Source organism: Veillonella parvula (genome assembly GCF_032577575.1).
Classification (GTDB): domain Bacteria; phylum Bacillota; class Negativicutes; order Veillonellales; family Veillonellaceae; genus Veillonella.
The window spans coordinates 115,344-173,014 of the sequence record NZ_JAWFVO010000001.1; the positions used below are offsets into that span (position 1 = coordinate 115,344).

Here is a 57,671-nt window from a genome sequence, read left to right on the forward strand (position 1 = left end):
GCCTTACTTGTGATACCTTGCGACATACCATTCAGGAACGGGAAACACAACGTGAACAGCGTAATCAGTCTATTTCTAGTATTATTGAGCGCTTAACACCACTTCGTAATTTGTTAGTTAGTACTACACAACGCTATGAAGAGGAATTACCTAAGGCTCAGGAAGTTGCAGAACAAGAGTTGGCTTCTGCTACGGCTGAGGTTGAACGATTACGTGCTCTTCGTGATGAAGCCTATGATAAAACATCTACGGGGCGCGAGGAAATGGAATCTATCCTCAGTGAGCAAGACCGATTGAATCAACGCTATAAAGTGGTGCAAGGTCGTCTTGTTGATATGGAAGGTAAAATTACACGTCATCGCATGGACTGTGAGCGCTTTATAGAAGAATTGCAAGAGTTAGGCTTTACATTGGAAGATGCTCAAGCCCTTCGCATTGAAGGCTCCGTTAACGATTGGAAGGATGAGCAAGCTCGTTTGATGGCCGAAATTGCCGAATTGGGTCCAGTCAATCCAAATGCCGTTGAGGAATATGAAGAGACTAAAGAACGCTATGATTTCTTAACCACACAATTAGCTGATTTAGATACGGCAAAGGCGCAATTACAGGCGGTTATTGCCGAAATGGATAAGGCTATGAGTACACAGCTATACGATGTATTGGATGTGGTAGGCCATAGATTCCAAGAGGTATTCAGCCAATTGTTTGGTGGCGGTACTGCGCAAATTGTACTGACTGATCCAGATAATATCTTGACGGGTGGTATCGATTTCTATATTCAACCACCAGGGAAAAAGCGTCAACAATTGACACTTTTATCGGGTGGTGAACGTGCTCTTACAGTTATCGCTTTATTGTTCTCATTCCTCGATTATCGTCCAGCTCCGTTCTGCGTGCTTGACGAAGTTGACGCGGCGCTTGACGAAGCCAATGTTGAACGATTTAGTTCCTACTTAAATCGAGTAAATAAAGAAACACAATTTATCGTTGTATCTCACCGTAAAAAGACGATGGAAGCTGCCGAAGTACTTCAAGGGGTAACAATGGTGGAACGCGGTGTATCGCGATTATTAACAGTAGCATTTGAAGATGTGAAGGAGGATCTAGCATAATGGCATTTGGATTCTTTGATAGAATTAAAGACGGTTTAGAAAAAACTCGTAAGTCTTTTGTAAAAAATGTAGAAAGCATCGTTATTGGTTATGCGCAAATCGATGATGATTTTTTAGATGATTTAGAAGCAGTTATGCTTACTAGTGATCTAGGCCCTAAGACGACAGAATACTTGATGAAAGAAATTCGTCGTGGTGTAACAGAAGGTATCATTAATCATACAGGCGATGTAATGCCGTTCATGGAAGACCGCATCACGGAAATGCTCATCGATCAAGAAGATGAAATTACTTTGCACCATCCTGAGGTTATCCTCGTAGTTGGTGTAAATGGTGTTGGTAAAACAACGACAATCGCTAAATTGGCTAATTATTATACTAAAGAAGGTAAAAAGGTTATCATTGCTGCAGGTGATACATTCCGTGCCGCTGCAGCTGACCAATTATCCATTTGGGCTGATCGCGTTGGTGTGCCGATTGTTAAACATAAAGAAGGCGCAGATCCTGCTGCCGTTGTATATGATGCAATGGAAGCTGCGAAAGCTCGTAATGCAGACCTTGTTATCGTAGATACGGCTGGTCGTCTACATACTAAGGTTAACCTTATGGAAGAGCTTAAAAAGATGGGGCGCGTAGCGAATAATCACGTAGAAGGTGCGCCGCATCAAACATTGCTCGTTTTAGATGGTACTACGGGTCAAAATGCAGTAAGCCAAGCTAAATTATTTGGTCAAGCTGTACCAGTAAATGGTATTGTTGTAACTAAACTAGATGGTACGGCAAAAGGCGGCGTAGTTATCTCTATTAAAGAGGAACTGGGCGTACCCGTACGCTGGATTGGCGTTGGCGAAGGTATGGATGACTTGCGTCCATTTAATGCAAAAGAATTTGCTAATGCATTATTTAATAAAGGAATGATTCAAGGTGACAAATAAATATAACCGGGAATTCTTACTTGAATATGTAGAATCTGAAAATAAAAAAAATGAATGTAATGTTAGCCTAGAAAATATGAATAAGATTGTTAGCTTAATCGAGTACTTTGGTATTGAACTATATCGCCCCATTACGCGATTGCTACTTTCAAACTGGGAAGAAATTACAGATCGTATTAATAACTATACTGAATCAGATTGGATGATGGCTGATGAAATCCAAAAGACCACACCTACATTAGATCGTTTTTCTATTGCTATGCTCATCGAAGTCTTAGAAGGTGAGGATACGTTGAATCAAGCGGAAAATGCAGGTCGTCGTTTGACGGATGAAGAAATGAAAGCCATCCGTAAACATCAGGATGAACAGTAATGAAGCATAGTACATATAATTACGAGGGGGGCCAACCATTTAAAGTGGAGGCGCCCTTTGCGCCTACAGGGGACCAACCTACTGCGATTCAATCTTTAACAGAAGGCATTGAACGCGGTGAATGGGCCCAAGTTTTGCTCGGTGCCACTGGTACTGGTAAGACCTTTACAATGGCCAAGGTTATTGAGGCAGTTCAAAAGCCGACCTTGATCATTGCTCATAATAAAACCTTGGCTGCTCAATTATGTAGCGAGTTTAAAAGTTTCTTCCCTAATAATGCGGTAGAATATTTTGTATCTTACTACGATTTTTATCAACCGGAGGCCTATATTCCTTCTAGTGATACATATATCGAGAAGGATGCGTCTATTAATGATGAAATTGATAAACTGCGGCATAGTGCTACAATGAGTCTTTTTGAGCGTCGCGATGTCATTATTGTTGCCTCTGTTAGCTGTATTTATGGCTTAGGTGACCCTGAGGACTATTCTGATCTTGTATTGTCCTTACGCTTAGGTCAAACGAAATCGCGCGATGAAATTTTAGCTAAACTCGTAGATATTCAATATACGAGAAATGATATGAACTTTATTCGCGGCACCTTCCGTGTACAAGGGGATACAATTGATATTTTCCCTGCTGCTTATAGTGAAAGAGCCATTCGTGTGGAGCTCTTTGGTGATGAAATCGACCGCCTTGTAGAGGTAGATTCCTTGACGGGTGAAGTTATTGCGGAACGAAAGCACGTTGCTGTCTATCCAGCATCTCACTATGTGACGACGAAAGAGAAGATGAATATTGCCGTAGAGCGTATAGAAGCCGAACTAGATGAACAGCTAGCGAAGTTAAAAGCTGCTGACCGTCTATTGGAGGCTCAGCGCTTAGAACAGCGTACCCGTTATGATATAGAAATGATGCAAGAAATGGGCTATTGCTCGGGCATCGAAAACTATTCACGTCATATGTCTGAACGCAAGGCTGGGGAAGCACCGTTTACATTGATTGATTATTTCCCAGATGATTTCCTCATCATGGTGGACGAGTCTCATGTGACGATGCCTCAAATTCGAGCTATGTACAATGGTGACCGTGCCCGTAAAGAATCTCTTATAGAATATGGTTTCCGTCTGCCTTCTGCACTCGATAATAGACCACTTCAATTCGATGAATTTGTAGAGCGTATCAATCAAATTGTTTACGTATCGGCAACACCTGGCCCATACGAAATGGAAGTAGAAACGAATATTGCAGAGCAAATCATTCGTCCTACGGGCTTATTAGATCCATCTATAGAAATTCGTCCTATAAAGGGGCAAATGGATGACTTGCTTGGAGAAATTCACAAACGAGCTGCTAAGAATGAACGGGTTCTCGTTACGACCTTGACGAAGAAGATGGCTGAGGATTTAACAGAATTCTTGAAGGAAATGGGCGTACGCGTTCGTTACCTTCATTCCGATATTGTTACTATTGAGCGGGCTGAAATCATTCGTGATTTGCGGGCTGGAGTATTCGATGTATTAGTTGGTATTAACTTGCTTCGTGAAGGTCTCGATATGCCAGAGGTTTCTTTGGTTGCTATCTTAGATGCGGATAAAGAAGGTTTCTTGCGTTCCGATACGGCTATGATTCAAACTATAGGTCGTGCGGCTCGTAATGTGAATGGTCATGTTATCATGTACGCAGATCGTGTAACAGGTTCTATGCAACGGGCTATCGATGAAACAGACCGTCGTCGTGCCGTGCAAGAGGCTTATAATATTGAACATAATATTACGCCTAAATCTGTATCTAAAGATGTAAAAGAGCTAATCGAATTAACGAAAATCGAAGAAGATATGGTTACCGATGGAAAGGGACTTTCATCGAAAAAAGGAAAACAAAAAAAATCCTCAGAGGGCATGGACCATGGACACGAATCATATGTTCAAGATACATCAGCACCTAAGGTGGCAGATATAACACCGGAAGAATTGTACAATAAGATTGAAGAACTAGATCGTCAAATGAAGGCCGCCGCAAAGCAGCTTGAATTTGAAACCGCTGCTAAGTTACGTGATCAATTGGGCGTATTACGTCAACAATGGTCCGATATGCATAGTGCAGGAGATAGCAAGTTGAAGAAGCCTGCTTCTACCAAATCTAGAAAGCGGACGAGTCCAAAAAGTAAATCTTAAGAGCAATTTTAAAAGATTGTAAGAAAACACATAGATTATATAGACTATATGTGCGATAATATACATATATTATTTCATGTTAGTAATCGGAGAGATGATGCCGTTTGGTATCATCTCTTTAAATAGGAAAGATAATGAAAGATCAATTGATTGTAAAAGGTGCGCGTCAGCATAACCTAAAAAATATTGATATATCCTTGCCACGTGATCAGTTTATCGTCTTAACTGGCCTCAGTGGTTCTGGTAAATCATCCCTAGCATTTGATACGATTTACGCAGAAGGACAACGACGTTATGTTGAGTCCCTGTCTGCGTATGCACGTCAATTTTTGGGACAAATGGATAAACCCGATGTCGATTATATTGAAGGTTTATCTCCCGCCATTTCTATCGACCAAAAGACGACGAGTCGCAACCCTCGTTCTACGGTTGGTACCGTAACGGAGATTTACGACTATTTACGTCTCTTATTTGCACGCGTAGGTCATGCACACTGTCCAGAATGTGGTAAGCCTATTACCCAGCAAACAATACAACAAATGACCGACGATGTAATGAGCTTTCCCGAAGGTTCAAAGATTTTAGTGCTGGCCCCTATGATTCAAGGTAAAAAAGGGGAACATAAATCGGTGTTTGAACAACTTCGCAAAGAAGGCTTTGTTCGTGCTCGAGTAGACGGTGTAGTGCGTACCTTGGACGAAGAAATTGTATTAGAGAAAAATAAGAAGCATTCCATCGATATCGTTGTGGACCGTCTCGTTGTAAAAGAAGGCATTGAATCTCGGTTGGCTGACTCTATGGAGACCGCTTCAAAATGGGCAGAAGGCATCGTTGTGATTCAAGAGGTAGACGGACCTGAACACATGTATAGCCAACATTTTGCGTGCCCAGATTGTCATATTTCATTACCTAAAATTGAACCGCGTATGTTCTCTTTTAATAGTCCGTTTGGTGCGTGTCCATCTTGTTTAGGGATTGGTTCTACTATGGAGGTTGATGAGGAGCGCATTATTCCAGATGGATCTATTAGCTTTGCCGATGGTTGCGTGCAAGCCTTGAGCTCCAATCCTAATGCTTGGTTTATGCGTCAAGTAGAAGGTCTATTAAAAGCTAATGGATATTCCTTAGACTCCACCTATGATGAATTGCCGAAAGCATTACAGAAAAAGGTGATGTACGGTACGACGGATAAGGTAAGTTTCACCTATGAAAATATGAGAGGTGAGATAAAGGAATTCTTTACTGAGTACGAAGGTATTTTACCGATGGTTAAGCGCCGTCATAGTGAAGCCTCTACAGACTCTATGCGTGAAGAATTTGAAAAGTTTATGTCTATTAAGCCGTGTACTACATGTCATGGGGCTCGTCTTAAACCTGAAGTATTAGCTATTACTGTAGGGGATAAGAATATCAACGAAGTAACGCAGTTAACTATTAAAGAAGCACTCGATTTCTTTGGTAATCTACAGTTAACTGAACGTGAACAAGTGATTGGTGCTCAAATTTTAAAGGAAATCAATGCTCGTCTAGGTTTCCTTAATAATGTAGGTCTCGATTACCTAACAATGAACCGTAGTGCAGGCACATTATCTGGTGGTGAAGCACAGCGTATTCGTCTAGCTACGCAAATCGGCTCTGGTTTGGTAGGTGTATTGTACATCCTAGACGAACCGTCCATAGGTCTACATCAACGAGATAATGATCGACTTATCGATACCTTAAAAGGCTTGCGGGACTTAGGTAATACCTTGCTCGTTGTAGAACACGACGAAGATACGATGCGTGCGGCTGACTATCTCGTGGACATTGGTCCAGGTGCAGGTGAGCATGGCGGTCAAATTATTGCCGCTGGTTCTGTTGACGAAGTTATGAAGGTAAAAGACTCTATTACTGGTCAGTATTTGAGTGGTCGTAAATTTATTGCTCTTCCGGAAGAACGCCGTAAACCAGGTAAGAACTGCATTGAAATTCGCGGTGCTAAGGAAAACAATTTACAAAATGTAAATGTAAAATTTCCTATTGGCTTGTTTAATGTTGTTACTGGTGTCAGCGGTTCTGGTAAGTCTACCTTGATTAATGAAATTCTCTACAAAGGTTTAGCTAATCAATTATATCGCTCTAACCACAAAGTAGGGGCTCATAAAGAAATCCGTGGTCTTGAACATATCGATAAAATCATCAATATTGATCAAAGCCCTATCGGACGTACACCTCGTTCCAATCCAGCTACATATACAGGTGTATTTGATGCCATACGCGAACTATATAGTCAAACACCGGAAGCAAAGATGCGCGGTTACAAACAAGGGCGCTTTAGCTTTAACGTAAAAGGTGGCCGTTGTGAAGCTTGTCGTGGTGACGGTATCATTAAAATTGAAATGCACTTCTTACCAGATGTGTATGTACCTTGTGAGGTTTGTAAGGGAGCCCGTTATAACCGAGAAACCTTAGAGGTTAAATACAAAGGTAAATCTATTGCAGATGTACTAGATATGACGGTAGATGATGCGGTTGAGTTCTTCAGCGCTATTCCGAAGATCAATCGTAAAATGGTTACCTTGCAAGAGGTGGGTCTTGGCTATATTCGTTTAGGTCAAGCCGCAACAACCTTATCTGGTGGTGAAGCACAACGCGTTAAATTAGCTACTGAATTAGCTCGTCGCAGCACAGGTAAAACGCTATACATCCTAGATGAACCTACTACAGGTCTTCACGCCGAGGATATTCGCAAGTTATTACACGTATTGCAACAACTCGTAGAGGGTGGCGATACAGTTGTCGTTATCGAACATAATTTAGATGTTATTAAGATGGCTGATCACATTATTGATCTTGGTCCTGAAGGTGGTAATCGCGGAGGCACTATCGTGGCAATTGGTACGCCTGAGGAAATTGTTAAGGTGAAAGAAAGCTATACCGGGAAATTCTTAGGTCCTGTATTGGAACAGACTAAGAAATTTATGAAAGCTGCAAAAAATAAGAAATAAAACATCTAAAAATCTACAAGGAAAGGAGGAAATATGCCGTCTGAAGAATTACTGGAAAAGGTTAGCCATTTGCCAACTACACCAGGCGTATATTTGTGGCGTGATCAATATAACCGAATTATTTATGTAGGTAAGGCTATTAACTTGCGAAATCGTGTGCGTTCCTATGTGCGTAACGATGCAAATCGCGCACCAAAGGTTACGGCCATGATGAAACGAGCCGTCGATGTGGAAGTCATTCAAACAAAAACGGAGATGGAAGCGCTCATCTTGGAGAATACACTTATCAAGGAGCATGAACCGAAATATAACATTAGACTTCGTGATGATAAGACATACCCATATGTAAAAGTCTCTGTGCAAGAGGATTACCCACGCGTATATATGACGCGTCGTTTAGAGCGGGACGGAGCCAAGTACTTTGGCCCTTTTACAGATGTCACATCTGTTCATGTGGTACTGAAATTAATACGACAGTACTATCCATTGCGTACCTGTAAGTCTATGAAGGTAGAACGCCCATGCTTACAGTATCATATGCATTACTGCGAGGCGCCGTGTTTTAATAAAATATCGGTACCCGATTATCGGAAGTATATTGACGAAATCATAGAACTTTTTGAAGGTAAACCTATACCATTGCTAAAGGAAATTAAATCAAAGATGGAGGCTGCTGCAGAAGATTTGCGCTTTGAAGATGCTGCACGTTATCGTGATCAATTGTCTAGCATTGAAAAGATACAAGAAAAGCAACGCATGGTTACTCAACGTGGCGATTTAGACGTCTTAGGATTGGCTGTAGATACATCGATGGCCTGTGTACAGTTGCTATTCATCCGCGGTGGTCGTCTGTTAGGCCGTGAGAATTACTTTGTGCAACATGATGGCGATAGTTCAGAAACCATTATGACAGACTTTATCAAGCAATACTATGGAGATACAAACTTTATTCCTAAAGAGTTGTTACTACCTATGGAGAGTACAGATAGAGACTTATTAACAGAATGGTTTACACAGCTCAAAGGTCAACATGTAGATGTATCTGTGCCACAACGTGGCTATAAGATGGATATGATTAAGATGGCGCATGAAAATGCGGAAACCTTCCTTGAAGAACGTCGCCGTCAGTGGCAGCACCAAATCGATAAGACTGGCGGAGCGATTAAGAAGCTAGCCGAGATTCTCGACTTACCACGCTTACCGGAACGCATGGAATGTTTCGATATCTCCCATACACAAGGCTCTGAAACCGTGGCGTCCATGGTTGTCTTTGAAGGTGGCAAGCCAGCGAAAAAGGAATATCGTCGTTTTAAATTGAAAACTACGCAAGGTAAATCTGATGACTTTAAGTCTATGGCTGAAATTATGGAACGACGCTATGGTAATGAAACAGATTGGCCTATGCCAGACCTCATTATTATCGATGGTGGTAAAGGTCAGCTCAATGCAGCTTTGCCGTTGATTCGTGCAGTAGGTGTTACTGATGTGCCAGTTATCTCTTTGGCTAAGCGTATTGAAGAGGTCTTTGTAGAAGGGCAATCTGAAAGTATCATTTTGAGTCATCACACGCCGGAACTTCAATTACTCCAACAAATTCGTGATGAAGCCCATCGTTTTGCCATTACTTATCACCGTAAGTTGCGGGGCAAGCGAAATCTTGAATCTATTCTAGATCATATTGAAGGCATCGGTCCTAAACGCCGTAAGGCCTTATGGGCTCACTTTAATAGTTTAGAGGCCATGAAAGAGGCATCTATTGATGAACTAGCAAATGTAGAATCTATGAATTATAAGACGGCAGAAACACTATATAATTTCTTCCGTATGTCCAAAGTAGAGAAACAAGAGATTTTAAAATAAAATGGAAAAAGCACCTATTAATGTTTTACACTGATGTGTAATATTCAATAGGTGCTTTTATTATTTTGTAATAGCTCTAGGTTTGTAATGTTGTATATAGTATGTGCGAAGTGTAAATAATATACCTGCAACTACTACACTAGCCAACAAACCAATCCATACGCCAAATGGTCCATAATTAGGATTTTTAGCAAGGGTATAAGCCGTTGGGAAACATACACCCCAATAAGAAATGAGTGAGATGTAAAGAACTACTTTTACATCCTTGTAGGCTCTTAGAATACCTTGTAATGGAGTACCTATGGCATCGATAGCAGCAAAAAATACGCCATACCCCAGGAAGTGATAAATAAGCTCATATACTTCATCATCATTGGTGAATAGATCAGCAATATTATCCATATGGGTGAACGTAAATGCGCATATAAGAACAGCTATAATGATAGCTAATACACGAGAAATATAAGAGTATTGAATGGCTTCCTTTTTTCGCCCTGCACCGAGTTCATAAGCAACGGCAATGGTAGAAGACATGGCAATGCTTAATGGTAAGCAGTAGAATACATTAGTAAAGGAAATAACCGATTGATGAGCTGCTACTACAGCAGATCCAAAGTGAACCATTAAGAGACCAGCAATGCTAAAGATACTAGCTTCAAAGAAGATGGAAAAACCAATGGGTATACCAACTTGTAATTGTTCACGGATATAGTGGAAATTAGGACTATGGAAATCTTTATAGATGCGATAGCCTTTTAACTTAGGATGCAATAGAATGACTAAGCTAAATAGAATAAAGTTCGTCCAACAGGCACCAGCAATACCGTAGCCAGCTCCAACGCCACCGATTTCAGGAAAACCGTAATGACCAAAGATGAGTGCGTAATTTAAGAATACGTTAATCACAAAGCTTGTAAAGACGATGGCCATGGAGTAATGCGTTAATCCATGAGAATCGACTGTATTACGCAAGGTATTTACCCAGAGTAATGGGAATAAACCAAGTGCAAAGGCTTTCAGATAACTAATACATACCTCGGCGGCAGCTGGTTCAAGATTTAAATATGTCAATAAAGGGCGTAAGCCGAATATACCGATTAGTAAAATTAAAAATGCTAGTCCTGTACCGATGAAAAGGCCTTGATGAAAGATTATTGGAATATCATCTGTTTTCTTAGCTCCTAATAGTTGAGAAATGATTGGCGTGATACCCATTAATGTACCTTGTGCAAAGATATAGAAGAGGAGCCACAAATTATATCCCGTAGCTACACCAGCTAAATCAGTTGTACTATATTGCCCCGTTAAAAAAATGGCGATGAAGGTAGACCCAATCAGGGAAAATTGAGTGATGCACATTGGAGTAAATAGTTTTATGAACAACCATAATTTTTGCAGTATAGAATATGTTTGATACATACTAACCTCCCTAGTAACGATATACTATACCATACCATAAAGTAGTTCAATTTAATAGCCAAAACCTAAGAAAAAAAGGAATTAAATATATAAAAATAAAGAGCCCATATTATGATTATGTAAGGGTAGAAATACAGTTATATAAACTACCTTATTTAATAAGAAAGAATTATGATAAAAATGTATATATATGTTGATAATTGAATTTTACACTACTTTACTATATCGATTATAATATATATACTATTGTTTTATTCTAAGGAGGATACATTGGACATCTTAACTGTACAAGGCTTATTAGCGATGCTGCAAATCATCGTTATTGATATTTTATTAGCTGGTGATAATGCCATTGTTATTGGTATGGCGGCTCGCAACTTACCCGCACATTTACAGAAGAAGGCGATTTTCTGGGGCACAGCTGGCGCCATTATTTTACGTCTTGTTATGGCATTCCTATTTGTAGAGGCATTGAACAATATTCCTGCTTTACGTTTAGTAGGTGGTATCCTTCTTTTATGGATCGGTTACAAGCTTGTTGTTGATGATGATAGCGAGCACAACATTGAGGCTAAAGATAACTTGCGCGCTGCTATCATGACCATTGTTATTGCAGATGGAATTATGGGTATTGACAATGTTATTGGTGTAGTTGGTGCCGCTGGTGGCAATATGACATTAGTTGCTATCGGTATGCTTATTACAGTACCTATTATCATTTATGGTAGTACTTTATTTGTAAAAGTTATCGAACGTTTTCCAATCATTCTTTACGTTGGTGGTGGTATTCTCGCTTGGGTAGGTGCAGCGATGAGTGTGGAAGATAAATTAATTTCACATACCGTAGAACCGTATGCATTACTCATCAAAGTTGGAGCTGTTATCCTCGTAGTAGGGGCATCTTTGTTAGTAAAGAAACTTAAAAAATAATGTAATATATCTCTTCTTCTAGTCATAGGAGGAGAGATATTTTTTTGTAAAAGTATAGTTATTATAAAGAATCTCATAGGCTAATCTTAAGAATAACTGTGGTAGTCTAAGTGCTTTCTTTTAGATGAGAAAATAGAGAATTTGTGGTATAGTTAAGGGATAGTTATTGAATTAGCAGAGTGAATTGAGGTAAGTATAGAATGGAATTTTTAGAAGCTGCAACGTGGATAACGATTAGTAAAATCATTTTGATCGATATTTTATTGGCAGGAGATAATGCCGTTGTTATTGGTATGGCAGCGGGTAAATTGGCGCCAGAATTACAAAAGAAAGCCGTTATCTGGGGTACAGTAGGGGCTATTGGAATGCGCCTTGTATTTGCCACTCTTTTAGTAGAAGCACTTACTTTAATTCCTCTTATTCACTTAGGTGGTGGCCTTGTACTTGTATGGATTGCCATTCAACTCTTAAAAGGTGGAGATGAAGAGGCACATATCGAAGCTAAGAATTCCTTAATGGGAGCCATTTGGACAATCATTGTGGCTGATGCGATGATGAGTATCGATAATGTAATTGGCGTAGTTGGTGCCGCTAAAGGACATTTAGAGCTCGTTATTGTTGGTATGTTGATTACTGTTCCCATCATTGTGTTCTGCTCTACACTATTTGCTCGTATCATCAATAAGTTTCCTGTCATTCTTTGGGCTGGTGGTGCGTTATTAGGTTGGGTTGCTGGTGAAATGATTGTGGAAGATCCACTTCTTATGCCATATATACAAGGTGAAGAATCGCTTGTGAAATTTGGCACTGTATTCTTCGTACTTATCGTAACTGGCATGATTAAAATTTGGAAGAAAAGAGACTCGTAATGAACGGTACAAGTCGTACATCTCGTAAGAAAAAATCTAAACAACAACGTAGAAACGGTAATTGTGTGAATACAGGTCAATCAGTTACTAGTACATTATCTAAGAAGCAACAAGCTATATTCAATGCTCCAGTTAAGTTAGGTGATGAGGTCTTAGTTACTATTCATGGTATCGGCAGTAGTGGTGAAGGTGTAGGTCGTGTAGACGAGTTTACAGTCTTTGTTCCCTTTGCCTTACCTGGAGAAACCGTGAAAGTATCCATCAATATGGTGAAAAAGACTTATGCTACAGGACGACTATTAGAAATTGTCACTATGGCTCCTAATCGTATCGATCCACACTGTGATATCTATGGCTTTTGTGGTGGATGTCAGTTGCAACATATTACCTATGAAGGACAGCTTTCATTAAAAACACAAAAGGTGAAGGACGTTATCGAACGCATTGGTCATCAAAATCCAGATCTTGTTAAACCTACTCTAGGACCTAAAAATCCCTGGGCATATCGCAATAAGATGCAAATGCCTGTAGGCGGTACTAAAGGTGATATCCAAATGGGATTCTATGCGATGGGATCTCACGATATCGTGCAAGGTACGAATTGTCCAATACAAGCTGAAGGCAATAATAGCATTGCTCAAGCTTGCTACCAAATTGCTAAAGAGTTTGATATCGAACCGTATGATGAACATACTGGTAAGGGTGTACTACGTCATGTCATTGGTCGTATTGGACAATCTGGGTGGATGATTATCCTTGTAACCGCGACAGAATATTTGCCGCATCAAGAAAAGTGGGTAGAAAAATTAATTGAACGAGTTCCCCAAGTGGAAACCATTGTTCATAACGTAAATGGGAAGCGTACAAATGTTATATTAGGGCCTAAAAATAGTGTTCTTTATGGGGATGGAACGATTACAGACCATATCAAAGATTTACGGTTTACCTTATCTCCACATTCCTTTTTCCAAGTTAATCCTGAACAAACTACGGTGCTTTATGATCAAGCACTAGCGTATGCAGACCTAAAAGGAAACGAAACCGTTATCGATGCGTACTGTGGTACGGGTACTATTTCATTATTCCTAGCCCATAAGGCAAAACATGTTATCGGTATAGAAATCGTAGAACCAGCTATTACCAATGCTCGTGAAAACGCACGTCGCAATGGCTATGATAATACAGAGTTTATCGTCGCCGATGCGGCTGTAGAAATGCCAAAACTCTATAAAGCAGGCGTACAACCTGACGTAATCGTATTCGACCCAATCCGGGCGGGCTGTAAAGAAGAAGTACTAACCTCTGCAGCTGGCATGGAACCAAAACGTATTGTTTACGTATCCTGTAACCCAGCAACTATGGCAAGAGACATTGAAATCCTTACACACTACGGCTATGAACTCAAAGAAGTACAACCTGTAGACATGTTTCCAATGACCGCTCACGTTGAGGCCGTGGCTTTGCTTACTAGGAGCAAAGCATCACTTTAATATCTTGTTTAGAAGTTTATGGAGTGAACTATAATGGTATGGCTAAATTCAGTAGATTATAAAAACCAAGAGTATATGGAGCTAAGACTTAATTCACCATTATATGAGAACATACGCTTAGACTTTAATCCACTCAAAATTTCTGATGTGTCTGGTCATGAACCAAGTTGGAAAGACTGGCACTGTTATAGAAAGCCATTACGTGTTTATAGTCCAGATTTTGATATCTTAGTTTCTTATTTTAATAAAGTATATCCTATTATAGATGCATCAGATAATTTGGTAAGAGAGAGCTTTGATGTTTGCTTTGATAATTGGATTAAGCAAGACGACTGGGTTAAATTTATTAATAATATTGAAGCTGATCTTATAAACTTTAGTAAATTAGAGCAAGAGTTTTTAAACACAGGTATTGCTTGGATTAAGGAAGCACTTCAACATACATCTGTTATAGTAGTTGAGGGAAATCTATAAAATAATTAACCGTATAATAGTGGGGGAGTACTTTTATAATTATGAAACCTAGAGAATTATGTGAAAAAGCTTGGCAAGAGATTGCAAGTAAATTCCCAGATTTTAAGGTAGTTAGTAAAGGTCAGAAGTTAAAGAAATTATCTAAAAATAAAGACCTTACTTTTGAGATATACTTTCAGGCCAATAGAAATAACTATGCATATAGCGTAGAATTTGTTCCACATATTGCAATCCACTCTAAATCCATGACAAAAGCTAAAATTCATAACGGTTTTGTTTATGGCGGAGAATTGGGGCGTTTGTTAAATCGAAATGAATGGCACTGGTATCAATTAGCAGGTGCAAGTTATCAATATACGGTCGATGAAGTTAGTAAATTGCTCGAAGAACATATCATACCATTATTTGAGGCTTTTGAAGATATTGAACGCAATATTGAAAAGCTTATAGATGGAGATTTAATCAATCATAATCTACTGTATTATATTTATCATTTTGGTGGAAAAGCCAAAGCGCAACAGTATTTTAATAAAATAATTCAAAAGGATAAGTTAAAAACTAGATATATTGGCTTTTATAATCAGTTGAAAGACATGCCAAAAGAAAATATTTTATTAGATAAAAGTGAGTTTTATGGCTCTGCTATGATTAAATTTGCATATCTTAATGGAATTGAAATAGAAAAATAATAATTAAGGCCTTCGCTTATTGATATGTACCCCCTTTACTGGACAACCAGTAAAGGGGGTATTTTCATGAGATATAGTTATGAATTTAAAAGAAAAGCAATTGAATTATTCTATCAAGGTAAATAGCCCAAGACACCTAACGGTGTGAGGACAGATACATTTCATAATCTAATAAGAGACTGGGTTAAATTAGAACGACTTCATGGTTCGGACATTAATAAATGTCGAAGGACTAATAAGTATTGGTCTCCAGAAGAAAAATATGAGTTGGTATGCCAAGCTCTTTTTGGTCAAGGGTTAAGATCAGTAGCTATTACTATTACAAGAACAGAAGGATCTAGAAAAAAACAAAATGGATGCCCCCTGTAAAATACAGGGAAGCATCCATGTGTTTAGGCTAGTAAATAATATGTGTCCAGGAAAATGGGTACATATCAATATGCGAAGGGCTTTTACGTCGTATTTAAATATTGGTAGATATAAGTTACTAAAGAATATTAATTAATATTTCTAAAAAAAGATCACTAGAATTTAAACTTCATACTTGCGGAGTATGTACGACCGGCTGTTGCTTCATCATTAAAGAATATGCGGTTAAATACATTTTGAATACCAAACTGCAATGTCGCCTCTTTAGAGAACTTATAATTCATAGCTATATTAGAAATAAAGTAACTATCCTCAGAACCATATTGACCAGTAATGTCATCTACAGATTGACGACGACTTACATATTGAGTATCCCAAAGTGCATTCCATTTGCCACTAGTATATTCAAGCCCTGCATGGAATATATGTTTAGGAATATCATAATTTACTTCCGTATATTCGTTAGTATTTGTATTAGGAAGTTCTTTGTGTTTAATACGGCCCATTTGCCAAGTATAATTTCCAAATACAGACCATTTTGATGATAATTTATGTCGAACTTCTAGTTCTACACCACGGCGAGTTTCTAGGTCCACATTATTATACATTTTATAATCTACATCACCATTACGATCATAATAGGTTACATATTTTATTTTGTCTTTTGTTTTTACATAGAATCCAGATACATTTAATGTTGTTTTTGTATTCCATTCTTTTTTTAGACCAATTTCAAATGAGTCAGACCGTTCTGGATCTAAGTTAGGATTGGCTTTTACAATATCACTATATCGATACACTTGGCTCAATGGAGGTGGGTTAAAGGAGTGTCCGTAAGAAGCATACACGTTCAAAGAGTCATTCAAATAATGTTCAATAGCCAATCTAGGACTCAATTCTGTATATGTGCCTTCTCCATGATTTACGGTGTCATATTTTTTATTAACCTTATCATACGTAACGTGTTGTCCATGGTACTTTTTAAATCGGTCTATACGAAGCCCTGTATAAATTGCCCAATCATTATTAGGTCGATAAGTATCTTGTATGAATAATGCTAGATTGTTAGTAGCGCCTTTGTTAATTTCATACAATCCACCTGGATATGTTGTAGAATCAAAAGAGGAATGATTTCTCCAATTTGTTAGTTCTCTTCGTTTTTGATCAAAGTTTTCTTTTTTCCAGTTTAATCCAGCAACAAGAGTATGTTTACCCATACGGTCCCAGATTTTTTGTACATCTAAGTTAATTGTTTTTCCAGGGTAGAAGGAGTCATCGCCAGGTCCATTATAGTTTGGTGTGTTTGGACTATTAGGACTAGAGAATCCGTCTTTCTTGCGATCCAATACATTAAAAATAACTTGTAATTTGCTCTTGTCATTTTTATATTGTAAATTATGAGCGTGATATTCTTTCAATCCATCATAGCCTAAATATCTACTTGTTCTAAGAGCCACATATTTTTGATCATTTATTTTGATGTTTCCTGAGAAAACTGGTTTACCATTTACTGTAATCGTACTCATAGGATTTTCATAGGCATATCTATTTTTTGTGTATAGATATGAATATGTTAAAGCTTCCTTGTCACGTAGATTCATCGTTATATAGGTTGAAAGACTTTTATTATTATATGACTTATTACCTCGACTACCTAATAGATAGGCACCATCTTTGGTTTGTGGTACAGGATTATCAGGTGTCACTGTTTTTGTATTAGGTTTGATTTTTGCTGCTTTGCCAGTAATGAAGAAACCTGGATATCCATCGGTACGTCTTTGTTCAAAAGACATACCAACAGCAACACGATCTGATACACGAGCGTCAAAGCCTAACTCGTCATTCAGTGTTCCATGAGAGCCATATCCAACTTGACCATGCCAATGAATGTCTTTTACGGATTGTTTTGGTTCTGCTTGTTTCGTTTGTATGCTGATAACACCTGCCACACCTCTACCACCATATAAAGAAGAGCTAGGGCCACGTACTAGCTCAATTCGTTCAATTGAATGTACCGGTATAGCTTCCCAATCAACACTATTATTAAATGTATTATTCATTGGTACACCATTAAGTAGTACTAATGTATTGGTAGAGTCAAATCCACGGATTTGTAAGCCGCCATTGGCTTTTTGGCTTTTATAAACACCAGGCAACATTTGTAGAGCATCTGCTACCGTATCAGCTCTTCGCGCTTCAATATCTTCCGTTGTTACAACAGAAACAGAACTAGGTGTTTTTACAATGTCTTCCATTGTTCTTGTAGCTGTCACAGTCACATTATAAGTTGGTAATGGTACAGGTTCATCTGTTACATTCTTGTCAATGGCATTTACAATTTGACCACTCATAGCCGTTAAAATCATGGAAAATAATAGAGCTTTCGAGGTAATGGTTTGATTGCAACCACTTGCTTTTTTCTTACATTTACTTTTTCTCATACACACAACCCTTTAATAAATAAAAATACACTATTTTAAGTATATCATTGAAATATGTTTCTGAATATTATCATGTTATGAATACTACTTATATTAATATGAATATTATTAAGGGGGTTGTAGAGATATGTAAGTAGGTTAAAGAGTTTAATCCATCTTTTATTGATTATGTGTATTTTTAATATATTTGAGGTGATTACTATGGCAGTTTCTAATTTAAGAGCTACATTAATATGTCCAATAGAAATAGTATGGGATACAGTGACAAATCTGAATGATTATTCATGGAGAAGTGATTTAAAAGATGTAAGAATTATAGATGAGCATAACTTTATAGAGATTACAAAGGATGGTATTGAAACTTATTTTAAAATTACAGAATGTATCAAATACCAGTCATGGATATTTGAGATAGAAAATAAAAATATTAAGGGTACTTGGGTTGGAAAATTTTATGCGGAGGGAGATAAAACGATTCTAGATTTTACAGAAAATATTGTTTCTAAAAAATCAATACTTAAGCCATTTATAAGCTTATATTTGAAACGACAACAAAAAATATATTTTAGAGATTTAAAAGCAAAACTGAATTGTGAAGAGTTTGACGCTGTTAGATAATATTTATAAGATTAGTTTTATCAAAATAGAAGGTGGTGCGTTTTGTGGCTGAGGTTAGATTTGAAAATCTTCGAAAGTTATTAAAGAGTATGAAGGAAAATGAATGGATAATCGATACTTTTTGGTTTAAGTATAAGAGTGAAAATTATGTAGTAATTCTTAAAGTGTATAACGAAAACGAGAGAAAACCAAGTGATTATGCAAAAGTAAAATTAGAATTTATTAGAGGCAATAATGTTAAAGATTCTATTCATGCTTATGCAGATTTTTGGGAAATATATTTTAATAGTAGAGATGAGTTCGCTAAATTTTTTAATATCAATAGAAGCGATGCTAATCGTGACTTATTTATTGATTTTTCGAAAATTTTTGCAAAGTTTATACCTGTTAAGAAAATAGAGGAAAAGAGCGATTTGCTTAGGAGATTAGAAGGTTCAAGATGTGAAGGTAATAATCCTGATGCAATATTTTGTTATGATGTTAAACGTAATGGGAGTACAAATGGTCATAAGAATACTAGAACTATAGAAAATAGTAATAAGGCTCGTACTTTAAGATCTTTTTTATATTATAAATATAGAGAAGATCAGAATCTTAGTTTTTATTTTTCTCCTAATCCAAGTGATGAAAAGAGTGATGAAGAGATTATCTGTCAAGTTGCCAAGCGTCATGGTAAATAGACTATCTGTGGAATGCAATTTTTAAATGTGCATGGATTAAAATTTATTAATGTTCTTGTTATTTCGTTATGAAAAGATAAATTGAGATTTTAGAATTGTATTTGATATATGATAGCCTTTCGCTTATACGAGGGGCTTTTACTATACAATCATACTTATAAATGTAATATAATGTAATTAGTGATAATCATTTTAAAAATATAGTTCATGGGAGAGAGACATGATAGAGATAAAAGATTTAGGTACTTTTGAATCTGTGCCTAAAATAGTGACGGATATTATTGAGGGTAATCTACTTGCACTTGTGTCGGCGTTGGCGGCTGGTTGGGATATTCATGAAGTCATAGAAAATGATGAATATAGTGAGCATACACCCTTAGAATTAGCTTTAGTCATGTGTTGTTTGCCAAGTGTTCAATGGTTAGTAGAACATGGTGCTAATCTTAATGAGGCAGAAAATCCTAGTTTCTTATTAGCTGTTAGATATGGTAATAAAGAGATTATAGATTATGTTGTGGCTCATGGTGCCAATGTTCATGCTTTGAACCGTGTGAAAGTAGATGCTTTTCAAGCTGCCTTATATGGCAAGAAATATAATCACTTACAGATTATTCATGACTTAGGCCATACGGTACAGCAATATGGTGGTCGAGCTTTCAGAAATGCCATTACAGATAGAAATTATGAGGTCCTAGATTTTTTCATCCACAATGGTGTAGATATTAACTACAACAAGCCTGATTCTGTATATCCCTTTAAACCAACCCCATTGTGTGTAGCAGCTCGGTATGTAGACTTAAAGATGTGTAAATACTTGGTAGAACATGGTGCTGATGTAACCATTACGGAAAAGGATGGTATGCGTCCCTATAGCATTGCCATTGAAAAGGGCGATATGGAAATGGCAGAGTATTTTAAATCTTTAGAGCCTGCTGAGTTCCATGATATACAGAATAAGATGGATCAGTTAAAGCCCTTTAAATTACCAAAAGCATTAGTAAATTTTTTAGAGGGCGATCATCTTTACTTTGAATTACCAGACTCCGATTTTATATCTATAGAGTTCTTCCCACTTATTGATACGATTCCATTTAAATTAGGTCGTCGTAATCTATTGCGTTTATCTAAAGAACTAGGCGAGTATAATGAGTGGCAAATTGTGTGGGATCCTAAAAGTAAAAAGATTAGTTGTTATGATATAGAACATCAAGAGTTACGAGAACTTTGTAAATTTGATGAATTTATGGCGGATATGTCAGGTCAATTAGAAACTTTATTTTAAAATAAGGTAATTTTAATATGTAGTTAAGGAGAATAGGATATATATGATAGCTGACTTCGATAAAACATATACTGATTGGTCAATTGATGTAGGTACTTATAAATATGAAGGTATTACACTGAATGAAGTTGAGCAAAATCTATATGCTATTCAAGATCAAGAGCAAGATTTTGTAGTTATATTACCATTAAATGCAATCTTAATAGATAATAAAAAGTATAACTTTGTACAAGTTTGTAGTGATCAAGATACTGATTTATTACATACAGAAATTAGTGTAACTAATAATGGTGAGAAAGGCGCTATTATATATGGTAAAAATGAGCAAGGCCCCCAAGAGGTATTACAGATAATAGCAGATTTTATTGCACATCATAAGGTGCCAGCATTAGATAGTTGGGAAATAGTGTTAGATTTAAGACCGAAGATGGAAAGCTATGTGAAGGGTACAAATGATAACTAATTCTGCAATATATGATGAACAGTTAAGACAATATACCATATCCTACGAAGGAATACAGTTTTGCTGGGATGAGAAACCAACAGATGCTAATTTAGATACGGCAAAGTTATTAGCTGTTAATTACCATAAGAATATAGATACAATTGTTACTTTCATCTATAACGAAATAAGCGATTGGTATGGGACGATAACCATTGAAGAAGTGAAAAGACGTATTGGTACGCCTATTATTGAACCCGAACGTGATGCTGTAACCTATTGCGAGCAAACCTTTGATGATACCCATATCTTTTCCTTTACATTTTGGGATGATGAATTTAAAGATTTGCATTATTTTGCCATAGATGGCTAATATATTCTTAATGTTTTCCCCATTATAACGTATATGTGGAGCTTATTATGCTATATACACCGAATAACCTTTTGTATAAGTATATTCGCTATCGATTTAGACGGATTCAGATTCAATGCAATATGGTATATGATGTAACACCAGAGGAAGAACATGAGATTTGTCGTAATCTGTTAAAAAAGAGAGCGAAGATATTGATTCCTGTTGGCATATTATATTGTTTGATCTTTGCTGTAAGTTTCGTTTGGCTATTAGGAACTAGTGAAGAACTAAACCCCGTAATGCAATGGGAAGTAAGCGTAATAGACTATGTTATACCCATTATAAATACCATTGATTTTAAATGGTATGCATATTCACTTGACCTATTGCGAGTAGCAGTTATTTTAGCCCCTATAGCGATTATAAATGTATTTCCTTATATCATTTTTTCCTATATTGTTGATACCATTTTGTTACGACGCAGGGTAAAAGTTTTAATTAAAGAATATTCCACTGATGAGAAACTATTTGGTTAAAATAATCTATTTAACTAGGAGAGAGTATTATGAGTAATCTAAAAGACTTTGATTGGAACGGATTTTGGAACGATGTTGATTATGCATTTGAATCCTATATAGGTAAACCTGTTACTGATGAGGATATTAAAGCAGCTGAAGCAAATCTAGGGTATACATTGCCGGCAGCTTATATTGAGTTACTTAAAAACCATAATGGTGGTGTAGTAAATAAAAATTGTTTTATCAATGATAATAGGGATTGTGTATATATAACAGGTATATATGGCATCGATAGAGATAAGAAATACTCTCTTTTAGGTGAGATAGGGAATGAATTTTGGATTTCGAAAGTAAAATATCCCCCTATCGGTGTCGTTGTAGCCGATACGATTTCTGGTGGGCATGACATGATTTTCCTCGATTATCGTGAGTGTGGTCCTATAGGCGAACCTAAGGTTGTCCGTGTAGACCAAGAATGTGATTACTCAATTACTCTATTAGCAGATAACTTTGGTGATTTTATTAAGGGCTTATATATCAGTATAGAAGACATTACGAACGAAGAGTTTCAAGAATTAAGTGATGCGGAAAAGGTTAAGTTCCTTAATGGTCAAGAGGATATCGATATCAAGCGTGCGATGGAGCTGTTAATAATATAGGCATCGATAATTTGTCCTCTATATTGCTAAGCACCTTAGGACGTATGTATAACAATAATGGACGGGCAGCAGAGGCTATCGATTTATTTAATCGTATAGATGAGGCACATCGTGATTGGTCTTGGTATTATCGTTGTGGCTATGCTCATGCGATGTTAGGATGTGGTGAATGTTACGAATCTGAACATGTACAGAAGGCATTACAGTTAATAGAGACAGGCATAAAAATGACGAAAGAAGCTCACTTAGATAAACAGCTTGGTTGGTGCTGTGAAGTAGTAAAGTATCAACTATTTAAAATTAAGCCAAAAGAGTACAAGGAGGATTATCCTGTGATATTTGAAACCATTAAGAATCTTTTTGATAAGAAAAATAGTAAAGATACTACAGAAGGTAAAGCTACTACGGAAGGTAAAGTTACTGGAGATATTAATGAATGCGAAGAAGATAACTATCCTACATATGATGTAGTACATTGGGTATTTAATAAGCAAACATATAGCAGAGAAGAGTTTTCCAAAGAATACAATGAAAATGTAAAGAAATATGTAGATGATGAAGCAGATGACGACGATAGATTAGAAGAACCGGAAATTCTAGTAACCTATGAAGCTTGGATTGAAAGTGAAGATCAACTTTTTGATAATGAACGTGTTACCGATGAGGAATTACTTGAAGAAGATAAAGAAGATGGCATGTGGCAGGTAGAAATTATGGCTCATCTTGTGGCGGATAATGGTACATATTTTACTAGAGAAGAATTGCTCTTTAAATTGCATAATTTAATGGCTAATAAAGAACTTGGTGATCACGTATTCTTTGAAGGTATTGAATACGAAGGTCATGAATGTGAAGGTTACGGACTTATAGATAATGAAGATAGTATACCTGTATTCTTTATTGTTTGTGGTAGCTAGTTTCTAAATAATGTTAACTATAAGACTATATTTGTAATACGACAGGATGTGGCATAATGACATTAACGGTTGAACAATTTAAAGCACTTTCTGATATAGAGCAATTACAAACTGTTAAAGATCTTAATGATACTGAACAAGTAGAAACTATTATTGATGTGTTAACTAGTGTGGGCACAGAAAATTTATCTATATCTCTGTTAGGTGAGCTCGGTAGAGCTTATAACAATAATGGCAATGAAAAAGAGGCAATTAAGGTATTAGAGTCTATTGATGAAAAATATCGTGATGCGGTGTGGTATTATCGCTGTGCCTATGCGTATGGAGCCATTGCTTTAGATAATAATGAATCGTATACATCAGATATTATGAAACAGATGCTAAGATTAGTAGATCAGGGCGTACGTTTAGCTCAGGAAAAGAATCTGGATGATATAAAATCGTACTGTTTTGAAGTCATTGATATGTGCTATATGCAGATGGACTTTGAACAGTGTGAAGCAGAGTATCCTGAGTTATGTAAAGCTTATAGCAATTATGTAGCAGAGAAAAAGAAGAAACGAGAAGGTGTACCTCGTCATCGGACCATTACTATTGAAGAAATCCAAGCTACAGATGATATGTGGACTATCAATGAGCCTGCGTATTGGACTATCAATATTTATGATTCTTATGATGACTATTTAGAATCTGCTAAAGGTTTTACTTTAGAACAGCGATACCTTAATGCTATATCTTGGTACTTCGCAGAGGTTAATAATGGTGGTCATCATCAGTTCTTCTATAATTCAACAGGCATTGTATGGGAAGACGCATTAGCAGGTTTGCAACGATTTAAAATGGATGAGTTAGCAAATAATTTCCAAACTGTATTAGACTACTTTGGCGGTACAGTACCATTTGATAGAGAAGAACGATGGAAATTATTACAGCAATCTGAGGATAATCCAGAGTTCTTTGAGTTTCTAGATGAAAAAGATGATGTAGTATATACATATGATGGTATCTTTGAAGATGTATTTGTACATGAAAATCCTCATTTATTTGTATTTGATGGAACCTATACGATTCCAGAATAAGCTTGGTGATATATTTAACAAGCTATAATTGGTACTTTCACTATATCAATCTCTTTTATTATGTTATCTACTTTCACCAAGTAGGAACGATGTATTAGGGGGATTACATGTTAGATAAACAAGGCGTATATAATTGTTTGCGTGACCATCATATCGATTTTGAAATTACAGATCACGCACCATTATTTAGTATGGACGATAAGCCAAATGTGCAGTTGCCATATCCAGAGTGGGATGCAAAGAATTTATTTATACGAGATCATAAACGAGAGCATTACTATTTAATTACCGTTCGTGGCTCAAAGCGTGTGGATCTAAAACAGTTCCGTAAGGACCATAAGTTGAAAAAGATTTCCTTTGGCTCTGAAGAAGAACTATGGGATATTTTGAAGATTAAACCAGGTCATGTATCTCCATTCTGCTTGCTTCATGATGAGGACCGTAAGGTCCATTATTATATTGATGCGGACTACAAGAATAATTTAATCGGCATACATCCGAACCAAAATGATGCGACCGTGTGGCTTCAAGGTAAAGAACTAGTTAAACTCATTGAAGAACATGGTACAACTATTGAATATATAACAATATAAGCGTAACATCCTATTTGTTGGAACTAATATTACTCAATATAGTTTTCATAGATAGGATGTTTTTATATGCAAAAGAACTTATAATCTTTTATAATAATGTAAGAGCATTTGTTATATAAGAGGTTTTATATGAAAGTTAAATTGATTCAACCACGTATGTTGAAGCGTCCTATGGATACAGATTTAAAAATACGTATGTCCCCGCATTTAGGATTATTAACTGTGGCTAATATTATTCGGCATGAGTGTGAGATCACAATTGAAAATGAAAATATTAGAGAAATAGATTTTAATGATGTACCTGATTTAGTAGGCATCGCGGTGACTGTTGATGTATTGCCTAGAGCAATAGAAATTGCAGCTCTATATAGAAAGAAAGGGGCTAAGGTGATTGCTGGTGGTATACATATTACGACAGCATTCGATACCGTACCTAAGGAGGCATTTGATAGCCTTTGTATAGGTTTCGCAGAAAATACATGGCCTCAAATTATAGAAGATGCTAAACATGGTCGATTGCAATCTCAATATGTTTCTGCGCCCTTAGAATCTGGAGATGATATTGCATCACCAGCATATGATTTGATAGATAAGACCGATTACTTATGGTATAACGTTGTTTTTACTAGTCGAAGTTGTCCTCATAAGTGCGATTTTTGCTATAATAGTTCTGGAACGCACCAATATATTAATCGCAATATAGAGGATGTGTTGAGAGATATTAAAAGATTAGGTACAAAACATATTATGTTTATTGATGATAATTTTATTGGTAATATTTCTTGGACTAAACAGTTTTTAGAACGTATTAAACCTTTGAAGTTAAACTGGAATGTAGCGGTTACTATGAAAATAGGACAATACCCTGAATTGATGGATTTAATGAAAGAGACTGGTTGCCAGAGTTTATTTATTGGTTTTGAAAGTATCAGCCCCAAATCTTTATCTAGTGTTCATAAAATGCAAAATAATCGTGAAGAGTTTGAACGACTTATTAACGAATTACATAAGCGTGGTATCATGGTTAATGCTAGCTTTGTATTTGGCTTAGATGGAGATACACCAGAGACTTTTAAAAATACGTTAGATTGGATTATTAGCCAGAAAATTGATACGATTACATCACATATTGTCACACCATACCCAGGTACTGAATTCTACAAGAGAATGGCAGCTCAAAATAGAATTTTTGATTATGATTTGTCTAAATACAATACGTCTCACGTAGTTGTAACGCCACTTGGTATGTCTAAAGAAGAATTAGAAAAAGGGTATCTTTGGATCTATAAAGAGCTATATTCCATAAAAAATATATTTCGTCGCATGCCTAAAACTATCGGTACAATACCAGCATATCTAACTTTTAATTTCTTTTATCGTAGATTTGGACAATTTACATCAAAAGTATGTGAGTTGTTAACTTATAAGCGTATCGGTTTGTTTGCCGAGAAGCTATCAAGATATATGTAAAGGAGTATGTATGAATAAAAATTTATTAAAACGTATTGTATTAACATCTGCTATTGCCGTATTAGGTGTAAGCACATCTTTTGCAGCTCTTGTTATGGAGCGAGATCAATCTGTAGATACAGCACCTAGCGTAGGTATGTATCGTTTCGAAGTACCTGTAGAGTTACAAGGAACTTATAATAGTGCAGGTGTAGCTAATCTGACAGCATCTATGGAAAAAGAACCTAATACATTGTCCATGAATGTGGCGCATGTAAAAGGTAATCCTTCGGAGTCTTATGTAGTTGAAATCTATAAAGATTTAGCTGCTATTGAAACACATCGCAAATCTGACCATTATCAAGCATTTGTTAATGAAGTCGGTTCTAAATTAACAAATCGTAAGATGTACGATGTACAGTCTGTACTTTTATTTGAAAAGAAAGATGCATTATCTATCGTAAATGATGGTAAGGCAGTGGTGACCTTAACTGAGTTTACTGTTGATAGCAATGAAATCGATACGGTACAACGACAATATCAACTCGATATGGAACGTGCCGTTCGTGATGATGCGGGTTATAAGGCTGGTTATGTGCTTCGTGAAAGAAATGCAAAAAATCGTTGGTACGTCATTCAAATCTATAGCGATCAAGAAGCCCTTACTAAACACTTGAACAGCCCAGGTTATCGTTTTATGATGAGCCAAATCCAAGGTAGTCTACAAGGGGTTACTACTAAAGTATTAGATGGGGATATCCTTGTAAACCATGGTGGTCAATCATTTGTTAGACCTTAGTTTTTGATATAATACTAATCAGTAAAGTTACTGCTAGCATATTATGTGCTAGCAGTTTTTTGCTATATAATAGGTTATAATCTAGTTAATTCTATTTAGGAGTTATATATGACACAACAAGAACGATTGCGCTATCTTTTAGAGGGATTAGTAGCCGAATATAAAGAGAAATATAACGAACATATAGATATTCCCGTAAGTGAAGAAGAACAATTTACTCTATTTAGAGCACTATGTAATATTCGTCCTGCAGGAGCTATGTCCGCAGAGTGGATGAAGATAGAGGATGAATATTTAAATACATTGGCTCATGAAAAAGGCATCGTTACGATTAACGATATGGAAGAGCGAGAACCTCAGATATATTTGTGGCAAGGGGATATAACACGTCTAGCGGTAAAGGCTATAGTCAATGCAGCTAATGAGCAGTTGCTCGGTTGTTTTCTACCGAATCACAAATGTATTGATAATGCCATTCATACTTTTGCTGGTATTGAGTTACGTATGGCCTGTGCTAGGATGACTGAGTATATGGATATGCCTGAAAAGACAGGTGTAGCTCGTATGACCTATGGTTTTAATTTACCTGCCAGTCATGTTATCCATACGGTAGGGCCTATTGTTTATGATACTGTTACAGACTTAGAAAAAGAACAATTGTCATCGTGCTATAGATCTTGCTTGGAGCTAGCTAATGCTTATAGTTTGAAGTCCATTGCATTTTGCTGCATTTCTACAGGTGAGTTTAGATTTCCTAATGAATTGGCGGCCCAAATTGCTATCGATACGGTACGTAGGTATTTAAAAGAAACAAATAGTAAAATCCAAGTGGTATTTAACGTATTTAAGGATATAGATTATGACATCTACAACAAATTATTGGGATAATATAGAACGTGTAAAAGATTTTTTGAATACAGCTGATGCGGTACTCGTAGGTATTGGGGCCGGTATGTCTACTGCAGCGGGTCTGACCTATAGTGGAGAACGTTTTCATAAATACTTCGATGACTTTCACAAAAAGTACGGTATCACAGATATGTATTCTGGTGGATTCTATTCATTTGAAAGCATGGAAGAATATTGGGCGTGGTGGAGCCGTCATATCTACTATAATCGCTATGATATTTCAGTAGGTGAACCTTATATTCGGTTGATGGAGTTGTTACAAAATAAGAATTACTTTGTGATTACCACTAATGTAGATCATCAAATGCAATTTGCTGGAGTGGATAAAAATAGATTTTATTACATGCAAGGTGATTATGGCTTGTGGCAATGCTTTGAGCCATGTCATCAAAAGACTTATGATAATGAAGAACAAGTGCGTCGTATGGTGAAAGAACAAAAGGATATGAAAATTCCCACAGAATTAATTCCTCACTGTCCTAGATGTGGCGAACTAATGACGATGAATTTACGTGTCGACGGTGCCTTTGTGCAAGACGAAGGTTGGTATGCAGCTCAAAAACGATATGCAAGTTTTATAGAGAATTATAAAGATAAGAAAACCGTATTGTTAGAACTTGGTGTTGGCTATAATACACCGATGATTATTAAATATCCATTTATGCGGGTGGCACATGACAATATAGACACACTATATGTACCAGTTAATATTGAAAAACGATCGATTCCATTTGATATTCAGCAAAATACAGTATTGTTTAATAATGACATACAAAAGGTATTGAATGATTTGTTATCTTAAGAAGGAGTTAATGTACTATGAACTATAAATATACCTATGAAAGTCCATTAGGGACAATGATTATGCTTGGTACATTATCATACTTAACAGATTTATTTTTTATTGATGAAGCTCATGCACCTAGTTATGATGATGCGGAGTATATAGAGCAACTAACAGGTCCATTTGAAGTAACAATTATGTGGCTAAATCAATACTTTAATGGTAAAAAGCCCTTTATTACACCGCCTATCCAGTTAGAAGGTACAGAGTTCCGTAAATCCGTATGGTCTATATTACAGACAATTCCTTATGGTGAAACTACAACATATGGAGATATTGGTAAACAAATTGCACAGCAACAAGGTAAAGAGAAATTTTCTGCTCAAGCCGTAGGAGGGGCTGTAGGGCATAATCCAATTTCTATCATCGTTCCTTGTCACCGTGTTATTGGTAGTAATGGCCAGTTAACAGGATATGCAGGGGGCATTGAACGCAAGAAATATATGCTAGACCTAGAGTCGGAGCATAAATAAAGTAATAGTAAATATAAAACATAGATAATAATAAAAGAGATTACTTCTATGTATAGTTAGACATATATAGAAGTAATCTTTTTTTGTGTTTAGATATATTTAGTTGTAATGTAAATAGATATCGTAATAATTAGAATATGAGCAAATACAATACTTTTACAATGTACTTATTTTAAATAAATTTGTTTTCTAAGGTACCAATACCGCTTATGGAAACTGTAACAATATCTTCTGGTTTTAACCAAGAATACTTACTTTCATTTTTACCTAATACTACACCACTAGGCGTACCTGTAAAGATAATGTCACCTTCTTGGAGTGTCATATATGTTGATAAGAAGGCAATAATGTTATAAGGCTTAAAAATCATTTGTTCTAGCTTTGCTTGTTGACGTATTTCACCATTTACTGTTGTCGTAATAGTAGCACTTTCAAAGTCAAAATCATCAGGAGATACAATATTAGGACCAATAGGAGCAAAGTGATCAAGCGATTTGCCAAGGATCCATTGAGAACCTCTAAACTGTAATGTACGGGCACATACGTCGTTACCAATGGTATAGCCTAAGATATGTTCCATTGCCTTTTCAGGAGATATGTTTTTACCAGATTTACCGATGATGATAACTAATTCTCCTTCATAATCGTAATGGAAAGTTTCGTCTTCAATAGTAATTGTATCATGATTACCTGCAAGAGCATTTGATGTTTTCATAAAGATTTCTGGAAAATCATGTGTAGCTAGACTAGTTTCAGCAATATGATCAGCGTAGTTAAGGCCGATACAAATGATACTTTTAGGATTAGGAATTAAAAAATTTTTATTTTCGTTCATAATAGGGACCTCTAGTAAAATAGGATAATGTATATCTGAAATTATTATAATATAAATAGGGCGGTAGCTATACTGTAAAAAACAATTTTTATATTCAACGATAGTATAGCTAGGGGCCTATTTGATAATATACATATCTATTAATATGTTACCTATATATAGATGATATATCTTAATAGATACTATATCTGTATATATAATTTATCATCTCTATAGAATCTATTGAAAATACAAGATGATAGTGATAAGATTAAGTGTATATCAATATAAATGGAGGTTATTATTATGAGCAAGAATATCGATTGGGATAATCTCGGTTTTGGTTATGTAGAAACCGACTACCGTTATTTGACTACATATAAAGATGGTAAATGGGACGAAGGTGGTCTAATTACTGATGCTAACGTTGTCCTTAATGAATGTGCTGGTGTATTCCAATACGCTCAAACTGTTTTTGAAGGTTTGAAAGCATACTATACAAAAGATGGTCACATCGTATGCTTCCGTCCAGATTTGAATGCAGAACGTTTGAATCAATCCTGTGAACGCCTTGTAATGCCTACATTACCTGAAGGTCGTTTCCTCGAAGCTGTAAAAGAAGTTGTAAAAGCAAATAAAGACTTTGTTCCTCCATATGGTCATGGTGCAAGCCTTTATATTCGTCCTTACATGATGGGTACAAACTCCGTTATCGGTGTAAAACCTGCTGATGAATATCAATTCCGTGTGTTTACAACACCAGTAGGCCCTTACTTTAAAGGTGGTGCTAAACCAATCAAAATTCGTATTACTGATTTTGACCGTGCAGCACCTCATGGTACTGGCCATATTAAAGCTGGTTTGAATTATGCTATGAGTTTGTATGCTATCACTGATGCTCATAATGAAGGCTATGCAGAAAATATGTATCTTGATGCGGCTACTCGTACACATGTAGAAGAAACTGGTGGTGCTAACTTCATCTTTATTACTAAAGATGGTAAATTAGTTACACCTAAATCTGATAGTATTTTGCCATCCATTACACGTCGTTCTTTGATGTATGTAGCAGAACACTACCTTGGTATGACTGTAGAACATCGTCCTGTTCATAAAGATGAATTAAAAGACTTTGCTGAAATTGGTCTTTGTGGTACAGCGGCTGTTATTTCTCCAGTAGGTCAAATCGATACTCCAGAAGGCACTATTAATGTTCCTGCTGGCATGGATGATATGGGTCCTGTGACGAAAAAATTATATGATACTTTACTCGGAATTCAACATTGTGAAATCGAAGCGCCTGAAGGCTGGGTAGTTAAAATTTGCTAATTATTTAACTATGCAAATATGATTTAATTATGCAAACATGAAAGTATATAAAAACGGCATCTACCGTATGATAGATGCCGTTTTTTATTCTGCTAAAGATATTAGTAAACTAATGATTTTGATTGATAAATATTCTAGCTATATTTAGTTAGCGTTTGCTCTACTATGCACTTTAGCCATAAATTTTTCGTTGTTAATGACAAAGCGTTCATGTGTACCACGACCGATAATACCAATGCCATCAGAAGCTTCGATATCGAATGTGATTTTGCGACCTTCTACGGCGCTTACAATAGCTTTTGCTGTTACTGTTGCACCAAGTGGAGTAGGGGCTTCATGGGTGATGGATAAAGCAATACCTACAGTGCCTTCACCTTCTTCTAAGTATGGTTGTACTGCTGCTTGAGCCGCTTCTTCCATTAAAGCGCACATGGCTGGTGTGGCAAAGACATCTAAAGAACCAGATTTCATTGTTTTAGCAATATTAGATTCTGTAACTGTTACAGTAGCCGTAGCTGTTTGACCTGCTGATACCATATTATACCTTCTTTCATTAAGAAAATTCTCGTTATAATAGTATTATACATCTTTCGATAATTTTTATGCTAATGTAATGATACATATTTTATAGATATATGTATACACCTCTAATGCTATATCGGTTATCAATTTTAAATATATTAAAAAAGCTATTCAAATTAAAGAAATGTAACTAGTTATAACTGTTCTATAGAATACGTGATATAATGAAGCTAGTCTTTTTTATACGAGGTATATATGAGTAAAAGAAATTTAAAACCTTCTGGTGAAGGTTGGGTACAGTTAATAGCAGGCATAGGTTTTATTGTTTTATTAATTATTATAAATATTGTAGATCCTACATTTTATCCGACCATGTGGCACTTAGCAACAAGTGGCTCTATGGAAGAGGTAGCGGAGTATATTCAAAGTTTTGGCCCTATGGCCATGTTGGTGAGTATGGTCCTCGATATTTTTGTTAACGCCGTAGGCTTTTTACCGTCAATTTTCATATCTACAGCTAATGGTTTAGTATTTGGTATGTGGCCAGGGATTATTATTTCTTGGTTGGCTGAAACAATTGGTGTAGTCATTAGCTTTTATATTATGCGTTACTTCTTACGTGATACAGCGGACAAGTTGATTGCTAAGAGTACGGTATTGATGAAAGTAGATGATTTTTCCGGTAAAAATGGTTTTGTGGTCATGTTATTTGCACGATCCTTACCGTATTTTCCATCTGGAGTCATTACCGCCTTAGGGGCCATTAGTAAAATCAAACCTAGAGATTATATATTGGCAAACTTGATTGGTAAATTTCCATCTACGGCTTTAGAAGTAGCTATTGGTACAGATATTGTAAATTTCCAAGAAAATATGGGACGATTAGGAATTATTGTTCTTGTTGCAGGTGTTGTATACTTCATTCTTTGGAAAGTATATAAGAACTATATTAATAAGAAAAATGCGGAACAAGAGCATGATCCTAATGCGTAATATAAAGTCTAATTAGGTAAGCCATTACAAAATAACTAATTAACTATAGGCTGCTTACGTTTTAATAATGTAATATTCTTAATTCTTGATGTTAGTAATATTTTCTACTTAGAAGTGTTTTCTACATAGTATATATGAAAGAGGCGATAGTATGAGCTTTTCTCTTCCTGAACGTGTAACCTTAAAAGGTCCTAATTTTATTCGTGAAGTATTTGAACGTGGTGTAGGCGTGGAAGGCTTTATTAGCTTTGGTATTGGTAATCCTGCGCCAGAAGCGATACCGGTAGAGGTCATCGAAAGGGCTTTTGATGAAGTTGTGCATTCTAATCCTATGAGCCTTTTACAATATGGTCCAATGCAAGGTGATGCACATTTAGCAGAACTTACGTTAGAACGTTTAGTACAAACTCATAAGATGAATTCGGAAGGACAAGGTCTCATTATTTCCAATGGTGCAGGTCAATTATTAGGTCTTGTACCAATTACAGTTTTAGAACCAGGCGATGAAGTGTATATGGATGAATTTACTTTCACCAGTGCTATTAACTCTGTGCGCAACATGGGCGGTAAAGCAATAGGTATTAAAACTGACGAGTACGGTATGATTCCGGGTGAGTTAGAAAAAGCGGCTCAATCTGGTAAAGGTAAATATATTTATCTAATTCCCAACTTCCAGAATCCAACAGGCATTACTATGCCTTTAGAGCGCCGTAAGGAGATTTATGCTATTGCATCTAAATATGATTTATTTATCTATGAAGATGATCCATATGGTGAAATTCGTTTCGCCGGAGAATATATTCCAACGTTCAAATCCTTCGACACAGAAGATCGTGTTCTGTATGCAGGTTCTTATTCTAAAACATTATCTGCAGGCTTGCGTGTAGGCTTCTTATTTGGCCCAACTAAAGTTATTGAAGCTATCCAAGCATTAAAAAATAATACGGCCGGTCAAATGCCATTAGTAACTCAAAAGGTGGTAGCGAAGGTTCTTGATACCATTGATTACGATGCTCATTTAGATAATGTACGAAAAGTATATAAAATGAAATGTGAAGCTTTACTTAACGCTTTTAAAAAGTATGCGAGTTCTAAAGTTCATTTGACACAACCTACAGGTGGTATGTTTGCATGGATGACGATGCCTGAGGATGTAGATTGTGATGTATTCTTTGAAACTTGTATGGACCGCAATGTTGGGATTATTAAATGTGGTGCCTTTGCAGCAGATGGAGCAGGAGCAGGTCATGCATTTCGTTTGAGCTATACGGTACCAACAGTAGAGGAAATTACAAAGGGGATGGAAATTCTCGGCGGGTTAACTAAAGAATTTTGTGGTGAGTAATATATTGATAATTTTTGATATAACGTGATACAATGTAGGCGTAGATACATTGTGTTTACCATATAAAAAAGTTTTTAATATAGATGTGAGGTATAGCCTCAAAGAAAGTAGGTGTTTACTATGGGTTGCGGTAGCAGCAGTGATTGTGGCGGATGCCCATCTCAATCTTCTGGTTGCGGTGGTGGCGCGTCTCAACAACCTCAAGATCTTACAGCTCAATTACACGAGCTTAGTTCTGTTAAACATGTAATTGGTGTAGTATCTGGCAAAGGTGGCGTAGGTAAATCCTCCGTTACCAGCTTGATGGCCATTACAATGGCGCGTAAAGGTTACAAAGTAGGTATCCTCGATGCGGATATTACAGGTCCTTCTATTCCTAAGATGTTTGGCATTAAGGAAAAGGCATATGCTGACGAAATCGGTATGTATCCTGTAAAATCCAAAGGCGGTATCGACGTTATGTCTGTTAACCTTCTTTTGGAAAACGATACAGATCCTGTTTTATGGCGTGGTCCTATTTTAGGCAATGTTGTAAAACAATTTTATACAGATGTTATTTGGAAAGATATCGATTATTTATTTGTTGATATGCCACCAGGAACAGGTGACGTTGCTATTACTGTATATCAATCCTTGAAATTGGACGGTATTATTATCGTTACATCTCCTCAAGACTTGGTATCCATGATTGTTGAAAAAGCAGTTAAAATGGCTGATTTAATGCAAGTACCTATTATTGGTGTGGTGGAAAACTACTCTTACTTCCATTGCCCAGATAACGGTAAGGATTATCAAATTTTCGGTGAAAGCCACATCGAAGAAATCCTTCAAAAATATGGTCTATTATTGTTGAACCGTTTACCAATTGATCCGACTATTGCAGACCTTTGTGATAAAGGTGATATTGAGTCTATCGAAAAAACAAATTTAGAGGACGTATCTCTACCTGAATAGGATTCATATGATGAAAGCTGTGCATACTTAGTAATGCACAGCTTTTTATCAAATCTTTTTATCGTGAAGTATATTATATTTATGGTAAGAAGCTAGAATTATATCTTTAATTCTCATACTACAGAAATACTGAACATAGTTAGTATAGATTTTTATTTTTCTTAAAATGATACCATAGGGGGTACTGGCATTTTATTGGATGAATGTTAATGTTTTTCTAAGTAGGAGGTATGTGTATGAAAAAACTATTGAACTGGATCATTCCGGCAGCCTTTGGTTTAGGTCTGTGGTTTGTTCCAACTCCAGAGGGATTAACTCCTCAGTCATGGCATTTATTTGCAATCTTTGTAGCTACTATCGTAGGCTTCATTACTCAGCCCTTACCGATTGGTGGTGTATCTATCGTTGTTATTACTGTTGCTGCATTGACAGGTACATTAAAGATTAGTGAAGGTATTTCAGGTTTTGCTAACTCTGCGATCTGGCTAATTGTAGGTGCTTTCTTATTCTCTCGTGGCTTTATTAAAACTGGTTTGGGTAAACGTATCGCTTATAATTTGATTTCTGCTTTTGGTAGTAGTTCCTTGCGTTTGGCCTATGCATTGGCTTTGTCTGATTTGATTTTAGCTCCCGCAACACCATCTAACACAGCTCGTGTAGGCGGTGTAATCATGCCAATTACAACTAGTTTAGCAAAAGCTTTTGGTTCTGAACCACAAGATGGACCTCGTAAAATCGGTTCTTTCTTGATGCAATCTATTTATCAAGTAAATACGATTACATCTGCTATGTTCCAAACATCCATGGCTGGTAATACATTGGTTGCTGCATTGGCACTTCAATCCTTTGGTATTGGTATTACTTGGGGTGACTGGGCTATGGCAGCTATCGTTCCTGGTATCATTGCATTGATTATTATGCCGTACTTTATTTACAAAGTGTATCCACCGGAAATTAAAGATGCTCGTGAAGCTCAACAAATGGTTCGCGAAGAGTTAAAAGGTCTTGGAAAGATGTCTTTCCAAGAATGGATAATGCTTGGCGTATTTATTTTAGCATTAGTTTTATGGGCTACGTCTCAATTCACAAAACTCGATGCTACAACTGTTGCATTCTTAGGTATTTCTATTTTACTTGCTACAGGCGTTCTAATTTGGGACGATGTTAAGAGTGAAAAAGGTGCTTGGGATACCTTGGTTTGGATGGGGACATTGATGGGCTTTGCCGGGTTCCTTTCTAAATTGGGCTTTATCAAATGGGCTACAGTTCAAGTTGGTGGTTATATTCCAGAAGGCTCTTGGGTAATTGCCTTTGTTGTAGCTGTTCTTGTTAATACATATGCTCACTATGTATTTGCATCTTTAACAGCGCATATTTCTGCAATGTTCGTAGCGTTCTCTGCAATCGCTATTTCTGCAGGTGCACCACCAATGTTGACATTGTTGATGATCGCATTCACATCTAACTTGTGTATGTCTTTGACTCACTATGCTGCAGGTCCATCTCCAGTAATCTATAATACTGGGTATGTTCCTCAAAATACATGGTGGAAACTTGGTTTCTTCACATCTGTAATCAACTTAATTATCTTCATGGGTCTTGGCTCTGTATGGATGAAGTTGATTGGTATGTGGTAAAATCCAGTACTGACAATTTTATAGGATTGTAATGCATGCACTTTAATTTTTTTTAGACTTAGTGTACTATGCATTTACATCGTATATAAAAAGCCGTCCCGATAGGGGCGGCTTTTTGTGATAAAATATGAGTAGTTAATAGATAATTAATGTAAATATTGTAAAATAATATACATAAAAAATTATTCAAGCTAATTGTACAAATTTTATATGATTTGTGCATAGGAGGGACCTATGAAGTTTGATAATGAACAATTATTAAAGTATATTGGCGCTTGTACATCTCCGTATCACACAGTAGATACGAGTTTACAAATGCTTTTGGACTTAGGATTTACAGAGCTCAGTTTAGAAGATGAGTGGCAGTTAGACTCTGGTTCTTATGTAGTTAACGTGTTCGGCACCACCTTATTTGCATTTCATATAGGAAAGAAACCAGAACATACATTACGTATTGCGTCGGCTCATACAGATTTTCCTGCTATTCGTGTTAAACCAAACCCTATAACCTCTGTGAAAGGATACACAAAGTTAAATGTAGAAATGTATGGCGGTCTTATAGAAAATACATGGCTTGATCGTCCATTAGGTGCAGCAGGTACGGTTGTGTTAAAAGGGAAAAATGCCTTTGACGTAGATTCTGTTCTAGTCGATACAAAACGGCCTATCGCAATTGTTCCAAATCTAGCCATTCATATGAATCGTTCTGTTAATGATGGGGTTAAACTAAATCGTCAAAAAGAAATGCTTCCTATATTGATGATGGAACGTAATAATGAAGATAATCCTACAAAACTTTTAAATAATAGAAATAATCCAAGTTTATTCCCAGAATCAGATACTCAATACGATGAGTGGACAAAGTTTTTAGCTGATGAAGTAGATTGCGATCCTTCCGAAATATTATCTTATGAAATGACGTTATATCCTACGGAACAAGGCTGTGTACTCGGTACGGAATGTGATTTTATTAGCTCACCTCGTTTAGATAATTTAACATCTTGCTTTGGTGTATTATCTGGTATTATTCAAGCTCGAAAAACGAATGTCAATGGTGTTCGTTGTGCTATACTCTTTGATAACGAAGAGGTGGGCAGTCGTACAAAACAAGGTGGGGCCGGTATGATATTACCAAATCTCATTAAACGCGTGTATGACGCATTAGGATATTCTAATCAAGAGATGGACAGGTTTATTTCTAAAGGTTTTATGATTTCCTCCGATGTAGCTCACGGATTACATCCAAACTATCCAGAGAAAAATGATATTACGAATATTCCTGTACTTAATAAAGGGTTATCCCTCAAGATTGCATGTAGCCAATCTTACGCCGGAGATGCTAAGGCCATTGCTATCGTTAAAGGCCTTTGTGAAGAAGCGGATGCACAGTATCAGATTTATGTAAATCGTTCGGATATTCCAGGTGGATCTACTGTAGGTTCAATTTCATCAGCTATGTTACCAATGCGTACTATTGATGTAGGCGTGCCTCTTTTAGCAATGCATTCAGCTAGAGAATTGATGGGGTCAGCTGATCAAGAGCAATTAAATCGATTAATGAATCACTTTTTAGGTGGTAAATAATATAAAAATGGAATTTATTCGATGTGCATTATTGAAAGACATATGATTTTTTGTAATGAACAGTAAAAAATATATTTTATACTTTCATAATTGGTATAATCCTTTAAATATAATGAAAATATTGTATAATAAGTATATATTATTATGAATATAAAACCTTATCATAAATTTTGATGAGGCTTTCCGCAATATTGATTTATCTATAAGTATAGGAAATATTCATATATTAATAAAAATGAAAGCTGATAGTTCACATTTGTGGAAGCTAGTAGGAGGCAATACATGAGAAAAATTAAATCCGTATTGGTTGCCAACCGTGGAGAAATTGCGATCCGCGTGTTCCGTGCATGTAATGAAATGGGGATTAAAACTGTAGCCATTTACTCTAAAGAGGATACATTATCCTTACACCGTAACCAAGCCGATGAAGCCTATCTCGTAGGGGACGGTAAAAAACCAGTTGACGCATATCTTGATATTGAAGATATCATCCGTATTGCAAAAGAACATGACATCGATGCTATCCATCCAGGTTATGGCTTTTTATCTGAAAATGAAGGCTTTGCTCGTCGTTGTGAAGAAGAAGGAATTATCTTTATCGGGCCTAAAATCAAGCATTTGAATATGTTTGGTGATAAAGTAAATGCTCGTGAGCAAGCTAAATTAGCAAAAATTCCGATGATCCCAGGTTCTGATGGAGCTTTAAAAGATTATACTCAACTAGAAGAATTTGCTGATACACATGGGTTTCCATTGATGATTAAAGCCGTTAATGGCGGCGGCGGTCGTGGTATGCGTGAAGTTCATCATAAAGAAGATCTTAGAGATGCATATGATCGTGCTAAGTCTGAAGCAAAAGCTGCGTTTGGTGATGATGATGTATATGTAGAAAAACTTATTGTAGAGCCTAAACATATTGAAGTTCAAATCTTAGGTGATGAACATGGCAATGTAGTTCATTTGCATGAACGTGATTGCTCTGTTCAACGTCGTCACCAAAAAGTAGTTGAAATGGCGCCAGCTTTTGCGTTGTCCTTAGAAACTCGTAAAGCTGTATGTGATGCTGCCGTTAAAATAATGAAAAATGTTGGCTATGTGAATGCAGGTACTGTAGAATTTTTGGTAACTGCTGACGGTAGCTTCTACTTCATTGAAGTTAATCCACGTATTCAAGTAGAGCATACTGTAACAGAAATGATTACAGATATTGACATTGTTCATGCTCAAATTAGAATCGCTGAAGGCTTTAGCTTACATAGTCCTGAAGTAGGTATTCCTGAGCAAGATAAAGTTCCTTGTAAGGGCACTGCTATCCAATGTCGTATTACCACAGAAGATCCTAAAAACAACTTCATGCCTGATACCGGTAAAATCTTGGCATACCGTAGCTCCGGTGGTTTTGGTATCCGTCTTGACTCTGGTAATGCATTTACTGGTGCCGTTGTAACACCTTACTATGACTCCTTGCTTGTGAAAGCGACAGCATTTGGTCCTAACAACGAAGAAACTATTCGTAAAATGCTTCGTTGCTTGAAAGAATTCCGTATTCGGGGTGTAAAAACAAATATTCACTTCTTGATTAATGTATTGGAACATCCTGAATTCCAAAGTGGTTCTTACAATGTAAACTTCATTGAAGAGCATCCTGAATTATTCGAATTGAAACCAGATCGTGACCGTGGTACTAAATTATTACGTTACATTGCTGATGTTACAATTAATGGCTATTCTGGTGCAGGGGTTCAAGAGGTTCCTGACTTTGAACCGATTCAAATGCCATCTACTTTGGATGTAAGTCCAGCATCTGGTACAAAACAAAAATTTGATGAACTTGGACCAGATAAATTCAGTAAATGGTTATCGGAACAAAAACAAGTATTCTTCACTGATACCACTTGGCGTGATGCCCATCAATCCTTGTTTGCTACACGTCTTCGTACAATCGATATGGCTCGCGTAGCTGGTCATGCTGCAAAAGGTGTACCTAACTTATTCTCCTTAGAATGTTGGGGGGGGGCTACTTTTGACGTATCATACCGATTCTTACATGAAGATCCGTGGGAGCGTTTGCGCATGTTCCGTCGTGAAGTGCCAAATACATTGCTTCAAATGCTTCTTCGTGGTGCAAATGCCGTAGGTTACACATCGTATCCAGACAACGTAGTTCGTCAATTCATTCAACGGGCTGCTGCTAATGGTATTGATGTATTCCGCGTATTTGATAGCTTGAATAGTCTTGATAATATGCATGTTGCTATCGATGAAGTGCGTGCACAAAATAAAATAGCTGAAGTTGCATTGTGCTATACTGGCGATATCCTTGATGGTGCTCGTACAAAATACAACTTGGACTATTATGTAAATATGGCAAAAGAGCTTGAAAAAGCTGGTGCCAATATTATTGCCATTAAAGATATGGCCGGCCTTTTAAAACCACAAGCTTCTTATAACTTGGTATCTGCCTTGAAAGATGCTGTCTCTGTTCCAATTCACTTGCATACTCATGAAGGCTCCGGTAACTCTATATATACATATGGCCGCGCTGTAGATGCTGGTGTTGATGTAATCGACTTAGCATACTCAGCATTTGCTAATGGTACTTCTCAACCTAGTATGAATTCCATGTACTATGCGTTGTCCGGTCATGAACGTCAACCAGAAATGAACATTGATTACATGGAAGAAATGTCTCATTATTTTGGTAGTATCAGACCATATTACAAAGGTGTAGATAAAGCAGAAGCATATCCTAATACTGAAGTATATCAACATGAAATGCCAGGTGGACAATACTCTAACTTGCAACAACAAGCTAAAATGGTAGGGCTTGGTGATCGTTGGACAGATATTAAGAAAATGTACCACCAAGTAAACATGATGTTTGGTGATATCATTAAAGTTACACCATCCTCTAAAGTGGTAGGGGATATGACATTGTACATGGTACAAAACAACTTAACTGAAAAAGATATCTACGAAAAAGGCGATGTATTGGATTTCCCTCAATCCGTAGTTGAATTCTTTGAAGGACGTCTTGGTACTCCATATCAAGGCTTCCCTGAAAAATTACAAAAAATCATCTTGAAAGGTGCTCGCCCAATCACAGTTCGCCCTGGTGCTGTATTACCTCCAACAGATTTTGAACATATTCGTCATGAATTAAGCGAAATGGGAGCCCAAACAACTGATGAAGATATTAGTGCATATTGCTTGTATCCTAAGGTTTACCAAGATTACAATAAATTTGTAAAAGACTTTGGCGATGTATCTGTATTAGATACTCCAACATTCTTCTTTGGTATGAAACGGGGCGAAGAAATTCAAGTAACCATTGAAAAAGGTAAAACACTGATTATCAAGATGAATGGTTTCTCTGAACCTGATGAAGATGGTAACCGCATCGTATTGTTCGAGTTTAATGGTCAACCTCGTAGCATTAAGGTTCATGATAAACATGCTAAGACAACTGGTGTTGTTCGTCGCAAAGCGGATGAATCTAACCCTGGTGAAATTGGTGCTACATTGTCTGGTTCCGTTGTTAAGATCCTTATTAAGAATGGTCAATCTGTAACTAAAGGTGAACCATTGATCGTTACAGAAGCGATGAAAATGGAAACAACAATTACAGCTCCTATCGATGGTATCGTAGAAGAAATTCTTGTACGTGAAGGTAGCCGTATCGAATCTGGTGACTGCTTGCTTCGTATTGAAGATGCTTTAAAACGATAAACTAACAATCATTTAAAATTAAAAATATTATTTCTCAAATATTTCATAAAATGAAAAATGGAAGAATAATGGAAGAATCCCTAGGAAATCCTAGGGATTCTTTGTATTTTCAAGGGTTTCATGGTACTATATAATATAGAGAAAATGGGCGTATTATGCGTTATTTTAGAATGATTAGTAGAAAAGGAGTAGTAACAGATGAGATGTCCTTATTGCCAACACACAGACACGAAGGTAACAGACTCTAGAACGACTGATGAAGGTAATAGTATTCGCCGTCGCCGTGAATGTATCAATTGTGGCCGTCGCTTTACTACCTATGAAATTATAGAAGAAGTACCACTAATGGTATTGAAGAAAAATGGACGACGTGAATTATTTGACCGCGGTAAGCTACTAAATGGGTTATTGCGCTCTTGTGATAAGCGTACAGTTCCTATGTCCGTGATGGAGCAAGTAGTTAATGATGTAGAGCGTGACATTCGAAATGAAATTAACCAAGAGGTTACAACTGATCGAATTGGTGAGCTCGTGTTACAACAACTTAAAGATATAGATCAAGTTGCATATGTTCGTTTTGCCAGTGTATATCGTAAGTTTGATAATATTGATAGCTTTATGGAAGAGTTAAAGGCTCTGAAGAAGTTAGACGCTAAAAAGCCGAAACGCAAACCTGTCGTAGAAGAATAATTGATTTTGTATTACTGATTGGTTATACATAGTTTTGAAATTAACGATGTGTGAGGCTTTATGATAGATTTACATTGTGATACGATGATGCAATTGCTAGATCATCCTGATAGTGGTGATTTATTTCGTAATACTTGGAAAATTGATATAGAAAAATTACAAAAGGCTCACAGCAAGATACAAGACTTTGCGCTCTTTATTAATATGGGTGAGACGAATGACCCTTATGGTCGCTATGAAGAGATGCGTAATTTGTGTGTATCACAAATTCATCACTATGGAGAGCACATACAACATGTGCTCTCTTATCAAGATGTAGAGTCTGTATACAAGACTGGTAAGATTGGGGCACTTATGTCTATTGAGGAAGGTGGCGTACTAGGTGGCGATTTAAATAAACTTAAACAAGCTTACCAAGATGGAGTCAGACTTATAACGCTAACATGGAACTATCCAAATGGACTTGGCGAGCCACATTGTGGTGAGCAACATAAAAAATTGACATCTAAAGGTGTTGAATTTGTAGAAGCTATGCAAGAGTTAGGGATAATTGTTGATTGCTCTCATCTTAACGATGCTGGTACAGAGCAACTAGGAGATATTTTAGATGTTCCTTTTATAGCATCTCATTCAAATGCACGGGAATTACGGTCTCATACGCGAAATTTGCCAGATAATCTTATTAGACTTATCGCTAATAAGGGAGGTATTATAGGACTTAATTTTGCACAGAATTTTCTCGGCACATCGCCAATTAGTCGCATTGAAGATATTGTTAAACATGGTCTATATCTCATCGACAAGGGCGGTGAAGATGTAGTGGCATTAGGAACTGATTTTGATGGGATTCCACCCGACACAGAGATTGCAGATATGTCTCAAATGAGTCGTCTTTATGATGCATTTAAAGAGGCAGGCTTATCTGTGGAACAGTGTGAAAAGTTATTCTGGAAAAATGCAGATAGACTACTAAAGGAGATTTTATAATGACTGATTTAAATCCAATCATTGCAGATCATTTTACAGAGCATCTTGAAGTGTTTGGTAAAACGATGGAACATATGGATACCATTCAAGAAATCGGATATCGCTGTAAAGCGGCTTTAGAAAATGGTAATAAAATTTTGTTCTGTGGTAATGGTGGCTCTGCGGCGGACTCTCAACATTTAGCAGCTGAATTGATTTGTCGCTTTAAAAAGGAACGGCGCTCTCTTGCAGGCATTGCATTAACTACTGATACATCTGCATTAACAGCTATTGCGAATGACTATGATTTTGAATCTGTTTTTGCACGTCAAGTAGAGGGCTTAGGCCGTACAGGTGATGTTCTCATCGGTATTTCTACATCTGGTAACTCCAAGAATGTTGTAAAAGCTGTAGAAATGGCCCGTTCTATCGGTATGCATACCATTGCTTTCACTGGGGAAGGCGGTGGCAAACTAGCCGAACTATGTGATATTACGCTGGCTATTCCCAGTAATGTGACAGCGCGCATTCAAGAAATGCATATCTTAGCTGGCCACATTATGTGCGAAATTATTGAAGAAGACTATTAACCGATAGGTTTTTACTCATAGATACACATTGTTTCAATTAAAAATTTATTTAAATTAGGAACATATGTAATTTTGATAAGGAATAGGTGGATTATGATAAATACTACCATTAGTCAGTTTTTAACAAAGCAACTGCCAAACTTGAAGATTGCCGTTGTAGGCGATGTAATGGTAGATCGTTATGTTTTTGGTGATGTAAGTCGTATTTCTCCAGAAGCACCGGTTCCTGTAAACCGCGTGTCCAAGATGAAAGAGGTCCTTGGTGGAGCTGGTAATGTTGCATCTAATCTGTCTAATTTAGACTGTAAAGTATATCTTGGTGCACTAGCAGGTAATGACGACCATGGCCATTTATTAAAAAATTTACTTGATACTGATAAAATCGATACGACTGGTTTAATCACTAGTGATGACCGCTCTACTATTACTAAGATGCGCATATTAGGTGATCGTCAACAGATGATGCGCCTTGATTTTGAAACGATTACAAATTTAACCAATCAAGAAGAGCAACAATTGTCTGTTTGGTTGGAAAATCTATGTAAAGCGGGGATTGATGGTATTGTCGTATCTGACTATGGTAAAGGCGTTTGTACACCTACCTTATTGAAGACAATCTTTGGTTTGGCTAAGGAATATAGTGTGCAAACTATCGTAGATCCTAAGGGGGCAGACTGGTCTAAATACAATGGTGCTACATGTATTACACCGAATGTGAAAGAACTCGGTGAATGTGTAGGCCGTACATTAGAAAATGATGATGCTACTATTGTAGAGGCTGCTAAGTCTGTACTTGCTACTGTAGATTTAGACTATATTGTGGCTACTCGATCTGCTAAGGGTATTACGGTTATTGCAAAGGATGGCCGCACATGGCATAATCCCGCTACTCAACAAGAGGTGTTTGATGTGAGTGGTGCAGGAGATACCGTTGTATCCATGATGATGACCTGTCTTGCAAGTGGTTTATCGATGCGTTTAGCCTTACATATCGCCAATGGTGCAGCAGGTATCGTAGTATCTAAGGTTGGTACGTATCCAATACATCGTTCTGAGTTATTAGACTTATGGCATTCCTATAAACATAGTATTCAATCTAAGCCATTATATACGAAGGAAGAGATGAAAGAACTCGTTTCACAATGGCAAAGCAAAGGTGAAACTGTAGTGTTTACAAATGGTTGTTTTGACATTCTTCACCGTGGACATATCACGTATTTACAAGAAGCTGCGCAGCTAGGTGATCATTTAATCATTGGATTAAATTCTGATGTATCTGTTCGACGTTTAAAAGGAGAAACACGGCCCATCGTAAGTGAAGCGGATAGAGCGGCCTTGTTGAGTGCGTTGCAATGTATTGATGGTGTAGTACTATTTGAAGAGGATACACCGGCTGAATTACTAGCGTACTTACGTCCCAATACTCTTGTTAAGGGTGGAGATTACAAAATAGAAGATATTATTGGACGCGAGTCCGTTGACAATGTAGAGGTTCTTTCATTTAAAGAAGGTTACTCTACATCAGATATTGTAGGGAAAATAGCTACTATGGCTAAGGAGGGCAAATTATGATTATCGTAACAGGTGGTGCTGGTTTTATTGGCAGTAATATTGTGAAAGCACTGAATGATCGTGGCCGTACAGATATTCTCATCGTAGATGATCTTACAGATGGTCGTAAGATTCGCAATATTCAAAATCTAGAATTTCTAGATTACATCGATTGTGATGATTTTGATTGTGCTATTGCTGATGGTACATTCGACGTTGGCCCTATTGAAGTCGTATTCCATGAAGGTGCTTGTGCAGACACAATGGAATATAATGGTAAATACATGATGAAGAACAACTATGAAGGTTCTAAAAATCTATTCCATTATTGCCAAGATCGTCGTATTCCATTCATCTATGCCTCCTCTGCATCTACCTATGGTAATGGTACATATGGTTTCGTAGAAAAAACGGAAGCTGAAGAAGCACTTAACCCATATGCGTATTCTAAATTGTTATTCGACCGTTATGTACGCAAATATGAAGGTGAATATACTGCGCAAGTTGTTGGGCTACGTTACTTTAATGTATATGGTCCTAATGAAGCCCATAAAGATAAAATGGCTTCTTTAGTACGTCAAATGTTCTACAAAAATAAAGAAACAGGTATTATTAATCTCTTTGAAGGTACAGATGGCTACGAAGATGGTGGTCAAACACGTGACTTTATCTATGTAAAAGACGTAGTTAATGTAAACTTCTATTTCTGGGAGCATCCTGAAATCTCTGGTACTTTTAACTGTGGTACAGGTAATGCTCATAGCTTTAACCAATTCATGCAAGCTGTTATCGACTACAATGGTCAAGGCAAAATTGAATATGTGCCATTCCCAGAGGTGTTAAAGGGTAAATACCAAAGCTTTACAGAGGCTGATACTACTAAATTGTTAGCCGCTGGCTATGACAAAGGGTTCCATAAAATGGAAGATGCCGTTAAAGAATATTGTGAACTATTAGATAATAACGAAGGGTATTTACGCTAATGCGCAAGGTATTATTTTTAGATCGCGATGGTGTTATTAATAAGGATGTTAGTTATCTATACAAAATCAGCGATTTAGAGTGGGTAGATGGTGCAAAAGAGGCCCTTGCTTATGCTCATAGTAAGGGCTATGATCTCATTGTCGTGACAAATCAGAGTGGTGTAGCTCGTGGTTATTATAAAGAATCTGATGTTCAGATTTTACATGACTATATGGCTCATGAACTAGATCGCAGTGGAGCACCGATTTTACATTTCTATTATTGCCCACATCATAAAGAAGGTATTGTTCCTCTCTATGCAGTAGAATGTGAATGTAGAAAGCCTAAACCTGGCATGATTAAGCAAGCTATTAAGGATTATGATGTAAATATATCAGATAGTTTTCTTATCGGTGATAGTCAGCGTGATGTTGATGCAGCTGAGGCTGCTGGCATTAAGGGGTACCTATTTAAAGGCTCTAATCTATTGGATTTCATTAAAACAATAATTTAATCATTTATTCCATTTAGTTTATTTCGGAAGAATATATTTGGGTTTGTTGTGTTGTATTTGGGGAGGCTTTATGAAAGATTACAAGAATATACTCATCATCAAGATGAGTTCCTTAGGTGATGTAATTCACGCATTGCCTACCTTGTACGCTGTGCGCAAGAATTGGCCTAATGCGCGTATTACATGGGCTATTCATGAGCAATTCGCTAGCCTCTTACCTGGTACACCATGGGTTGATGACGTGATTATCATTGACAAAAAACAACTAAAGAAGCCTACGTATTTATATCAATTGCGCAAGGAGCTACATAGTCGTCATTTTGATATGACCTTAGACCTTCAATGCATCGCGAAAAGTGCTATTGTTTCTTTATTATCTGGTGCCCCTGAAAAATATGGCTACTGGGAGCTTCGTGAGGGCAGTAATCTTGTTAATAAAGCATTAGTAGGTGAGCATAAATACGACCATGTTATCGAACGGTATCTTGATACTGTACGTGTACTTGGTGGTGAGGTAGAGGAGATTGAATTTCCTATGCCAGCTTACGTTGAGGCTGAGAAATCCATAAAACAAAAGTTGAAATGCCATGGTGTAGATGATGAATATATTGTAGTTGTACCAGGGGCACGATGGATTGTTAAGGAGTGGCCACTTCTAAATTTTGGAGAACTTTGTATTCGTTTATGTGAATCTGGTAAGAAGGTTGTTATTGCCGGTGCTCCTGATGATGTAGATAAAGGTGCTTTCATAGAAAATTATGTAAAACATAAGAATCTCATCAATTTAGTGGGATCTACAACCATGCCTGAACTCATTGAGTTGATTCGTCATTGTCAGATTTTTATTAGTGCCGATACGGGACCATTGCATATTGCAAATGCTTTGAAGCGTCCTTTGATTGCCATGTTTGGTACAACATCACCTAAGCGTACAGGTCCTTATGGTGGTAGTCATGTACATCTCATTATTTCACCTACTTCTAAGGCTACACCTGAGCAACCACTAGTAGATGATCCAGATTGTATGGCACAAATTCCTGTAGACGCGGTATGGTCAGTGTATGAACAAGTACTTGGAAAGGAACTATAATGGAACTAGATTATAAGCGCATTGTGGTAACCTTTTTAATGCATTTAGGCGATGTTATATTAACGACTCCGTTTTTAGAAGTGCTTCGCAAAGCGGCTCCTCATAGTCATATTACGTATGTAATAGATGAAAAATTACAACAAGTAATGGAATATAATCCAAATATTGATGAACTTATTGTTGTAGATAAAAAAGGGCGCCATAATAGCATCTCAGGTCTCAATGAAGTGGCTCGTGAAATCAATGCTAAGGGAAAACCTGACATTGTCATTAATTTGCATCCTAATGAGCGTACTTCATATTTAGCATGGAAGATTCATGCACCTATTACAACTGGTATGAGCCATTTCCTCTTTAGACCATTCATGACAAAGTATACGCGCTTAGATCGTAAAACTCGTCATGCTGCGGATATGTACATTAATGTACTAGAGCAATTAGGTGTAACAGATACTTCTAACTCTGGTTTACATATTGAAATCTGTGAAGAATGGCGTCGTCAGGCTCGAGAGTTTTATTCTAGTCATGGATTAACTGATACTGATATACTCATTGGATTTAATATCGGTAGCGCCGTTCCTGAGAAACGTTGGCCAGCTGAACGATTTGCGCATGTAGCAGATTACTTTGGTCGTTTAGGTTATAAGACGGTTTTCTTTGGCGGACCTATGGACCTTGAAATGGTGCAGCCTGTAGTAGAACAAATGGAAACAAAGCCTATTGTGGCTACCGGAAAATTCCAGTTAGGTCCTTTGGCAGCGGCTATGAGCCGTTGTAATCTATTAATTACTAATGACTCTGGACCAATGCATGTAGGAATCAGTCAAGGTGTGCCAATTGTGGCACTGTATGGTCCATCAAATCCATTCTTTTATGGACCTTATCAAGCTCATGCTATCGTTTTAGAAACGATGGATTCTTATGAGATTGGTAAAAGCATGAAAAAAATTATTAAAGAAGGAAATTATAAAGGTTTATCTGTAATTTCTGAAGAACAGGTTATTAAAGCAGCGGAAACATTGCTTTTAGAATCGAAATAAACGTATGAACTATATTGTATTTGATTTAGAATGGAACCAACCCTATAGCAATGACATTAGCTTTATGAAGCGCACAAAAATGCCGTTGACAGGGGAAATCATTCAAATCGGAGCGGTAAAACTGAATGAAAAGATGGACATTATAGATCATTTTACGATGTTCATCAAACCTCAATATCTGCCACGGATGCATAAACATGTGCGCGAGTTGACAGGGATAACCACCCATGAGCTCAATCATGGTGTGCCATTCAAGACGGCTATGCAGTACTTTCAAAAATGGTGTGGTGATGAATATATGCTGCTTTCTTGGGGATCAGACGATATTCTTATCCTTCGAGAAAATCTTATGCTTCATAAGATGAAAGCATTATCTTATGATCAATGGGTAGATGCGCAAATGATTTATTCTTATCAACGCTATGGAACAAGTCAACAGTATTCTGTGGCGCATGCTATGGAGGATCTCAATATATCGACGGAGCATTTATCTGCTCATAATGCCTTGCATGATGCAGTTTTTACAGCTCACATTTGTCAGACTTTAGATATTGCACAAGGAATTCTGCATTATGATCTAATTCGCAAGGAAAGTAGTAATCCTTTCCTATATCCTCCTATTCTTACCTTTTTTATGTATGAAAATTTTTCTGAGAAAAAACGTATTGTTCATGATAGAAGAGTACGTATGTCCTTCTGTCCGTACTGTCAAACACGTTTAGAAACGACAAGACCTGAACGATTACAAGGGGATAAGCACCTAGCCATTGGAGTATGTCCTAAACATGGCGATTTTGCGGTGCAACTTAAAGTTGGAAAGTATACGATTAAGTCCGGCAGTAGTAAATTCTATGTTACTAAGGTACTGACCCATTGTACGGATGAAATTCGTTCTCTATATACTCAGAAGTCTGAAATCAATCGCGAAAAAGAGCGAAAATATTTAGAGTATCGTAAGGCGGAACAAGAAAAAGTCCGCCAAAAATAGTTATGTAAATTCAAGTTCGTTTTCTGAACTGTACTATATATTAGGATATGAACTTTTAGAAAGGATAGATTATGGAACGTAAATATGCATGGCATAATTATGATGATGCCACTATGGAAAAGGTATATGCTTTAAGTGATACATATCGTCAATTTTTAGATAATGGTAAAACAGAACGTGAATGCGTTGTGCAAGCTGTAGAATTTGCAGAAGCAAAGGGCTATGTAAATCTAAATGACATTATTAAAAGCAATACGTCAATTAAAGCTGGTGATAAGATTTATTACACACATATGGATAAATCTATTGCTTTATTTAATATTGGTACTGATGATATTGAATTGGGTATGAATATTTTAGGTGCTCATATTGATTCTCCACGCATCGATGTAAAGCAAAATCCACAATATGAGGATAGTAATTTAGTATTTTGGGATACTCATTACTATGGAGGTATTAAAAAATATCATTGGGTAGCTATGCCTCTTGCTATTCATGGTGTTGTGGTAAAAACAGATGGCACTCGCATTAATATCAACATTGGTGATAAAGAAACAGATCCTGTGTTTTGCATAACTGACTTGTTACCTCATTTGGGACAAGAACAAATGCAAAAGAATGCAGCTAAAGTAATTGAAGGGGAAGCTCTTGATTTACTCATCGGTAGCCGTCCAGTTAAAGACGAAGAAAAAGAAGGGGTTACTAAATTTATTAATAGCCTTCTTGAAAAAGAGTATGGATTTATTGAACGTGACTTATTGTCTGCAGAATTAGAAATTGTACCAGCTGGTAAAGCACGTGATATGGGTTTTGATCGTTCTATGGTAATGGCGTATGGCCAAGATGACCGTGTGTGCGCTTACACATCCTTGGTAGCAATGCTTGAAGTGGATAATGTAAAGCGTACTACTTGTTGTTTACTTGTAGATAAAGAGGAAATTGGTTCTGTAGGTGCTACAGGCATGCAATCACGCTTCTTTGAAAATGCAGTAGCTGAAATTTTAACACTTATGGGTAAACCTAACTCTGTAAGCGTACGCCGTACATTGGAGAAATCTCGTATGTTGTCCTCCGATGTAAGTGCAGGCTATGATCCGCTTTATGCATCGGCGTATGAAAAGAAAAATGCTTCTTACCTTGGTATGGGTGTAGTATTCAATAAATTTACTGGCTCTCGTGGTAAAGCTGGTTCTAACGATGCTAATGCTGAGTACATGGGCTTTATCCGTCGTGTCATGGAATCTAACAATGTAACATACCAAACAGCAGAGCTTGGTAAGGTTGATTTAGGTGGTGGTGGCACCATTGCGTACATCATGGCTCTTTATGGTATGAATGTCATCGACTGTGGTGTAGCCGTTCTTAGCATGCATGCTCCTTGGGAGGTTACATCTAAGGCTGATATTTACGAGGCTAAACAATGCTATGTGGCGTTCTTAAATGCAGCTGATGAATCAATCTAAGATAATGGGGCTTTCACCAATGGTAAAAGTCCATTCTATGTGAGGTGTATATGAAGCAAACAGAATTAGGAGCAGCTATAGAGTCTGCGAAAGGAGAGGCTACAGAGGTCAAGACTGTAAAGGTAGATATTTTTGACATCCCTGAAACGAAGGTTGAAGAATATATTGCTAATCGTGAAGAGGTAGCAGAAGCAGCAGCGCAGGTTATGAAATCATACTGTGTTACCGTAAAACGTGAAACCTTAGATCCCGAAGAAGGGGAAGCAGTGGTTGGTTACTATATAACGGGTGAAATTCTAATGTGCGTCATCTTGGATCCATTTGAAGTGCCTGTTATGAAGGTAGCTCTCGACAAAGGGACTCTTAAGGACTATATTTTAGCAGCTAATGATTTAACAGAAGACATGTTAGCGTCTCTTGAAAAGTAAAAGGATTTCGTATCTTAATGTGTTCTATAAATGGACAAATGTAAAATACTTTAACCTGCTACATTGATGTAGTAAAGAAATTTGTTTATAATAGATGTATTATAATCATTGCAGATAGGAAGGAAATCCCCATGAACTTGAAAAAAGGTATTGCCCTAGCGCTCACGGCGGCAGCATTGTTGGCGTTTACAGGCTGTGGCTCAAATGGAACTACATCGAATGGTGAATACAAAGTTGGTGTTGTACAGCTGGTAGAACATCCTGCACTAGATGCGGCAAATAAGGGCTTTGTTGATGCGCTAAAAGAAAAAGGTTTGGCAGAAAAGATTACTTTTGATCAACAAAATGCGCAAGCTGATCAATCTAATTTGAATAGTATTGCGCAGCGTTTCGTATCCGATCGGAAAAACTTGATTTTAGCAATAGCTACGCCAGCGGCTCAATCCATGGCAAATGCAACTCATGATATTCCAATTTTAGGTACAGCTATTACTGATTATGAGGCAGCTAAACTTGTTAAATCTAATCAAAAGCCTGGTGGTAATGTGTCTGGTACATCCGACATGAATCCAGTAGAGCAACAAGTAGATTTGATTTTACAAGTAATGCCGAATGCGAAAACAATTGGCACCATTTATAGCTCTAGCGAGGTAAATTCTCAAATTCAAGTGGAGAAGATGAAAGCTTATGCAACTACAAAAGGCATTAAAGTTGAAGAAGTTACAGTTTCCAATGTAAACGATATTCAACAAGCGGCACAAAATCTAGTATCTCAACGTGTGGATGCAGTTTATGTGCCAACAGATAATGTGGTAGCTTCTGCGATGAGCAATCTTGTAGCTATTACCGATCCAGCAAAAATTCCTGTGTTTGGCGGTGAAGATAACCACGTAAAAGGTGGGGCAGTTATGTCCTTGTCTGTAGATTACTACAAACTTGGTTACCAGACTGGTTTGATGGCAGCTAAAATTCTAACTGGTGAAGCTAAAGTTGAAGATATGCCTATCGAAATGCAGAAAGAATTTAAATTAGTTGTGGGAAAAGATAAATTAGAAAAATTGGGCATCACCTTACCAGAGGATTTGATGAACAAGGCGACTATGATTTAATACATATCTGGTAAGGAGTTATACATGAACTGGAAAAAAAGTATTGCAGTGGCACTTAGTGCCATCGCTGTTATGGCAATGGTAGCAGGTTGTGGTTCCAATACCGCAACTAATGACCAAAAGAAAATTGGTGTTATTCAATTAGTAGAACATCCATCTCTTGATGCTGCTAATAAAGGTTTCGTAGATGGTTTAGCAGCTAAAGGATATAAGGATGGTCAAAACATTAAAATTGACCAACAAAATGCACAGGCCGATCAATCTAATCTAAATAGTATTGCACAACGTTTCGTGTCTGATAAAAAAGATATAGTATTAGCTATTGCAACGCCTGCGGCTCAGACGATGGCAAATGCTTCTCATGACATGCCAATCATGGGTACAGCTATTACAGATTACGTGACAGCTAAACTCGTTCAATCTAACGAACACCCTGGTGGTAATGTATCTGGTACATCTGATATGACACCTGTTGAAAAAGAGGTTGATCTTATCATAGCATTAGTACCGAATGTAAAGCGTATTGGTGCCATTTATACATCCTCTGAAATCAACTCCCAATTGCAAGTTGAAAAAATGAAAGCGTATGCTGCTACAAAAGGTATTACTGTTGTAGAGGCAACTGTTTCCAATGTAAATGATATCCAACAAGCCGCTACCAATCTTGTGAACCAAGATGTACAAGCTATCTATACGCCAACAGATAATGTATTGGCATCTGCTATGGCTAACTTAGCACAAATTACAGATGCTGCTAAAATTCCAGTATTTGCTGCCGATGAAGGTATGACAATGACTGGTGGTGTAGCAACTTATTCTGTTGATTACTATCAATTGGGTTATCAAACAGGTTTAATGGCTGCTAAAGTTCTTGCAGGAGAAGCAAAAATTGCAGACTTAGCTATTGAGACACAAAAAGAGATTAAGTTAACTGTTAACGAAGAACGTGCTAAAAAATTAGGTATTACGATTCCTGAAGTTCTTCGTAAAGATATGAAACAATAGAGGAGAATTTGATGTTAGATTTAGTGGTAGGCACCATAACCACAGGCCTTTTATGGTCTTTGTTAGCGGTCGGTGTATTCATAACCTTCCGCGTATTAGATGTGGCTGACTTAACCGTGGAAGGTACGTTCCCAATGGGGGCAGCCATTTCTGCTATTTTAATTACAAGTGGTATGAATCCAATCCTTTCCATTTTACTTGCCGGTGTGGGTGGTATGATAGCCGGTGCTGTAACAGGTTGGATTCATACAAAATTAAAAATTCCTGCATTATTGGCTGGTATTTTGACAATGATTGCATTGTACTCTGTAAACCTTCACATCATGGGCAAAGCTAATGTATCTTTGCTTCGTATGGATACAATTTATACGATTCTTGGTGGATTTTTCCATACGCCGAATATGTGGTCTGCAGCCATCGTAGGTATTATAGTAGCTGTAGTTGTATGTTTGCTCTTATTTTGGTTCTTCGGTACCGAAATTGGTACAGCCTTACGTGCTACAGGTGTTAACCCTCAAATGATTCGCGCTCAAGGCGTAAATACTGATAATATGATCGTTCTTGGTCTTTTGATTTCCAATGGTTTTGTTGGTATGTCTGGGGCTCTCATTGGTCAATTCCAAGGCTTTGCTGATGTAGGCATGGGGATTGGTACCATCGTTATTGGTTTGGCTTCTGTAATCATCGGTGAAGTAGTGTTTGGTACGAAATCCTTTGTACGTAGTCTCATCGCCGTAGTACTTGGTTCTATTGTATATCGTATCGTTATTGCTGCAGTTCTCTACATGGGTATGCCACCAAACGATTTGAAATTATTCACTGCAATTCTTGTTGCCATCGCGCTTTCCTTACCTACATTGAAAGCAAAATGGTTGGCTCGTTAAGGAGGACACTATGTTAGAAGTAAAAAATATGGTAAAAACCTTCTTTAAGGGCACAATTAATGAAAAGACTGCATTACAAGGCATTAATCTTCGTCTAGAAGAGGGTGATTTTTGTACTGTCATTGGTGGTAATGGTGCTGGTAAAAGTACTTTGTTAAACTCCATTGCTGGTGTATTTCCAGTAGATGAAGGATCCATTACAATTAATGAGATTGATGTGACAAAAATGCCAGAATACAAACGTGCTAAATACATTGGTCGTGTATTCCAAGACCCTATGGTTGGTACTGCTGGTAATATGCAAATCGAGGAAAACTTGATTCTTGCTATGCGTCGTGGTAAAAGATTAGGTCTTAAATGGGCTTTCAAAGATAGTGAACAAGCATTTTTCAAGGAACGTCTTGCATTATTAGGCTTAGGTCTTGAAGATCGTTTATCTGCTCGTATGGGCTTACTATCTGGTGGTCAACGTCAATCTATTACATTGTTAATGGCTACCATGCTTCGTCCAGAACTCTTATTGCTAGATGAGCATACGGCAGCACTTGACCCTAAAACTGCAGAAAATGTATTGCAACTGACAGATAAACTCGTTGCAGAACATAATCTAACAACTCTTATGATTACCCATAATATGCGTGATGCATTGCGATTTGGTAATCGCCTCATCATGATGGACGCTGGTCGAATCATCTATGATGTAAAAGGAGAAGAAAAGAAACAATTAACTGTTGCGGACTTACTTCAAAAGTTCGAGGTAGCTGGTGAAAATGCACTGAGCGACCGCATGGTGTTAGGAGCTAAATAATAGAACAAAGTTGTAATCCAGCTTTTGTTCAATTACTGTATTTTTGCTTTACAAGATAGGGCAGATACTGTATACTAAATTAGGTCGTAAGACATATCGTAAGCGAAGTATTCGATTCTCCAACGGTTACTTAAGCTTATCGGGATTATTATATTTTAGGAGGTAACATTAATGTTAACTACAGAAGCTAAATTAGCAGTAATTAAAGAATACGCTACTCATGAAGGTGACACTGGTTCTCCAGAAGTACAAGTTGCGATTTTAACAAGTCGCATTCAATACTTAACTGAACACTTGAAAGAGCACAAAAAAGACCATCATTCCCGTCGTGGTTTGTTGAAATTGGTTGGTCAACGCCGTAACATGCTTGACTACCTTCGTCGTAAAGATATCGAACGTTACCGTTCCCTTATTGAACGCCTTGGTCTTCGTAAATAATAAAATTAGCCGTCCTAAAGGACGGCTTTTTTATTTTGAATTGGCTATTTAGCTTTAATTGATATATAATTAGAAGGTATACATATAAGAAGATTTTTAGGAGGAATAGGAATGGAACAATTCCAAATGGACCTAGCTGGTCGTATGCTTACGATTGAGACTGGGGAACTTGCAAAACAAGCTAGCGGTGCTGTAATGGTTGGCTATGGCGATACTCGTGTACTGGTTACTGCTACAGGCTCTAAAGAGGCGAAGGATATCGACTTCTTCCCACTTACAGTAGACTATGAAGAAAAAATGTATGCGGTTGGTCGTTTACCAGGGGGGTTCATTAAACGTGAAGCGCGTCCACCTGAGTCTGCAATCTTGAATAGCCGTTTGATTGACCGTCCTATTCGTCCATTATTTAATAAAGGTGTACGTAACGAAGTACACGTAGTAGCAACAGTTATGTCTGTGGACCAAGATTGTGATCCAGCCATTTGTGGTATGATT

General features: G+C 37.1%; 52 protein-coding genes and 1 pseudogene (2 of these 53 cut by a window edge). 49 read left to right on the forward strand and 4 right to left on the reverse strand.

The features are described from left to right. The 6 genes from smc to uvrC all read left to right on the forward strand — a co-directional run. On the forward strand, window positions 1–1,112 hold the final stretch of the coding sequence (gene smc / locus E7K77_RS00535) for a chromosome segregation protein SMC (RefSeq protein ID WP_325305806.1). 2,443 nt of this gene lie to the left of the window's left edge; only the last 1,112 of its 3,555 coding nucleotides appear in the window; its start codon lies beyond the left edge, outside the window; it ends in the stop codon at window positions 1,110–1,112. Further along, entirely contained in the window at window positions 1,112–2,047 is a 936-nt protein-coding gene (gene ftsY, locus E7K77_RS00540) for a signal recognition particle-docking protein FtsY (RefSeq protein ID WP_004693455.1), read from the forward strand. The genes smc and ftsY overlap by 1 nt, the downstream gene beginning before the upstream one ends. Further along, window positions 2,037–2,420, forward strand: a complete 384-nt coding sequence (locus tag E7K77_RS00545) for a hypothetical protein (RefSeq protein ID WP_004693457.1) — start codon at window positions 2,037–2,039, stop codon at window positions 2,418–2,420. The genes ftsY and E7K77_RS00545 overlap by 11 nt, the downstream gene beginning before the upstream one ends. Beyond that, a complete protein-coding gene (gene uvrB, locus E7K77_RS00550; protein WP_325305809.1) occupies window positions 2,420–4,597 on the forward strand; it encodes an excinuclease ABC subunit UvrB in 2,178 nt (725 codons plus the stop codon). Before E7K77_RS00545 ends, uvrB begins: the two co-directional genes overlap by 1 nt. A gap of 134 nt (window positions 4,598–4,731) precedes the next feature. Further along, window positions 4,732–7,584 (forward strand): excinuclease ABC subunit UvrA, encoded by a 2,853-nt coding sequence (uvrA, locus tag E7K77_RS00555; protein ID WP_278472365.1) that lies wholly within the window; start codon window positions 4,732–4,734, stop codon window positions 7,582–7,584. A 33-nt stretch (window positions 7,585–7,617) separates the two neighbouring features. Further along, entirely contained in the window at window positions 7,618–9,444 is a 1,827-nt protein-coding gene (gene uvrC, locus E7K77_RS00560) for an excinuclease ABC subunit UvrC (protein WP_325305813.1), read from the forward strand. A gap of 60 nt (window positions 9,445–9,504) precedes the next feature. Here the strand turns inward: uvrC and E7K77_RS00565 are convergent, their stop codons facing one another. Next, a complete protein-coding gene (locus E7K77_RS00565; protein WP_325305814.1) occupies window positions 9,505–10,863 on the reverse strand; it encodes an MATE family efflux transporter in 1,359 nt (452 codons plus the stop codon). 270 nt (window positions 10,864–11,133) lie between these two features. Between E7K77_RS00565 and E7K77_RS00570 the strand changes: the two genes are divergently transcribed. The 5 genes from E7K77_RS00570 to E7K77_RS00590 all read left to right on the forward strand — a co-directional run bounded on the left by E7K77_RS00570 (window position 11,134) and on the right by E7K77_RS00590 (window position 15,315). Further along, window positions 11,134–11,793 carry a TerC family protein gene (locus E7K77_RS00570; RefSeq protein WP_287525361.1) on the forward strand — a complete coding sequence of 220 codons (660 nt, stop codon included), beginning with the start codon at window positions 11,134–11,136 and terminating at the stop codon, window positions 11,791–11,793. A gap of 200 nt (window positions 11,794–11,993) precedes the next feature. Then, window positions 11,994–12,662, forward strand: a complete 669-nt coding sequence (locus E7K77_RS00575) for a TerC family protein (RefSeq protein ID WP_325305817.1) — start codon at window positions 11,994–11,996, stop codon at window positions 12,660–12,662. Beyond that, complete coding sequence (rlmD, locus tag E7K77_RS00580; RefSeq protein WP_325305819.1) at window positions 12,662–14,152, forward strand: 23S rRNA (uracil(1939)-C(5))-methyltransferase RlmD; 1,491 nt, start codon at window positions 12,662–12,664, stop codon at window positions 14,150–14,152. The genes E7K77_RS00575 and rlmD overlap by 1 nt, the downstream gene beginning before the upstream one ends. A 33-nt stretch (window positions 14,153–14,185) precedes the next feature. Next, window positions 14,186–14,626, forward strand: a complete 441-nt coding sequence (locus tag E7K77_RS00585; RefSeq protein WP_314932572.1) for a BdrN protein — start codon at window positions 14,186–14,188, stop codon at window positions 14,624–14,626. A gap of 41 nt (window positions 14,627–14,667) precedes the next feature. After that, a complete protein-coding gene (locus E7K77_RS00590) occupies window positions 14,668–15,315 on the forward strand; it encodes a DUF4304 domain-containing protein (RefSeq protein WP_314932575.1) in 648 nt (215 codons plus the stop codon). A 524-nt stretch (window positions 15,316–15,839) separates the two neighbouring features. Here E7K77_RS00590 and E7K77_RS00595 read toward each other — a convergent pair. Then, window positions 15,840–18,125, reverse strand: a complete 2,286-nt coding sequence (locus E7K77_RS00595; RefSeq protein ID WP_316581245.1) for a TonB-dependent receptor — start codon at window positions 18,123–18,125, stop codon at window positions 15,840–15,842. 201 nt (window positions 18,126–18,326) lie between these two features. Between E7K77_RS00595 and E7K77_RS00600 the strand changes: the two genes are divergently transcribed. From E7K77_RS00600 to E7K77_RS00665, 14 genes and pseudogenes are all read left to right on the forward strand, one after another. Next, complete coding sequence (locus E7K77_RS00600; RefSeq protein ID WP_156697477.1) at window positions 18,327–18,743, forward strand: polyketide cyclase; 417 nt, start codon at window positions 18,327–18,329, stop codon at window positions 18,741–18,743. Window positions 18,744–18,787: 44 nt separating this feature from the next. Beyond that, complete coding sequence (locus E7K77_RS00605) at window positions 18,788–19,423, forward strand: DUF6037 family protein (protein ID WP_232054977.1); 636 nt, start codon at window positions 18,788–18,790, stop codon at window positions 19,421–19,423. Between the two features lie 220 nt (window positions 19,424–19,643). Further along, a complete protein-coding gene (locus tag E7K77_RS00610) occupies window positions 19,644–20,705 on the forward strand; it encodes an ankyrin repeat domain-containing protein (RefSeq protein WP_156697478.1) in 1,062 nt (353 codons plus the stop codon). Between the two features lie 43 nt (window positions 20,706–20,748). Next, window positions 20,749–21,168 carry a bacteriocin gene (locus E7K77_RS00615; RefSeq protein WP_156697479.1) on the forward strand — a complete coding sequence of 140 codons (420 nt, stop codon included), beginning with the start codon at window positions 20,749–20,751 and terminating at the stop codon, window positions 21,166–21,168. Continuing rightward, entirely contained in the window at window positions 21,161–21,520 is a 360-nt protein-coding gene (locus E7K77_RS00620; protein WP_156697646.1) for a hypothetical protein, read from the forward strand. Before E7K77_RS00615 ends, E7K77_RS00620 begins: the two co-directional genes overlap by 8 nt. A 47-nt stretch (window positions 21,521–21,567) precedes the next feature. Continuing rightward, window positions 21,568–22,038, forward strand: a complete 471-nt coding sequence (locus tag E7K77_RS00625) for a glycosyl transferase family 4 (RefSeq protein WP_156697480.1) — start codon at window positions 21,568–21,570, stop codon at window positions 22,036–22,038. A 29-nt stretch (window positions 22,039–22,067) separates the two neighbouring features. Continuing rightward, window positions 22,068–23,596 (forward strand): annotated as a pseudogene (locus E7K77_RS00630) (SMI1/KNR4 family protein). Window positions 23,597–23,652: 56 nt separating this feature from the next. Next, on the forward strand, window positions 23,653–24,675 hold the full coding sequence (locus E7K77_RS00635; protein WP_325305827.1) for a DMP19 family protein: 1,023 nt from the start codon (window positions 23,653–23,655) through the stop codon (window positions 24,673–24,675). Between the two features lie 107 nt (window positions 24,676–24,782). Next, window positions 24,783–25,268 (forward strand): prolyl-tRNA synthetase associated domain-containing protein, encoded by a 486-nt coding sequence (locus E7K77_RS00640; protein ID WP_316597615.1) that lies wholly within the window; start codon window positions 24,783–24,785, stop codon window positions 25,266–25,268. 129 nt (window positions 25,269–25,397) lie between these two features. After that, window positions 25,398–26,738 carry a B12-binding domain-containing radical SAM protein gene (locus E7K77_RS00645; protein WP_325305831.1) on the forward strand — a complete coding sequence of 447 codons (1,341 nt, stop codon included), beginning with the start codon at window positions 25,398–25,400 and terminating at the stop codon, window positions 26,736–26,738. A 10-nt stretch (window positions 26,739–26,748) separates the two neighbouring features. After that, window positions 26,749–27,516 carry a putative quinol monooxygenase gene (locus E7K77_RS00650; protein ID WP_118091498.1) on the forward strand — a complete coding sequence of 256 codons (768 nt, stop codon included), beginning with the start codon at window positions 26,749–26,751 and terminating at the stop codon, window positions 27,514–27,516. A gap of 108 nt (window positions 27,517–27,624) precedes the next feature. Next, complete coding sequence (locus E7K77_RS00655) at window positions 27,625–28,404, forward strand: protein-ADP-ribose hydrolase (protein WP_060919708.1); 780 nt, start codon at window positions 27,625–27,627, stop codon at window positions 28,402–28,404. Beyond that, window positions 28,376–29,227: an SIR2 family NAD-dependent protein deacylase gene (locus E7K77_RS00660; protein WP_227036852.1), complete on the forward strand. Its 852-nt coding sequence runs from the start codon at window positions 28,376–28,378 to the stop codon at window positions 29,225–29,227. The genes E7K77_RS00655 and E7K77_RS00660 overlap by 29 nt, the downstream gene beginning before the upstream one ends. A 17-nt stretch (window positions 29,228–29,244) precedes the next feature. After that, window positions 29,245–29,742 carry a methylated-DNA--[protein]-cysteine S-methyltransferase gene (locus E7K77_RS00665; RefSeq protein WP_195394927.1) on the forward strand — a complete coding sequence of 166 codons (498 nt, stop codon included), beginning with the start codon at window positions 29,245–29,247 and terminating at the stop codon, window positions 29,740–29,742. A 172-nt stretch (window positions 29,743–29,914) separates the two neighbouring features. Here E7K77_RS00665 and E7K77_RS00670 read toward each other — a convergent pair whose 3' ends face one another. Further along, window positions 29,915–30,577, reverse strand: a complete 663-nt coding sequence (locus tag E7K77_RS00670) for a fumarylacetoacetate hydrolase family protein (protein WP_325305838.1) — start codon at window positions 30,575–30,577, stop codon at window positions 29,915–29,917. 285 nt (window positions 30,578–30,862) lie between these two features. Here E7K77_RS00670 and E7K77_RS00675 point away from each other — a divergent pair, with 285 nt between their 5' ends. Then, entirely contained in the window at window positions 30,863–31,885 is a 1,023-nt protein-coding gene (locus E7K77_RS00675) for a branched-chain amino acid aminotransferase (protein WP_278470091.1), read from the forward strand. Window positions 31,886–32,029: 144 nt separating this feature from the next. On the opposite strand, the gene E7K77_RS00680 is transcribed toward E7K77_RS00675, so the two are convergent. Then, the gene (locus E7K77_RS00680) at window positions 32,030–32,422 is read right to left on the reverse strand and encodes a thioesterase family protein (RefSeq protein WP_004692969.1); all 393 of its coding nucleotides are present in this window, start codon (window positions 32,420–32,422) and stop codon (window positions 32,030–32,032) included. A gap of 240 nt (window positions 32,423–32,662) precedes the next feature. Here E7K77_RS00680 and E7K77_RS00685 point away from each other — a divergent pair, with 240 nt between their 5' ends. The 23 genes from E7K77_RS00685 to E7K77_RS00795 form a co-directional block, all read left to right on the forward strand. Further along, entirely contained in the window at window positions 32,663–33,400 is a 738-nt protein-coding gene (locus E7K77_RS00685; protein ID WP_004692970.1) for a TVP38/TMEM64 family protein, read from the forward strand. 151 nt (window positions 33,401–33,551) lie between these two features. Then, a complete protein-coding gene (locus E7K77_RS00690) occupies window positions 33,552–34,745 on the forward strand; it encodes an aminotransferase-like domain-containing protein (RefSeq protein WP_008600722.1) in 1,194 nt (397 codons plus the stop codon). A 120-nt stretch (window positions 34,746–34,865) separates the two neighbouring features. After that, window positions 34,866–35,699, forward strand: a complete 834-nt coding sequence (locus E7K77_RS00695; RefSeq protein ID WP_287511225.1) for an Mrp/NBP35 family ATP-binding protein — start codon at window positions 34,866–34,868, stop codon at window positions 35,697–35,699. Window positions 35,700–35,935: 236 nt separating this feature from the next. Beyond that, a complete protein-coding gene (locus tag E7K77_RS00700) occupies window positions 35,936–37,336 on the forward strand; it encodes an anion permease (RefSeq protein WP_004692973.1) in 1,401 nt (466 codons plus the stop codon). 234 nt (window positions 37,337–37,570) lie between these two features. Continuing rightward, on the forward strand, window positions 37,571–38,920 hold the full coding sequence (locus E7K77_RS00705) for a M18 family aminopeptidase (protein ID WP_325305841.1): 1,350 nt from the start codon (window positions 37,571–37,573) through the stop codon (window positions 38,918–38,920). A 282-nt stretch (window positions 38,921–39,202) separates the two neighbouring features. Then, window positions 39,203–42,649, forward strand: a complete 3,447-nt coding sequence (locus E7K77_RS00710; RefSeq protein ID WP_325305843.1) for a pyruvate carboxylase — start codon at window positions 39,203–39,205, stop codon at window positions 42,647–42,649. Between the two features lie 198 nt (window positions 42,650–42,847). Continuing rightward, a complete protein-coding gene (gene nrdR, locus E7K77_RS00715; RefSeq protein WP_004692976.1) occupies window positions 42,848–43,339 on the forward strand; it encodes a transcriptional regulator NrdR in 492 nt (163 codons plus the stop codon). 60 nt (window positions 43,340–43,399) lie between these two features. Beyond that, window positions 43,400–44,326 (forward strand): dipeptidase, encoded by a 927-nt coding sequence (locus tag E7K77_RS00720; protein ID WP_325305844.1) that lies wholly within the window; start codon window positions 43,400–43,402, stop codon window positions 44,324–44,326. After that, window positions 44,326–44,895 (forward strand): D-sedoheptulose 7-phosphate isomerase, encoded by a 570-nt coding sequence (gmhA, locus tag E7K77_RS00725; RefSeq protein ID WP_325305846.1) that lies wholly within the window; start codon window positions 44,326–44,328, stop codon window positions 44,893–44,895. The genes E7K77_RS00720 and gmhA overlap by 1 nt, the downstream gene beginning before the upstream one ends. Before the next feature lie 93 nt (window positions 44,896–44,988). Further along, window positions 44,989–46,467, forward strand: coding sequence for a D-glycero-beta-D-manno-heptose-7-phosphate kinase (gene rfaE1 / locus E7K77_RS00730; protein ID WP_325305848.1), 1,479 nt, complete (start codon window positions 44,989–44,991; stop codon window positions 46,465–46,467). Then, window positions 46,464–47,429: an ADP-glyceromanno-heptose 6-epimerase gene (gene rfaD / locus E7K77_RS00735; RefSeq protein ID WP_060918813.1), complete on the forward strand. Its 966-nt coding sequence runs from the start codon at window positions 46,464–46,466 to the stop codon at window positions 47,427–47,429. The genes rfaE1 and rfaD overlap by 4 nt, the downstream gene beginning before the upstream one ends. Further along, window positions 47,429–47,923, forward strand: coding sequence for a D-glycero-alpha-D-manno-heptose-1,7-bisphosphate 7-phosphatase (locus E7K77_RS00740; RefSeq protein ID WP_004692981.1), 495 nt, complete (start codon window positions 47,429–47,431; stop codon window positions 47,921–47,923). The genes rfaD and E7K77_RS00740 overlap by 1 nt, the downstream gene beginning before the upstream one ends. Window positions 47,924–47,993: 70 nt before the next feature. Further along, on the forward strand, window positions 47,994–49,013 hold the full coding sequence (locus E7K77_RS00745; protein ID WP_004692982.1) for a glycosyltransferase family 9 protein: 1,020 nt from the start codon (window positions 47,994–47,996) through the stop codon (window positions 49,011–49,013). Then, window positions 49,013–50,053, forward strand: coding sequence for a glycosyltransferase family 9 protein (locus tag E7K77_RS00750; protein ID WP_004692983.1), 1,041 nt, complete (start codon window positions 49,013–49,015; stop codon window positions 50,051–50,053). The genes E7K77_RS00745 and E7K77_RS00750 overlap by 1 nt, the downstream gene beginning before the upstream one ends. Window positions 50,054–50,057: 4 nt before the next feature. After that, window positions 50,058–51,041, forward strand: a complete 984-nt coding sequence (locus E7K77_RS00755) for a 3'-5' exonuclease (RefSeq protein WP_077708351.1) — start codon at window positions 50,058–50,060, stop codon at window positions 51,039–51,041. Window positions 51,042–51,112: 71 nt separating this feature from the next. Continuing rightward, window positions 51,113–52,504 (forward strand): aminopeptidase, encoded by a 1,392-nt coding sequence (locus E7K77_RS00760; protein WP_227065350.1) that lies wholly within the window; start codon window positions 51,113–51,115, stop codon window positions 52,502–52,504. A 50-nt stretch (window positions 52,505–52,554) separates the two neighbouring features. Continuing rightward, on the forward strand, window positions 52,555–52,932 hold the full coding sequence (locus tag E7K77_RS00765) for a hypothetical protein (RefSeq protein WP_024061486.1): 378 nt from the start codon (window positions 52,555–52,557) through the stop codon (window positions 52,930–52,932). A gap of 131 nt (window positions 52,933–53,063) precedes the next feature. Next, window positions 53,064–54,041 carry an ABC transporter substrate-binding protein gene (locus E7K77_RS00770; RefSeq protein WP_325305858.1) on the forward strand — a complete coding sequence of 326 codons (978 nt, stop codon included), beginning with the start codon at window positions 53,064–53,066 and terminating at the stop codon, window positions 54,039–54,041. Between the two features lie 24 nt (window positions 54,042–54,065). Further along, window positions 54,066–55,046, forward strand: a complete 981-nt coding sequence (locus tag E7K77_RS00775; protein ID WP_227065349.1) for an ABC transporter substrate-binding protein — start codon at window positions 54,066–54,068, stop codon at window positions 55,044–55,046. Window positions 55,047–55,057: 11 nt separating this feature from the next. Then, the gene (locus E7K77_RS00780; protein ID WP_004697183.1) at window positions 55,058–55,930 is read left to right on the forward strand and encodes an ABC transporter permease; all 873 of its coding nucleotides are present in this window, start codon (window positions 55,058–55,060) and stop codon (window positions 55,928–55,930) included. 10 nt (window positions 55,931–55,940) lie between these two features. Continuing rightward, window positions 55,941–56,738, forward strand: a complete 798-nt coding sequence (locus tag E7K77_RS00785) for an ABC transporter ATP-binding protein (RefSeq protein ID WP_119562894.1) — start codon at window positions 55,941–55,943, stop codon at window positions 56,736–56,738. A 171-nt stretch (window positions 56,739–56,909) separates the two neighbouring features. Next, window positions 56,910–57,176, forward strand: a complete 267-nt coding sequence (gene rpsO, locus E7K77_RS00790) for a 30S ribosomal protein S15 (RefSeq protein WP_004692991.1) — start codon at window positions 56,910–56,912, stop codon at window positions 57,174–57,176. Window positions 57,177–57,287: 111 nt separating this feature from the next. Further along, on the forward strand, window positions 57,288–57,671 hold the 5' portion of the coding sequence (locus E7K77_RS00795) for a polyribonucleotide nucleotidyltransferase (protein WP_008600752.1). It continues 1,686 nt past the right edge of the window; only the first 384 of its 2,070 coding nucleotides appear in the window; its start codon is at window positions 57,288–57,290; the stop codon falls past the right edge of the window.

What these genes read in the sequence shown, in the direction of transcription:
- ftsY (WP_004693455.1), top strand. Translation starts at nt 1,112, where the DNA reads ATGGCATTTGGATTCTTTGATAGAATTAAAGACGGTTTAGAAAAAACT.
- uvrB (WP_325305809.1), top strand. Translation starts at nt 2,420, where the DNA reads ATGAAGCATAGTACATATAATTACGAGGGGGGCCAACCATTTAAAGTG.
- uvrA (WP_278472365.1), top strand. Translation starts at nt 4,732, where the DNA reads ATGAAAGATCAATTGATTGTAAAAGGTGCGCGTCAGCATAACCTAAAA.
- uvrC (WP_325305813.1), top strand. Translation starts at nt 7,618, where the DNA reads ATGCCGTCTGAAGAATTACTGGAAAAGGTTAGCCATTTGCCAACTACA.
- E7K77_RS00565 (WP_325305814.1), bottom strand. Translation starts at nt 10,863, where the DNA reads ATGTATCAAACATATTCTATACTGCAAAAATTATGGTTGTTCATAAAA.
- E7K77_RS00575 (WP_325305817.1), top strand. Translation starts at nt 11,994, where the DNA reads ATGGAATTTTTAGAAGCTGCAACGTGGATAACGATTAGTAAAATCATT.
- rlmD (WP_325305819.1), top strand. Translation starts at nt 12,662, where the DNA reads ATGAACGGTACAAGTCGTACATCTCGTAAGAAAAAATCTAAACAACAA.
- E7K77_RS00585 (WP_314932572.1), top strand. Translation starts at nt 14,186, where the DNA reads ATGGTATGGCTAAATTCAGTAGATTATAAAAACCAAGAGTATATGGAG.
- E7K77_RS00590 (WP_314932575.1), top strand. Translation starts at nt 14,668, where the DNA reads ATGAAACCTAGAGAATTATGTGAAAAAGCTTGGCAAGAGATTGCAAGT.
- E7K77_RS00595 (WP_316581245.1), bottom strand. Translation starts at nt 18,125, where the DNA reads ATGAGAAAAAGTAAATGTAAGAAAAAAGCAAGTGGTTGCAATCAAACC.
- E7K77_RS00600 (WP_156697477.1), top strand. Translation starts at nt 18,327, where the DNA reads ATGGCAGTTTCTAATTTAAGAGCTACATTAATATGTCCAATAGAAATA.
- E7K77_RS00610 (WP_156697478.1), top strand. Translation starts at nt 19,644, where the DNA reads ATGATAGAGATAAAAGATTTAGGTACTTTTGAATCTGTGCCTAAAATA.
- E7K77_RS00615 (WP_156697479.1), top strand. Translation starts at nt 20,749, where the DNA reads ATGATAGCTGACTTCGATAAAACATATACTGATTGGTCAATTGATGTA.
- E7K77_RS00625 (WP_156697480.1), top strand. Translation starts at nt 21,568, where the DNA reads ATGCTATATACACCGAATAACCTTTTGTATAAGTATATTCGCTATCGA.
- E7K77_RS00635 (WP_325305827.1), top strand. Translation starts at nt 23,653, where the DNA reads ATGACATTAACGGTTGAACAATTTAAAGCACTTTCTGATATAGAGCAA.
- E7K77_RS00640 (WP_316597615.1), top strand. Translation starts at nt 24,783, where the DNA reads ATGTTAGATAAACAAGGCGTATATAATTGTTTGCGTGACCATCATATC.
- E7K77_RS00645 (WP_325305831.1), top strand. Translation starts at nt 25,398, where the DNA reads ATGAAAGTTAAATTGATTCAACCACGTATGTTGAAGCGTCCTATGGAT.
- E7K77_RS00650 (WP_118091498.1), top strand. Translation starts at nt 26,749, where the DNA reads ATGAATAAAAATTTATTAAAACGTATTGTATTAACATCTGCTATTGCC.
- E7K77_RS00655 (WP_060919708.1), top strand. Translation starts at nt 27,625, where the DNA reads ATGACACAACAAGAACGATTGCGCTATCTTTTAGAGGGATTAGTAGCC.
- E7K77_RS00660 (WP_227036852.1), top strand. Translation starts at nt 28,376, where the DNA reads ATGACATCTACAACAAATTATTGGGATAATATAGAACGTGTAAAAGAT.
- E7K77_RS00665 (WP_195394927.1), top strand. Translation starts at nt 29,245, where the DNA reads ATGAACTATAAATATACCTATGAAAGTCCATTAGGGACAATGATTATG.
- E7K77_RS00670 (WP_325305838.1), bottom strand. Translation starts at nt 30,577, where the DNA reads ATGAACGAAAATAAAAATTTTTTAATTCCTAATCCTAAAAGTATCATT.
- E7K77_RS00675 (WP_278470091.1), top strand. Translation starts at nt 30,863, where the DNA reads ATGAGCAAGAATATCGATTGGGATAATCTCGGTTTTGGTTATGTAGAA.
- E7K77_RS00680 (WP_004692969.1), bottom strand. Translation starts at nt 32,422, where the DNA reads ATGGTATCAGCAGGTCAAACAGCTACGGCTACTGTAACAGTTACAGAA.
- E7K77_RS00685 (WP_004692970.1), top strand. Translation starts at nt 32,663, where the DNA reads ATGAGTAAAAGAAATTTAAAACCTTCTGGTGAAGGTTGGGTACAGTTA.
- E7K77_RS00690 (WP_008600722.1), top strand. Translation starts at nt 33,552, where the DNA reads ATGAGCTTTTCTCTTCCTGAACGTGTAACCTTAAAAGGTCCTAATTTT.
- E7K77_RS00695 (WP_287511225.1), top strand. Translation starts at nt 34,866, where the DNA reads ATGGGTTGCGGTAGCAGCAGTGATTGTGGCGGATGCCCATCTCAATCT.
- E7K77_RS00700 (WP_004692973.1), top strand. Translation starts at nt 35,936, where the DNA reads ATGAAAAAACTATTGAACTGGATCATTCCGGCAGCCTTTGGTTTAGGT.
- E7K77_RS00705 (WP_325305841.1), top strand. Translation starts at nt 37,571, where the DNA reads ATGAAGTTTGATAATGAACAATTATTAAAGTATATTGGCGCTTGTACA.
- E7K77_RS00710 (WP_325305843.1), top strand. Translation starts at nt 39,203, where the DNA reads ATGAGAAAAATTAAATCCGTATTGGTTGCCAACCGTGGAGAAATTGCG.
- nrdR (WP_004692976.1), top strand. Translation starts at nt 42,848, where the DNA reads ATGAGATGTCCTTATTGCCAACACACAGACACGAAGGTAACAGACTCT.
- E7K77_RS00720 (WP_325305844.1), top strand. Translation starts at nt 43,400, where the DNA reads ATGATAGATTTACATTGTGATACGATGATGCAATTGCTAGATCATCCT.
- gmhA (WP_325305846.1), top strand. Translation starts at nt 44,326, where the DNA reads ATGACTGATTTAAATCCAATCATTGCAGATCATTTTACAGAGCATCTT.
- rfaE1 (WP_325305848.1), top strand. Translation starts at nt 44,989, where the DNA reads ATGATAAATACTACCATTAGTCAGTTTTTAACAAAGCAACTGCCAAAC.
- rfaD (WP_060918813.1), top strand. Translation starts at nt 46,464, where the DNA reads ATGATTATCGTAACAGGTGGTGCTGGTTTTATTGGCAGTAATATTGTG.
- E7K77_RS00740 (WP_004692981.1), top strand. Translation starts at nt 47,429, where the DNA reads ATGCGCAAGGTATTATTTTTAGATCGCGATGGTGTTATTAATAAGGAT.
- E7K77_RS00745 (WP_004692982.1), top strand. Translation starts at nt 47,994, where the DNA reads ATGAAAGATTACAAGAATATACTCATCATCAAGATGAGTTCCTTAGGT.
- E7K77_RS00750 (WP_004692983.1), top strand. Translation starts at nt 49,013, where the DNA reads ATGGAACTAGATTATAAGCGCATTGTGGTAACCTTTTTAATGCATTTA.
- E7K77_RS00755 (WP_077708351.1), top strand. Translation starts at nt 50,058, where the DNA reads ATGAACTATATTGTATTTGATTTAGAATGGAACCAACCCTATAGCAAT.
- E7K77_RS00760 (WP_227065350.1), top strand. Translation starts at nt 51,113, where the DNA reads ATGGAACGTAAATATGCATGGCATAATTATGATGATGCCACTATGGAA.
- E7K77_RS00765 (WP_024061486.1), top strand. Translation starts at nt 52,555, where the DNA reads ATGAAGCAAACAGAATTAGGAGCAGCTATAGAGTCTGCGAAAGGAGAG.
- E7K77_RS00770 (WP_325305858.1), top strand. Translation starts at nt 53,064, where the DNA reads ATGAACTTGAAAAAAGGTATTGCCCTAGCGCTCACGGCGGCAGCATTG.
- E7K77_RS00775 (WP_227065349.1), top strand. Translation starts at nt 54,066, where the DNA reads ATGAACTGGAAAAAAAGTATTGCAGTGGCACTTAGTGCCATCGCTGTT.
- E7K77_RS00780 (WP_004697183.1), top strand. Translation starts at nt 55,058, where the DNA reads ATGTTAGATTTAGTGGTAGGCACCATAACCACAGGCCTTTTATGGTCT.
- E7K77_RS00785 (WP_119562894.1), top strand. Translation starts at nt 55,941, where the DNA reads ATGTTAGAAGTAAAAAATATGGTAAAAACCTTCTTTAAGGGCACAATT.
- rpsO (WP_004692991.1), top strand. Translation starts at nt 56,910, where the DNA reads ATGTTAACTACAGAAGCTAAATTAGCAGTAATTAAAGAATACGCTACT.